General features: G+C 61.5%; 38 protein-coding genes and 1 pseudogene. 27 read left to right on the forward strand and 12 right to left on the reverse strand.

What is annotated here, in order from left to right:
* Nucleotides 1–356: 356 nt before the first annotated feature.
* On the reverse strand, nt 357–2,402 hold the full coding sequence (gene paaZ, locus ABLV52_RS23245; RefSeq protein WP_348890977.1) for a phenylacetic acid degradation bifunctional protein PaaZ: 2,046 nt from the start codon (nt 2,400–2,402) through the stop codon (nt 357–359).
* A gap of 286 nt (nt 2,403–2,688) precedes the next feature.
* Here paaZ and paaA point away from each other — a divergent pair, with 286 nt between their 5' ends.
* The 13 genes from paaA to paaY all read left to right on the forward strand — a co-directional run bounded on the left by paaA (nt 2,689) and on the right by paaY (nt 13,839).
* Nucleotides 2,689–3,618 carry a 1,2-phenylacetyl-CoA epoxidase subunit PaaA gene (paaA, locus tag ABLV52_RS23250; protein ID WP_348890978.1) on the forward strand — a complete coding sequence of 310 codons (930 nt, stop codon included), beginning with the start codon at nt 2,689–2,691 and terminating at the stop codon, nt 3,616–3,618.
* An 11-nt stretch (nt 3,619–3,629) separates the two neighbouring features.
* Nucleotides 3,630–3,917: a 1,2-phenylacetyl-CoA epoxidase subunit PaaB gene (gene paaB / locus ABLV52_RS23255; RefSeq protein ID WP_023289451.1), complete on the forward strand. Its 288-nt coding sequence runs from the start codon at nt 3,630–3,632 to the stop codon at nt 3,915–3,917.
* A gap of 7 nt (nt 3,918–3,924) precedes the next feature.
* Complete coding sequence (gene paaC, locus ABLV52_RS23260) at nt 3,925–4,680, forward strand: 1,2-phenylacetyl-CoA epoxidase subunit PaaC (protein WP_218810131.1); 756 nt, start codon at nt 3,925–3,927, stop codon at nt 4,678–4,680.
* A gap of 11 nt (nt 4,681–4,691) precedes the next feature.
* Nucleotides 4,692–5,189, forward strand: a complete 498-nt coding sequence (gene paaD, locus ABLV52_RS23265) for a 1,2-phenylacetyl-CoA epoxidase subunit PaaD (protein WP_023289453.1) — start codon at nt 4,692–4,694, stop codon at nt 5,187–5,189.
* A 7-nt stretch (nt 5,190–5,196) separates the two neighbouring features.
* On the forward strand, nt 5,197–6,267 hold the full coding sequence (paaE, locus tag ABLV52_RS23270) for a 1,2-phenylacetyl-CoA epoxidase subunit PaaE (protein ID WP_348890979.1): 1,071 nt from the start codon (nt 5,197–5,199) through the stop codon (nt 6,265–6,267).
* Nucleotides 6,264–7,031: a 2,3-dehydroadipyl-CoA hydratase PaaF gene (gene paaF / locus ABLV52_RS23275; protein ID WP_049013331.1), complete on the forward strand. Its 768-nt coding sequence runs from the start codon at nt 6,264–6,266 to the stop codon at nt 7,029–7,031. Before paaE ends, paaF begins: the two co-directional genes overlap by 4 nt.
* A gap of 2 nt (nt 7,032–7,033) precedes the next feature.
* A complete protein-coding gene (paaG, locus tag ABLV52_RS23280) occupies nt 7,034–7,822 on the forward strand; it encodes a 2-(1,2-epoxy-1,2-dihydrophenyl)acetyl-CoA isomerase PaaG (protein ID WP_050534152.1) in 789 nt (262 codons plus the stop codon).
* Entirely contained in the window at nt 7,823–9,247 is a 1,425-nt protein-coding gene (locus ABLV52_RS23285) for a 3-hydroxyacyl-CoA dehydrogenase (RefSeq protein ID WP_348890980.1), read from the forward strand. It begins immediately after the preceding gene.
* Entirely contained in the window at nt 9,237–9,659 is a 423-nt protein-coding gene (gene paaI, locus ABLV52_RS23290) for a hydroxyphenylacetyl-CoA thioesterase PaaI (protein WP_045382701.1), read from the forward strand. The genes ABLV52_RS23285 and paaI overlap by 11 nt, the downstream gene beginning before the upstream one ends.
* A complete protein-coding gene (gene pcaF / locus ABLV52_RS23295) occupies nt 9,659–10,864 on the forward strand; it encodes a 3-oxoadipyl-CoA thiolase (RefSeq protein WP_348890981.1) in 1,206 nt (401 codons plus the stop codon). The genes paaI and pcaF overlap by 1 nt, the downstream gene beginning before the upstream one ends.
* Before the next feature lie 26 nt (nt 10,865–10,890).
* On the forward strand, nt 10,891–12,207 hold the full coding sequence (gene paaK, locus ABLV52_RS23300; RefSeq protein WP_048297408.1) for a phenylacetate--CoA ligase PaaK: 1,317 nt from the start codon (nt 10,891–10,893) through the stop codon (nt 12,205–12,207).
* A 99-nt stretch (nt 12,208–12,306) separates the two neighbouring features.
* Complete coding sequence (gene paaX, locus ABLV52_RS23305) at nt 12,307–13,233, forward strand: phenylacetic acid degradation operon negative regulatory protein PaaX (RefSeq protein ID WP_072199087.1); 927 nt, start codon at nt 12,307–12,309, stop codon at nt 13,231–13,233.
* A gap of 9 nt (nt 13,234–13,242) precedes the next feature.
* Nucleotides 13,243–13,839, forward strand: coding sequence for a phenylacetic acid degradation protein PaaY (gene paaY / locus ABLV52_RS23310; protein ID WP_032452657.1), 597 nt, complete (start codon nt 13,243–13,245; stop codon nt 13,837–13,839).
* Nucleotides 13,840–13,871: 32 nt separating this feature from the next.
* On the opposite strand, the gene nadS is transcribed toward paaY, so the two are convergent.
* The 3 genes from nadS to azoR form a co-directional block, all read right to left on the reverse strand.
* Nucleotides 13,872–14,156 carry a NadS family protein gene (gene nadS / locus ABLV52_RS23315; RefSeq protein WP_032452658.1) on the reverse strand — a complete coding sequence of 95 codons (285 nt, stop codon included), beginning with the start codon at nt 14,154–14,156 and terminating at the stop codon, nt 13,872–13,874.
* Between the two features lies 1 nt (nt 14,157).
* The gene (locus tag ABLV52_RS23320; RefSeq protein WP_008805112.1) at nt 14,158–14,490 is read right to left on the reverse strand and encodes a type II toxin-antitoxin system RelE/ParE family toxin; all 333 of its coding nucleotides are present in this window, start codon (nt 14,488–14,490) and stop codon (nt 14,158–14,160) included.
* Between the two features lie 243 nt (nt 14,491–14,733).
* Nucleotides 14,734–15,339, reverse strand: coding sequence for an FMN-dependent NADH-azoreductase (gene azoR, locus ABLV52_RS23325; RefSeq protein ID WP_002902889.1), 606 nt, complete (start codon nt 15,337–15,339; stop codon nt 14,734–14,736).
* Nucleotides 15,340–15,542: 203 nt separating this feature from the next.
* On the opposite strand from azoR, the gene hrpA reads away from it, so the two are divergent.
* Nucleotides 15,543–19,445 (forward strand): ATP-dependent RNA helicase HrpA, encoded by a 3,903-nt coding sequence (gene hrpA, locus ABLV52_RS23330; RefSeq protein ID WP_348890982.1) that lies wholly within the window; start codon nt 15,543–15,545, stop codon nt 19,443–19,445.
* A 60-nt stretch (nt 19,446–19,505) separates the two neighbouring features.
* Here the strand turns inward: hrpA and ABLV52_RS23335 are convergent, their stop codons facing one another.
* The 6 genes from ABLV52_RS23335 to ABLV52_RS23360 all read right to left on the reverse strand — a co-directional run bounded on the left by ABLV52_RS23335 (nt 19,506) and on the right by ABLV52_RS23360 (nt 25,803).
* Nucleotides 19,506–20,165 carry an O-methyltransferase gene (locus ABLV52_RS23335; RefSeq protein WP_348890983.1) on the reverse strand — a complete coding sequence of 220 codons (660 nt, stop codon included), beginning with the start codon at nt 20,163–20,165 and terminating at the stop codon, nt 19,506–19,508.
* Nucleotides 20,166–20,180: 15 nt separating this feature from the next.
* The gene (locus ABLV52_RS23340; protein WP_348890984.1) at nt 20,181–21,560 is read right to left on the reverse strand and encodes an efflux transporter outer membrane subunit; all 1,380 of its coding nucleotides are present in this window, start codon (nt 21,558–21,560) and stop codon (nt 20,181–20,183) included.
* The gene (locus tag ABLV52_RS23345; protein ID WP_117129441.1) at nt 21,557–22,642 is read right to left on the reverse strand and encodes an HlyD family secretion protein; all 1,086 of its coding nucleotides are present in this window, start codon (nt 22,640–22,642) and stop codon (nt 21,557–21,559) included. The genes ABLV52_RS23340 and ABLV52_RS23345 overlap by 4 nt, the downstream gene beginning before the upstream one ends.
* Nucleotides 22,643–22,670: 28 nt before the next feature.
* Nucleotides 22,671–24,323: an MFS transporter gene (locus ABLV52_RS23350; RefSeq protein ID WP_348890985.1), complete on the reverse strand. Its 1,653-nt coding sequence runs from the start codon at nt 24,321–24,323 to the stop codon at nt 22,671–22,673.
* Entirely contained in the window at nt 24,323–24,754 is a 432-nt protein-coding gene (locus ABLV52_RS23355; protein ID WP_023289469.1) for a MarR family transcriptional regulator, read from the reverse strand. Before ABLV52_RS23355 ends, ABLV52_RS23350 begins: the two co-directional genes overlap by 1 nt.
* 134 nt (nt 24,755–24,888) lie before the next feature.
* Nucleotides 24,889–25,803, reverse strand: a complete 915-nt coding sequence (locus tag ABLV52_RS23360; RefSeq protein ID WP_023289470.1) for a LysR family transcriptional regulator — start codon at nt 25,801–25,803, stop codon at nt 24,889–24,891.
* A 100-nt stretch (nt 25,804–25,903) separates the two neighbouring features.
* On the opposite strand from ABLV52_RS23360, the gene ABLV52_RS23365 reads away from it, so the two are divergent.
* From ABLV52_RS23365 to ABLV52_RS23395, 7 genes are read left to right on the forward strand one after another with little or no spacing between them, the layout of a single operon-like run.
* A complete protein-coding gene (locus ABLV52_RS23365) occupies nt 25,904–26,902 on the forward strand; it encodes an aldo/keto reductase (protein ID WP_023289471.1) in 999 nt (332 codons plus the stop codon).
* 49 nt (nt 26,903–26,951) lie between these two features.
* The gene (locus ABLV52_RS23370; protein ID WP_194859496.1) at nt 26,952–28,139 is read left to right on the forward strand and encodes an MFS transporter; all 1,188 of its coding nucleotides are present in this window, start codon (nt 26,952–26,954) and stop codon (nt 28,137–28,139) included.
* Complete coding sequence (locus tag ABLV52_RS23375; RefSeq protein WP_023289473.1) at nt 28,136–29,200, forward strand: aldo/keto reductase; 1,065 nt, start codon at nt 28,136–28,138, stop codon at nt 29,198–29,200. The genes ABLV52_RS23370 and ABLV52_RS23375 overlap by 4 nt, the downstream gene beginning before the upstream one ends.
* A gap of 60 nt (nt 29,201–29,260) precedes the next feature.
* Nucleotides 29,261–30,745, forward strand: coding sequence for an FAD-dependent monooxygenase (locus ABLV52_RS23380; RefSeq protein WP_348890986.1), 1,485 nt, complete (start codon nt 29,261–29,263; stop codon nt 30,743–30,745).
* A 2-nt stretch (nt 30,746–30,747) separates the two neighbouring features.
* A complete protein-coding gene (locus ABLV52_RS23385; protein ID WP_023289475.1) occupies nt 30,748–31,953 on the forward strand; it encodes an acetyl-CoA C-acyltransferase in 1,206 nt (401 codons plus the stop codon).
* A gap of 13 nt (nt 31,954–31,966) precedes the next feature.
* Nucleotides 31,967–32,752, forward strand: a complete 786-nt coding sequence (locus tag ABLV52_RS23390) for an AfsA-related hotdog domain-containing protein (RefSeq protein WP_023289476.1) — start codon at nt 31,967–31,969, stop codon at nt 32,750–32,752.
* A complete protein-coding gene (locus tag ABLV52_RS23395; protein WP_348890987.1) occupies nt 32,733–33,386 on the forward strand; it encodes an HAD-IB family hydrolase in 654 nt (217 codons plus the stop codon). The genes ABLV52_RS23390 and ABLV52_RS23395 overlap by 20 nt, the downstream gene beginning before the upstream one ends.
* Before the next feature lie 62 nt (nt 33,387–33,448).
* Here ABLV52_RS23395 and ABLV52_RS23400 read toward each other — a convergent pair whose 3' ends face one another.
* Nucleotides 33,449–34,723 (reverse strand): Glu/Leu/Phe/Val dehydrogenase, encoded by a 1,275-nt coding sequence (locus ABLV52_RS23400; protein WP_023289478.1) that lies wholly within the window; start codon nt 34,721–34,723, stop codon nt 33,449–33,451.
* 212 nt (nt 34,724–34,935) lie between these two features.
* Nucleotides 34,936–35,082 (reverse strand): annotated as a pseudogene (locus ABLV52_RS23405) (hypothetical protein).
* Between the two features lie 169 nt (nt 35,083–35,251).
* Between ABLV52_RS23405 and ABLV52_RS23410 the strand changes: the two are divergent.
* The 6 genes from ABLV52_RS23410 to ABLV52_RS23435 are packed head-to-tail and all read left to right on the forward strand — an operon-like array spanning nt 35,252 to nt 42,763.
* Entirely contained in the window at nt 35,252–36,457 is a 1,206-nt protein-coding gene (locus tag ABLV52_RS23410; RefSeq protein ID WP_023289479.1) for a bifunctional succinylornithine transaminase/acetylornithine transaminase, read from the forward strand.
* A gap of 18 nt (nt 36,458–36,475) precedes the next feature.
* Nucleotides 36,476–37,498 carry an arginine N-succinyltransferase gene (gene astA / locus ABLV52_RS23415; RefSeq protein WP_023289480.1) on the forward strand — a complete coding sequence of 341 codons (1,023 nt, stop codon included), beginning with the start codon at nt 36,476–36,478 and terminating at the stop codon, nt 37,496–37,498.
* A complete protein-coding gene (astD, locus tag ABLV52_RS23420; protein WP_348890988.1) occupies nt 37,489–38,955 on the forward strand; it encodes a succinylglutamate-semialdehyde dehydrogenase in 1,467 nt (488 codons plus the stop codon). Before astA ends, astD begins: the two co-directional genes overlap by 10 nt.
* Before the next feature lie 21 nt (nt 38,956–38,976).
* Nucleotides 38,977–40,317 carry an N-succinylarginine dihydrolase gene (astB, locus tag ABLV52_RS23425; protein ID WP_032452675.1) on the forward strand — a complete coding sequence of 447 codons (1,341 nt, stop codon included), beginning with the start codon at nt 38,977–38,979 and terminating at the stop codon, nt 40,315–40,317.
* Nucleotides 40,318–40,327: 10 nt separating this feature from the next.
* A complete protein-coding gene (gene astE, locus ABLV52_RS23430) occupies nt 40,328–41,323 on the forward strand; it encodes a succinylglutamate desuccinylase (RefSeq protein WP_050534163.1) in 996 nt (331 codons plus the stop codon).
* 9 nt (nt 41,324–41,332) lie between these two features.
* Complete coding sequence (locus tag ABLV52_RS23435) at nt 41,333–42,763, forward strand: amino acid permease (protein WP_032452677.1); 1,431 nt, start codon at nt 41,333–41,335, stop codon at nt 42,761–42,763.
* Nucleotides 42,764–42,874: the final 111 nt, after the last annotated feature.

Genomic DNA, 42,874 nt, shown 5'->3' on the forward strand with positions numbered 1-42,874 from the left:
CAGTAGGCCCGCGCAAGCGCAGCGCCGCCGGGCAAGGACAGCGGGCACGGAGCCGATTTTGCGCCGGGTGGCGGCTGCGCCTTACCCGGCCTGGAGGGTTCGTGCGACCTGTCCTTGATTTACCCACTTGCGCGACTGAAACTGCCGGGGCTGGCCGGAGCCCGGGGGGACAGGGGGCGGCGGCGACGTGCCGCCCCCTGTGCGCCCCCTGCGCCGTAAGAGACATAACGCAGAGGACCAACTGGGAGCGCAAACTACGCTGAAGCCGCAGATAACATAAAGGACTTCCCGCGGCGAAACCGTTGCACACCGCTTGCAGTCTCAATGGCTCAAAATTCGGCCAACAGATTCCGCCATTACGCCGGGAAATCCCCCTGCTGGCGCGCCACCAGGGTCAGAATGGAATACAGCGCCACCGCCTGCTGGTGCTGGTTGAAAATCTCCACCGCCCATTCCACCACGCCGGTAGCTTTCTCCTCGGCGCTACGCTGACGTTTAACGGTTTTCCGCTTACAGGTCAGACGCACCTGGATGGTGTCTCCCGGCTTGACCGGTTCAATAAAGCGCAGGTTTTCCATGCCGTAGTTAGCGATAACCGGCCCGACGCCGGCATCGACGAACAGACCGGCCGCCGCGGAGATCAGGAAGTAACCGTGGACCACGCGCTCGCCGAAAATCGAGTCGGCGGCGGCGATTTTGTCCATGTGGGCGTAGAAATGGTCGCCGCTCAGACAGGCGAAGTTAACGATATCCGCTTCGGTCAGGGTCCGCCGCGGGGTCAGCAAACTGTCGCCGGGCTGGATCTCTTCGAAATATTTGCGGAACGGGTGAATGCGGTCTTCGTTCACCTGGGCGCCGCGCACCCACTGCTGGCCAATGGTCGCCAGCATCGTCGGGCTGCCCTGGACGGCGGTGCGCTGCATATAGTGTTTCACCGAACGCAGTCCGCCGAGCTCTTCGCCGCCGCCGGCGCGGCCGGGGCCGCCGTGCACCAGCTGCGGCAGCGGCGAACCGTGGCCGGTTGACTCGACCGAGGACGCCTCGTTCAGTATCTGAATACGGCCATGGGCGCGGGCGGCGCCGAGGATAAACTCGCGCGCCAGTTCGCCGCTGGCGGTGACCAGCGTTCCCGCCAGGCTGCCGCCGCCGGCGCGAGCCAGCGCCAGGGCATGCTGGCGATCCTGGTAGGGCATCAGGGTCGCCACCGGACCAAAGGCTTCAATGGCGTGAACCGCCGGGGTTTCATCCGGCTGCGCGCAGTAGAGCAGCGTCGGCGGGAAAAAGGCCCCGGCCGCGCTGAGGTCCGCCTGTCCGCCAAGCAGCGCTTCGCAGCCGGCGGCAATCAGTTTATTGACGCTCTCCTGAACGTCCTGACGCTGCTCGTGATTAACCAGCGCCCCCATCTTAATCCCTTCCTGCGCCGGGTCGCCGACGGTCACTTTATGCAGGCGGGCGATCAGCGCATCGCTAACCGCATTGATCTGCGCCAACGGGACGATGATGCGGCGGATAGCGGTACATTTTTGCCCGGCTTTCGCCGTCATCTCGCGGACCACTTCCCGGATAAACAGTGCGAACTCCGGCTGCTCCGGCGTGACGTCTTCGCCTAACACACAGCAGTTGAGCGAATCCGCTTCCATGGTAAAGGGAATCGATTTGGCCACCAGGTTGGGGTGCGACCGCAGCTGCTGGCCGGTGGCGGCTGAGCCGGTAAAGGTCACCACGTCCTGGCTGTCGAGATGGTCGAGCAGATCGCCCGCGCCGCCGCAAATCAGGCTGATGGCGCCTTCCGGCGCCAGGCCGCTGTCGACAATCGCCTTCACCATGGCCTGGGTGAGCTGGGCGGTGGCGGTGGCCGGTTTAACGATCGCCGGCATGCCGGCCAGCCAGGTGGGGGCCAGTTTTTCCAGCATTCCCCAGCAGGGGAAGTTGAAGGCGTTGATATGCACAGCGACGCCTGATTTTGAGGTCAGCACGTGACGCGCGGCAAAACCGCCCTGTTTAGAGAGCGGGATCAGCTCGTCTTCCGGCCACAGGAGATCGTCCGGCAGTTCGCGACTACCGAGCCCGGCATAGGTGAAAAGGGTGCCGATGCCGCCTTCGATATCCACCCAGCTGTCGGCGCGGGTGGCGCCGGTTTGCGCGGAAATCGCGTAGAACTGGTCTTTCTGCTCCAGCAGATGTTTCGCTACCGCTTTTAACATCGCGCTGCGTTCAATAAAGGTCATGGCTTGCAGAGCCTGACCGCCGCGCTCAATTGCGAAGCGGCGCGCCTGCGCCATATCCAGGCCTTCGCTGGTCACCTCCCACAGCGCCGCGCCGGTGATGGCGTGATGGATAGTACGGGCGCGGCCCCGGCCGGTCTGCCAGGCGCCGGATAAGTAGCTGGCTAACTGCTGCATCGCGAATCTCCAAATATGTTACGTGGAATGTCTATAAATAGTTCTTTTATGAATCATAAAATGCAAGCGCGTATTTAATAAATTATTAACATTGTGATCGCGATGACGTTATGTTTTTGGCCTAATTAACTGTATTTGTTGTGGTTTACAAAAGGTTTTGCGGAGGCTATCACAAAAAGAGCAAACAAAATTTGTGGTTTTCTTTAACCAATATGTAACCTTCAATAAACAAAGTGATTCACATAAACGATTGTGGTGTGAATATCGGAATCATAAAGGTGATGACGTGACAGAAGAACAACGCTTTGACCAGCGCATCGCGCAGGAAACGGCCATCGAACCGCAGGACTGGATGCCGGATGCCTATCGTAAAACCCTGATCCGTCAGATTGGTCAGCATGCGCACTCGGAAATCGTCGGCATGCTGCCGGAAGGCAACTGGATCACCCGGGCGCCCACTCTGCGCCGCAAAGCGATCCTGCTGGCTAAAGTGCAGGATGAGGCCGGCCACGGGCTGTATCTCTATAGCGCCGCGGAAACTCTCGGCTGCGCGCGGGAAGATCTGTATCAGAAGATGCTCGACGGGCAGATGAAATACTCCTCCATTTTTAACTACCCGACGCTGAGCTGGGCCGATATCGGCGTGATCGGCTGGCTGGTCGATGGCGCGGCCATCGTCAACCAGGTGGCGCTGTGCCGGACGTCCTACGGCCCCTATGCCCGGGCGATGGTCAAAATCTGCAAAGAAGAGAGCTTTCACCAGCGCCAGGGATTCGAAGCCTGCATGGCGCTGGCGCAGGGTAATGACGCCCAGCGGCAGATGCTGCAGGACGCCATTAACCGCTTCTGGTGGCCGGCGCTGATGATGTTTGGCCCCAACGACGACAACTCGCCGAACAGCGCCCGCAGCATGGTGTGGAAAATCAAACTGCACTCCAACGACGAGCTGCGTCAACGCTTCGTCGACAACACCGTGCCGCAGGTGGAGATCCTCGGCATGACCGTCCCGGACCCGGAGTTGCACTTTGATGAAGCCAGCGGCCACTACCGCTTCGGCGAGATCGACTGGCAGGAGTTTAACGAGGTGATTAGCGGCCGTGGCATGTGCAACCACGAGCGGCTGGCCGCCAAGCGTAAGGCCTGGGAAGAGGGCGAGTGGGTACGCGAAGCCGCGCTGGCCCATGCGCAAAAACAGCAGGCCCGCAGCGCGGCATAAGGAGAGACAACATGAGCAAAGTTTACTGGCCGTTATATGAAGTGTTCGTTCGCAGCAAACAGGGGCTTTCCCATCGTCACGTCGGCAGCCTGCATGCCGCCGACGATCAAATGGCGCTGGAGAACGCCCGCGACGCCTACACCCGCCGCAGCGAAGGCTGCTCCATTTGGGTGGTGAAGGCCAGCGAAATCGTCGCCTCGCAGCCGGAAGCGCGCGGCGAATTCTTCGACCCGGCGGAAAGCAAAGTCTACCGTCATCCGACCTTCTATACCGTGCCGGACGGCATGGAACACATGTGAGGCGGCGATGAATAACCCCAATCCTGTAGCCGCCTACGCTCTGCGTCTTGGCGACAACGGCCTGGTGCTGGCCCAGCGCTTAGGCGCCTGGTGCGGCCATGCCCCGGAGCTGGAGATCGATCTCGCATTGGCCAATATCGGCCTCGATCTGCTTGGCCAGGCGCGCAACTTTTTGAGCTATGCCGCCGAGCTTAACGGCTGCGGCGACGAAGATACCCTGGCCTTTGGCCGCGATGAGCGCCAGTTCAGCAACCTGCTGCTGGTGGAGCAGCCGAACGGCAATTTTGCCGACACCATCGCCCGCCAGTTCTTTATCGACGTCTGGCACGTCGCCCTGTACAGCCGGCTGGTGAACAGCCGCGACGCGCAGCTGGCGGCCATTGCCGCCAAAGGGCTGAAAGAGGTGCGCTACCACCAGCGCTTCAGCCGCGGCTGGCTGGAGCGTCTTGGTCACGGCACCGAGGTTTCAAATCGCAAAATGCAGCAGGCGGTCGACAATCTGTGGCGCTTCACCGGCGAACTGTTCCTTGCCGATGACCTGGAGCTCAGCCTGGCCGGGCAGGGCATTGCGGTTGATCCGCGCGAGCTTCAGGCCGAATGGCAAAGCACCGTGCATACCGCGCTGCTTGACTCTGGCTTACCGGTCCCGCAGGAAGCGGCCTTTCGCAGCGGCGGCAAACAGGGGCTGCACAGTGAACATCTCGGCCCGCTGCTGGCGGAGATGCAATATCTGCAGCGTTCCCATCCCGGCCTGCAGTGGTAAGGGAGGGGACGATGCAACGTTTAGATGACATCGCTCCCGCCGAGGTGCGCGCCATCTGGGGAGTGTTAAGCGCGATCCCGGATCCGGAAGTGCCGGTACTCACCATCACCGATCTCGGCATGGTGCGCAGCGTCGCGCGCCACGGCGACGGCTGGGTGATTGGCTTTACCCCGACTTATTCAGGGTGCCCGGCGACGGAGCATCTGCTGAGCGAGATCCGCGCGGTGATGAGCGAGCATGGTTATCTGCCGGTCCACATCGTCCTGCAGCTGGACCCGCCATGGACCACCGACTGGATGAGCCAGGAGGCCCGCGAGCGCCTGCGCCAGTACGGCATCAGCCCGCCGCAGGGGCACGCCTGCCACGCGGAAATGCCCGCCGAGGTGAGCTGTCCGCGCTGCGGCAGCACCCGCACCTCGCTGATTAGCGAATTCGGTTCCACGGCCTGCAAAGCGCTCTATCGCTGCGACAGCTGCCGGGAACCCTTTGATTACTTTAAATGTATTTGAGGTTGCCATGACGACGTTCCATGCGCTTAAGGTCGCGAGAGTCGAGCCGGAAACCCGCGATGCGGTGACCATTACGTTTGCGATTCCGCAAGCCCTGCAGGCGGAGTACTGCTTTCGTCCGGGCCAGCATCTGACGCTGAAAGCCCGGCTGGGCGGTGAAGAGCTGCGCCGCTGTTACTCCATCTGCCGCAGCCCTACGCCGGGAGAGATCAGCGTCGCGGTCAAAGCCATCGACGGCGGGCGCTTCTCGCGCTTCGCCCAGCACGCTATCCAGCAGGGGATGGAGCTGGAGGTAATGGTGCCGCAGGGGCATTTCGGCTATCAGCCGCAGGCTAAACGGCAGGGCGACTATCTGGCGATCGCCGCCGGCTCCGGGATCACGCCGATGATGGCGATCGTTAGCGCCACCCTGGCCACCGAGCCGCACAGCCGCTTCACGCTGATCTACGGCAACCGCAGCAGCCACAGCATGATGTTCCGCCAGGCGCTGGCCGATTTAAAAGACCGCTATCCGCAGCGCCTGCAGGTGGTGCATCTGTTCAGTCAGGAGTCGATGGACAGCGATCTGCTGCAGGGGCGCATCGATGGCGACAAACTGCGCCAGCTCGCGGACCATCTGCTGGATTTCAGCCGTTTCGACGAGGCCTTTATCTGCGGCCCGGCGACGATGATGGATGAGGCGGAAACGACCCTGCGCGAGCTCGGCGTGCCGGAGCACGCCATTCATCTCGAACGCTTCAATACGCCGGGCGGCAGCGTTAAGCGCGCCGCCGGGGTGCAGGCGGAAGGGCGCACGGTAACCATCCGCCAGGACGGGCGCGATCGGCTGATCGCCCTCAGCGCCGAAGACGACAGCATTCTGGATGCCGCATTGCGCCAGGGGGCAGACCTGCCGTTTGCCTGCAAGGGCGGGGTGTGCGCCACCTGTAAATGCAAAGTGCTGCGTGGCGAAGTGGCGATGGCCGCCAACTATAGCCTCGAAGCGGATGAGCTGGCGGCGGGTTACGTGCTGAGCTGCCAGGCGCTGCCCACCAGCGGCGACGTGGTGGTCGACTTTGACGCGCGGGGGATGGCATGAGCGAGCTGATGATCCACCGCCATGGCCGGGTGCTGCAGCTGACGCTCAACCGTCCGCAGGCCCGCAACGCGCTGAACAATGCTTTATTAACCCGGATTGCCGAGGCGCTGGAGGCCGCGGCCGCTGATGACAACGTCAGCGTCTGCGTCATCAGCGGCAATCCGCGCTTCTTTGCCGCCGGAGCCGACCTGAACGAGATGGCGGAGAAAGATCTCCCGGCGACCCTGGATGATATCCGCCCGCGGCTGTGGGCGCGTATCGATGCCTTCCCCAAACCGCTGATCGCCTCGGTCAACGGTTACGCCCTCGGCGCGGGCTGCGAGCTGGCCCTGCTGTGCGACCTGATTGTCGCCGGGGACAACGCCCGCTTTGGCCTGCCGGAAATTACCCTCGGCATCATGCCGGGCGCTGGCGGCACCCAGCGGCTGATCCGCAGCGTTGGCAAGGCGCTGGCCAGCCGGATGGTGCTGAGCGGCGAGAGTATTGACGCCCGTCAGGCGCAGCAGGCCGGACTGGTAAGCGATATCCATCCGGCGGCGTTAACCAATGAATATGCCCTGCAACTGGCGACCACCATCGCCCGCCACGCGCCGCTGGCGCTCCGGGCGGCGAAACAGTCGCTGCGCCTGTCGCAGGAGGTGAGCCTGCAGGCCGGTCTCCAGCAGGAGCGCCAGCTGTTCACCCTGCTGAGCGCCACCGAAGACCGCCGCGAAGGCATCGACGCCTTCTTACAAAAACGTACCCCGGACTTTAAAGGACGCTAATCGTGGAAGCTTTCATTCTCAGCGCAGTGGAACAGGGCGTCATGACCATTACCCTCAATCGCCCGGACCGCCTCAACAGTTTTAACGACCTGATGCATCAACAGCTGGCGGAATGCCTGAAGCAGGCCGAGCGCGACGACGGCGTGCGTTGCCTGCTGATCACCGGCGCCGGCCGCGGCTTTTGCGCCGGCCAGGATTTGAACGACCGCAACGTCGACCCCAGCGGCCCGCCGCCGGATCTCGGCCTGTCGGTGGAACGCTTTTACAACCCCTTAGTGCGTCGTCTGGCGGCGCTGCCGAAACCGGTGATTTGCGCGGTCAACGGCGTAGCCGCTGGCGCAGGGGCCACCCTGGCGCTGGGCTGCGATATCGTGCTGGCCGCGCGTTCGGCCAAGTTTGTGATGGCCTTCAGCAAGCTCGGGCTGGTGCCGGACTGCGGCGGCAGCTGGTTCCTGCCGCGGGTGGCCGGCCGCGCGCGCGCCATGGGGCTGGCGCTGCTGGGCGATAGCCTCAGCGCGGAACAGGCCGCGCAGTGGGGGATGATCTGGCAGCTGGTGGATGATGCCGAACTGGCGGACACCAGTCTGCAGCTGGCGCGCCATCTGGCGGCTCAGCCGACGTTGGGTCTTGGGTTGATTAAAAAGGCGCTGCTGGCGGCGGAAACCAACGGTCTCGACGCGCAGCTGGACCTGGAGCGCGATTATCAACGCCTCGCCGGGCGCAGCGATGATTACCGCGAAGGGGTCAGCGCATTTCTGGCCAAACGGCCACCACAGTTCAGCGGGAAATAGATGATGACGACATCCATAGCCAACGTGGCGGTGATCGGCAGCGGCACCATGGGGGCCGGCATCGCCGAAGTGGCGGCTGCCGCCGGGCATCCGGTGCTGATTTACGACATCGATCATCAGGCCATCGCCCGGGCGATCGAGGGTATTGCCAGGCGGCTCGCCTCACGGGTCGAGCGCGGCAAACTGGCGTCAGAGCAGGCCGACGCGCTGCTGGCACGCCTGCATCCAGCCCACGATTTAGCCGCGCTGGCCGACGCAGATTTAGTGATCGAAGCGGCCTCTGAACGCCTGGAGGTAAAAACGGCGCTGTTCGCGCAGCTGGCGACGATCTGCGCGCCGTCAACGTTGCTCACCAGCAACACCTCGTCGATTTCGATTACCGCCATCGCCGCCGGGGTAAAGCATCCCGAACGCGTCGCCGGGCTGCACTTCTTTAATCCGGCGCCGGTCATGAAGCTGGTGGAAGTCGTCAGCGGCCTGGCGACGTCTGCGGAAGTGGTGGAGCAGCTGTGCCAGTGCGTGAGCGGCTGGGGGAAACGGCCGGTGCGCTGCCGCTCGACGCCCGGCTTTATCGTTAACCGCGTGGCGCGTCCATTCTACGCCGAAGCCTGGCGGGCGCTGGAGGAGCAGGTGGCCGCCCCGGAGGTTATCGATGCCGCTTTGCGTGACGGCGGCGGTTTCCCGATGGGGCCCCTGGCGCTGACGGACCTGATTGGCCAGGACGTCAACTTCGCCGTGACCTGCTCGGTATTTAACGCTTTCTGGCAGGACCGCCGCTACCTGCCATCGCTACTCCAGCAAGAGCTGGCGCTGGCCGGGCGGCTGGGCAAAAAGAGCGGCCATGGCGTCTATCGCTGGCCTGCGGAAGTCAGGACGGCGGCGGCGCTGCCGCCGGTTGCCCATGGCGCTCAATCCGTCATCACTATAAGTGACAGTGTCACTGAGCTGGACGAGCTGCTGTTGCTGGAGACCGAAGGCGAGACTGCCCTGGCGCTGAGCGTTAAGCATCGCCGTCCGGTGGTGGTGTATGACCTGTGCGCCAGCGATACGGTAGTGCTGGCCGCAGCGGCGACCAACGCGCCGGCGGCGACGGACAAAGCGGTGCACTACTTCCAGCAGCAGGGCAAGAACGTGCTGCGTATTGCCGATTATCCCGGCCTGCTGGTGTGGCGCACGGTGGCGATGCTGATTAACGAAGCGCTGGATGCACTACAGAAAGGGGTGGCCAGCGCACAGGATATCGATACCGCCATGCGTCTGGGCGTCAACTACCCGCAGGGCCCGCTGGCGTGGGGAGAACGCCTTGGCTGGCGGCGGGTGCTGCAACTGCTGGAGAACCTGCAACACCATTATGGCGAGGAGCGCTATCGCCCCAGTTCCCTGTTGCGCCAGAAGGCGCTGATGGAGAAGCACCATGAGCAATGATGCGTGGCGCAACGCGCGCGTGATGTACGAAAAAGATACCTGCGCCAGAAAGATGGGGATCGAACTTATCGAAATGGACGATGGTTTTGCGCAGATGAGCATGACCGTCTCGGCGGACATGCTTAACGGCCATCAAACCTGTCACGGCGGTCAGCTATTTACGCTCGCCGATACCGCTTTCGCCTACGCCTGTAACAGCCAGGGGCTGGCGGCGGTGGCTTCGGCGGCAAGCATTGATTTTCTCCGCCCGGCGTTTGCCGGCGACAGGCTGGTCGCCACCGCCAGAGTCAAACAGCAGGGCAAGCTAACCGGCGTCTACGACATTGAAATTGTTAATCAACAGCAAAAAATTGTGGCCCTGTTTCGCGGCAAATCGCACCGCATCGGCGGCACAATCACAGGAGAAGTGTAATGCGCGAGGCCTTTATTTGTGACGGGATCCGCACGCCGATTGGCCGCTACGGCGGCGCGCTGGCCAGCGTGCGCGCCGACGACCTGGCGGCGATCCCGCTGCGTGCGTTGCTGAGCCGCAACCCCCGGCTTGACCCGACAGCGATCGATGATGTGATTTACGGCTGCGCGAATCAGGCGGGCGAAGATAACCGTAATGTGGCGCATATGGCGACGCTGCTGGCCGGCTACCCGCACACCGTGCCGGGTACCACCCTCAACCGCCTGTGCGGCTCCGGGCTGGACGCCGTCGGTTTTGCCGCCCGGGCGATCAAAGCCGGCGATGCCGATCTGCTGATCGCCGGCGGCGTGGAGTCGATGTCGCGCGCGCCGTTTGTGATGGGGAAGGCCAGCGCGCCGTATCAGCGTCAGGCGGAGCTGTTCGACACCACCATTGGCTGGCGTTTTGTGAACCCGCTCATGGCGCAACACTTCGGAACTGACAGCATGCCGGAAACCGCTGAGAATGTAGCCGAATTGTTAAATATCAGCCGCGCCGATCAGGATGCTTTCGCCTGGCGCAGCCAGCAGCGCACGGCGCAGGCCCAGCGCGACGGCATTCTGGCGCAGGAGATCGTGCCGGTGCAGGTTGTCGGCCGGAAAGGGGCGCTTAGCGACGTGCGCGAGGACGAGCATCCGCGACCGGAAACCACGCTTGAGCAGCTGGCGCAACTGAAAGCGCCGTTCCGTAAGGGCGGCGTCATTACCGCGGGCAATGCTTCCGGGGTCAACGACGGCGCCGCGGCGCTGATCATCGCCAGCGAACAGCAGGCCGCTAGCCAGGGGCTCATGCCGCGGGCGCGGATCGTGGCGATGGCGACGGCGGGCGTCGCGCCGCGCCTGATGGGGCTGGGGCCGGTACCGGCGGTGCGTAAAGTGCTGGAGCGGGCGGGGCTCAATATTAACGATATGGATCTGATTGAGCTGAATGAGGCCTTCGCCGCCCAGGCGCTGGGGGTGCTCAGACAGCTCGGCGTGCCGGACGATGCGGCGCATGTGAATCCCAACGGCGGCGCCATCGCTTTAGGCCATCCGCTGGGCATGAGCGGCGCGCGTCTGGCGCTGAGCGCCAGCCTTGAGCTGCAGCGCCGCGGCGGGCGCTATGCGTTGTGTACGATGTGTATTGGCGTGGGTCAGGGCATCGCCATGATCCTCGAGCGAGTGTGAGCTAATTTACCTGCGAGTACCCTACAATGATAACTACTACAAAATTAGATCCGATTGAAACCGCCTCGCGTGATGAGCTGCAGGCCCTGCAAACCCAGCGTCTGAAGTGGACGCTGAATCATGCGTATAACAATGTGCCAATGTATCGTCGTAAATTCGACGCCGCAGGCGTGCACCCTGACGACTTCCGCGAACTGAGCGACCTGACCAAATTCCCGTGCACCACCAAACAGGATCTGCGCGACAACTATCCCTTCGATACCTTCGCGGTGCCGATGGAGCAGGTGGTGCGCATTCATGCCTCATCCGGCACCACCGGCAAACCGACGGTGGTGGGTTATACGCAAAACGATATTGATCACTGGGCCAATATCGTCGCCCGTTCGCTGCGCGCCGCCGGCGGCACGGCGAAAGATAAAATTCACGTCGCCTACGGCTACGGCCTGTTTACCGGCGGCCTTGGCGCGCACTACGGCGCGGAACGCTTAGGCGCGACGGTGATCCCGATGTCCGGCGGACAGACCGAAAAACAGGCGCAGCTGATCCGCGATTTCCAGCCGGATATGATCATGGTGACGCCCTCATACTGTCTGAATCTGATTGAAGAGCTGGAGCGCCAGATGGCCGGCGATGCCCGCGGCTGTTCATTACGCGTCGGCGTCTTTGGCGCCGAGCCGTGGACCCTGGCGATGCGCGCGGAGATCGAGCGCCGGCTGGGGATCACCGCCCTGGATATTTACGGTCTGTCAGAGGTGATGGGCCCGGGGGTGGCGATGGAGTGTCTGGAAACCGTTGACGGCCCGACCATCTGGGAAGACCACTTCTTCCCGGAAATCGTTAACCCGGACGACGGCACGCCGCTGGCCGATGGCGAACACGGCGAACTGCTGTTCACCACGCTGACCAAAGAGGCGCTGCCGGTGATCCGCTACCGTACCCGCGATCTGACGCGCCTGCTGCCGGGCACCGCGCGCACCATGCGCCGTATGGACCGCATCAGCGGACGCAGCGACGATATGCTGATCATCCGCGGGGTTAACGTCTTCCCGTCGCAGCTGGAAGAAGAGATCCTTAAGTTTGAACACCTGGCGCCGCACTACCAGCTGGAGGTGAATCGCCGCGGCCATCTCGATTCGCTGGCGGTGCGCGTGGAGCTGAAAGAGAGCGGGCTGGCCCTGAGTCACGAGCAGCGCTGCCAGATTTGCCACCAGCTGCGCCACCGCATTAAGTCGATGGTCGGGATCTCCACCGATATCACCATCGTCAACTGCGGCAGCATTCCGCGCTCTGAAGGCAAAGCCTGTCGCGTATTCGACCTGCGTAAAGCGGTGGTCAGCGGTTAATTCTCTCCCCGATAACCCGGCTGAGGCCTTTACGCCGTAGGCCGGGAATTTCCTGTGCTATGATTCATAAAGGAAAAATATAACAACAGAATGAATCAGATGAGTAAACTCGACGCCTTTATTCAACAAGCGGTGACGGCGACGCCGATCAGCGGCACATCATTAATCGCCTCGCTGTATGGCGACGCCTTATTACAACGCGGTGGGGAAGTGTGGCTGGGCAGCGTCGCGGCGCTGCTGGAAGGATTAGGCTTCGGCGAGCGTTTCGTCCGCACCGCGCTGTTTCGCCTCAATAAAGAGGAGTGGCTCGATGTCGTCCGTATCGGCCGCCGCAGCTTCTATCGTCTGAGCGACAAAGGGCTGCGCCTGACCCGACGCGCGGAACATAAAATTTATCGCGCGAACGCTCCGGAATGGGACGGCACCTGGCTGCTGCTGCTTTCGGAAGGCCTGGAGAAAAATGTGCTGGCCGACGTCAAAAAGCAGCTGCTGTGGCAGGGGTTTGGCGCGCTGGCGCCGAGCCTGTTAGCCTCGCCGTCGCAAAAGCTGGCGGATGTCCAGTCGCTGCTCCATGAAGCGGGGGTCGCCGAAAACGTCATCTGTTTTGAAGCTCATTCGCCGCTGGCGCTCTCCCGGGCGGCGCTGCGCAGCCGGGTGGAGGAGTGCTGGCATCTCACCGAACAAAACGAGATGTATGAGGCTTTTATCTCGTTATTCCGGCCGTTACTGCCGCTGCTGCGCGACTGCGACCCCGCGGAGTTAACGCCGGAACGCAGCTTTCAGATCCAGCTCCTGCTGATTCATTTCTATCGTCGGGTGGTGCTCAAAGATCCGCTGCTGCCGGAAGAGCTGCTGCCGGCGCACTGGGCGGGGCAAACCGCCCGCCAGCTGTGTATCAATATTTACCAACGGGTGAGTCCCGGCGCGCTGGCGTTCGTCAGCGAGAAAGGTGAAAGCTCGGTCGGCGAGCTTCCCGCGCCGGGCCCGCTCTATTATCAGCGCTTTGGCGGTTTGCCGGGCGCATAAGGAGGTTGCATGCCGATTTATCAGATTGATGGACTGACCCCGGTGGTGCCGGAGGAGAGTTACGTCCACCCGACCGCGGTGTTGATTGGCGACGTGATCCTCGGCAAAGGGGTCTATGTTGGGCCCAACGCCAGCCTGCGCGGCGATTTTGGCCGCATCGTGGTCAAAGACGGGGCCAATATTCAGGACAACTGCGTGATGCACGGCTTCCCCGGCCAGGATACGGTGGTGGAAGAGGACGGACATATCGGCCACGGCGCTATTCTGCACGGCTGCGTGATTGGCCGCAACGCGCTGGTGGGGATGAGCGCGGTGATTATCGATGGGGCGACCATCGGCGAAAACAGCATTGTCGGCGCCTCGGCCTTTGTCAAAGCCAACGCTGAGATGCCCGCCAACCATCTGATCATCGGCAGCCCGGCAAAAGCGATTCGCGTCCTGAGCGAACAGGAGCTGGCGTGGAAAAAACATGGCACCCGTGAATACCAGGTGCTGGTGGAACGCTGTAAGCAGACGCTGCATCAGGTCGAGCCATTACGGGAAGTGGAAGAGGGGCGTAAGCGGCTGGAGTTTGATGAAAACCTGCGGCCAAAAACGCAGCGCTAACTTTCCAGGGCAACCCGGAGGGGCTCAGTGGATTAGTGCTCAGCCAATTCGCGAAAGAACGCCGGGTTGGCCTGGATAACCGCCAGTACTTTTGCTGCCAGGCCTGTCGGGTTGCGCCGCCTGGACTCCCAACTTTTGATAGTATCCACGCTGGTACCCAGCGCTTTTGCCATTTCTGCCTGCGAAACATTAAGCTGCGTGCGGATGGCTTTCACATCAGCAACTTCATAACGCGTCGCTCGGGCTGGGGCCTTGTAGCCATCTTTGATCTCAACAGCCTCTTCCAGGGACGCTTTAAGCTCGTCGAAGTAACCCATTTCAAACCTCATTTTTTAGTCGCCGGGTCAGTTTCCTGAGTTCGTTTTTTTCCGCTGCGCTCAGGCTCTCTTTGGTGTGCTTCGGGTAGGCTAAGACGAGATAGATAATCTCGCGGGTTGCCAGAAAATAAATCACCCGCACGCCGCCGCTTTTTCCCTGTGAGCCTGTCGCCATTCTTATTTTCCGTAACCCGCCGGTATCCTGGATAAGATCGCCGAAATCCGGATTGCCTATGAGTTGCCTCTGCAGTGCCCTCAGATCTTCATCGCTGGCCAGCTGTTTTATCTGGCGGGTAAATAGCGACGTTTCGATAAATTCAATGGCATGACACACGAAAACGCTCCTTGCTAAGGTACCATGTACACCATCGAGTGTACATAGTACGCACTCCTGTTTTTGACCATGACAACGGTTGCCATCAGCGACCGGGAGTGAGCCAGATTCGCGCGGCGACAGCCATGGTACAGACTGGTGGCTTAAGGCGTTGGAATGATGTGTGAATTTACGAGGCGGCTCGTAAAAGGGCGATGGGCGAGGGGGAAAAAACACTCCCACCGGGCGGCGGGAGTGGAAATATTAGGCTGCAACCACGCTGTCGATGGCCGCTTTTGCGTCAGACTGCGCTTTGGCCGCGACTTCCGGGCCGTAAGCGATACCTTCGGCGAACACGAAGTTCACGTCGGTGATGCCGATAAAGCCGAGGAAGGTGGACAGGTACGGGGTGACCAGGTCGGTCGGGGTATCTTTATGGATACCGCCGCGGCTGGTTACGACGACCGCGCGTTTACCGGTCACCAGACCTTCCGGCCCTTTCTCGGTGTAGCGGAAGGTCACGCCGGCGCGAGCCACCAGGTCAAAATAGTTTTTCAACTGCGTCGGAATGTTGAAGTTGTACATCGGCGCAGCGATAACAATCACATCATTGCCTTTCAGTTCGGCGATCAGCTCGTCGGAAAGGGCCAGCGCTTCCTGCTGACGCGGCGTCAGCGGCGCGTCGCTCGGACGCAGGGCACCAACCAGTTCACCATCCAGAACCGGGATCGGATTAGCGGCCAGGTCACGTACGGTGATCTCGTCGCCCGGGTGTTTTTCCTGCCATTGTTCAACAAAATAGTCGGAAAGCTGACCAGATTGTGAGTACCCTGCCAGAATACTGGATTTCAGAACTAATACTTTGCTCATGGGTGTTTCCTTTTTTAATGTGATTGACGGGTCAGTGCCCTGGTGCTTGATGACACTGTATTCACAATCGCGCCACAGAGATAGCGCAATATATCGAATCCTATGTTCAGATTTTTTGAACAAGGCACGGATGACACAGATGTGGTACTCTAAGGCAATACTTCAAAAGAGATTTTCCCGGCAGAGCTCTGCCCGATAACGCTATGACAGAACAACAAAAAATCACCTTCCCCCAGCTTTATCAACAGCTCGACGGCCTGATGCTGCGCGACAAAACGCGCTTTGCCCGCCGTCTGCACGGCGTGAAGAAGGTTAAAAATCCTGAATCGCAACAGGCCATCCTCCAGGAGATGGCGCAGGAGATAAGCCAGGCAGCCGGTAAAGTCCTGCTGCGCGAAGCGGCGCGACCGGCCATCACCTATCCGGAAAACCTGCCGGTTAGCCAGAAAAAACAAGAAATTCTCGAGGCGGTACGCGATCACCAGGTGGTGATTGTCGCCGGGGAGACCGGTTCGGGTAAAACCACCCAGCTGCCAAAAATCTGCATGGAGCTGGGCCGCGGGCTGAAAGGGCTGATCGGCCATACCCAGCCGCGTCGTCTGGCCGCGCGAACCGTCGCCAACCGTATCGCCGAGGAGCTGCAAACGGAGCCGGGCGGTTGTATCGGCTATAAGGTCCGCTTTAGCGATCACGTCAGCGACAACACCATGGTCAAGCTGATGACCGACGGTATTCTGCTGGCGGAGATCCAGCAGGATCGCCTGCTGATGCAGTATGACACCATCATTATCGATGAAGCGCACGAGCGCAGCCTGAACATCGACTTCCTGCTCGGCTATCTGAAAGAGCTGCTGCCGCGCCGTCCTGACCTGAAAATCATCATCACCTCGGCGACTATCGACCCGGAACGTTTCTCAAAGCATTTCAATAATGCGCCGATTATCGAAGTCTCCGGGCGGACTTACCCGGTGGAAGTGCGCTACCGGCCGATAGTGGAAGAGGCGGACGATACCGAGCGCGATCAGCTGCAGGCGATCTTTGATGCCGTCGACGAGCTGGGGCGCGAAGGGCCAGGGGATATTCTGATCTTTATGAGCGGCGAGCGGGAGATTCGCGATACCGCCGATGCGCTGAATAAGCTGAAACTGCGCCATACCGAAGTGCTGCCGCTGTACGCTCGCTTGTCCAACAGCGAGCAGAACCGCGTCTTCCAGCCGCACAGCGGACGGCGCATCGTGCTGGCGACCAACGTGGCGGAAACCTCGCTGACCGTGCCGGGCATCAAGTACGTTATCGATCCCGGTACCGCGCGTATCAGCCGCTACAGCTACCGCACCAAGGTGCAGCGCCTGCCGATCGAGCCGGTTTCCCAGGCCTCCGCCAACCAGCGTAAAGGCCGCTGCGGCCGCGTCTCGGAAGGGATCTGTATTCGTCTTTATTCAGAAGACGATTTCCTGTCGCGCCCGGAATTTACCGACCCGGAAATTCTGCGCACCAACCTGGCGTCGGTCATCCTGCAGATGACCGCCCTGGGCTTAGGCGATATCGCCGCCTTCCCGTTCGTTGAAGCGCCGGATAAGCGCAACATTCAGGACGGCGTGCGCCTGCTGGAAGAGCTGGGCGCGATCACCACCGATGAGCAGGCCACCGCCTATAAGCTAACGCCGATGGGCCGCCAGCTCAGCCAGCTGCCGGTGGACCCGCGCCTGGCGCGGATGGTGCTGGAGGCGCAGAAGCACGGCTGCGTGCGGGAAGCGATGATCATCACCTCCGCGCTGTCGATTCAGGATCCGCGCGAGCGGCCGATGGATAAACAGCAGGCCTCCGACGAGAAGCACCGCCGCTTTCACGATAAAGAGTCTGATTTCCTTGCCTTCGTCAATCTGTGGAACTACCTCGGCGAGCAGCAGAAGGCGCTGTCGTCGAATCAGTTCCGCCGCCAGTGCCGGGTCGATTTTCTGAACTATCTGCGCGTGCGCGAGTGGCAGGATATCTACACCCAGCTGCGTCAGGTGGTGAAAGAGCTTGGCCTGCCAATCAACAGCGAACCGGCGGAATACCGCGAGATCCATACTGCGCTGCTGACCGGTCTGCTGTCGCACATCGGCATGAAGGATGCCGATAAACAGGAGTTTACCGGCGCGCGTAACGCCCGCTTCTCCATCTTCCCGGGGTCCGGTCTGTTTAAAAAGCCGCCGAAGTGGACGATGGTGGCGGAACTGGTGGAAACCAGCCGGCTGTGGGGCCGCATTGCCGCCCGCATTGAGCCGGAGTGGGTGGAGCCGGTCGCGCAGCACCTGATCAAACGCTCATACAGTGAGCCGCACTGGGAGCGGGCGCAGGGCGCGGTGATGGCGACGGAAAAGGTCACCGTCTATGGCCTGCCGATCGTTGGCGCGCGTAAGGTCAACTACAGCCAGATCGATCCGGCGCTGTGCCGCGAGCTGTTTATCCGCCACGCGCTGGTGGAGGGTGACTGGCAAACGCGCCACGCCTTCTTCCGGGAGAACCTGAAGCTGCGCGCGGAAATCGAAGAGCTGGAGCATAAGTCGCGCCGCCGCGACATTCTGGTGGATGACGAGACCCTGTTCGAATTCTACGACCAGCGCATCAGTCACGACGTCATCTCCGCCCGGCATTTTGACGCCTGGTGGAAGCAGGCCAGCCGCGACACCCCGGATCTGCTCAACTTTGAGAAGAGCATGCTGATTAAGGAAGGGGCGGAGCAGGTCAGCAAACTGGACTATCCGAACTTCTGGCATCAGGGCAACCTCAAGCTACGGCTGAGCTATCAGTTTGAGCCGGGCGCCGACGCCGACGGCGTGACGGTGCATATTCCGCTGCCGCTGCTTAATCAGGTGGAGGAGGCCGGGTTTGAATGGCAGATCCCCGGTCTGCGCCGGGAGCTGATTATCGCCCTGATAAAATCGCTGCCGAAGCCGGTGCGGCGCAATTTCGTCCCGGCGCCCAACTATGCGGAAGCGTTTCTTGGCCGGGCGACGCCGCTCGAGCTGCCGCTGCTCGACTCCCTCGAGCGCGAACTGCGGCGGATGACCGGCGTGACCATCGACCGCGAAGCCTGGCAGTGGGATCAGGTGCCCGATCACCTGAAAATCACTTTCCGGGTGGTGGACGATAAAAACAAGAAGCTGCAGGAAGGGCGCTCGCTGCAGGCGCTGAAAGAGGCGCTGAAGGGCAAAGTTCAGGAGACGCTGTCGGCGGTCGCTGATGACGGCATCGAGCAGAGCGGGCTGCATATCTGGAGCTTTGGCACCCTGGCGGAGAGTTACGAACAGAAGCGCGGCAACTATAAGGTGAAAGCCTGGCCGGCGCTGGTGGACGAGCGCGACAGCGTGGCCATCAAGCTGTTTGATAATCCACAGGAACAGCAGCAGGCCATGTGGCGCGGTCTGCGTCGCCTGCTGCTGCTTAACATTCCGTCGCCGATTAAGTATCTGCACGAGAAGCTGCCGAACAAAGCCAAGCTCGGGCTCTATTTTAACCCGTACGGCAAAGTGCTGGATCTGATTGACGACTGCATCTCCTGCGGCGTTGATAAGCTTATCGACGAGGCGGGCGGGCCGGTGTGGACGGAAGAGGGCTTTAGCCAGCTGCATGATAAAGTTCGCGCCGAGCTCAACGAGACGGTGGTGGAGATCGCCAAACAGGTCGAGCAGATCCTCACCGCGGTGTTCAATATCAACAAACGGCTGAAAGGCCGGGTGGATATGACCATGGCGCTGGGGCTGTCGGACATCAAAGCGCAGATGGCGGGGCTGGTTTACCGCGGCTTTGTCACCGGCAATGGCTTCCGTCGTCTTGGCGATACGCTGCGCTATCTGCAGGCGATTGAAAAGCGTCTGGAGAAGATGGCTATCGATCCGCACCGCGACCGCGCTCAGATGCTGAAAATCGAGAGCGTGCAGCAGGCGTGGCAGCAGTGGCTGAATAAGCTGCCGCCGAACCGCCGTGAGGACGACGATGTCCGGGAGATCCGCTGGATGATCGAAGAGCTGCGGGTGAGCTTCTTCGCCCAGCAGCTGGGGACCCCGTACCCCATCTCGGACAAACGCGTGCTACAGGCGATGGAGCAGATTACGCCGTAACCTGGCCGGTTGTCCCCGGTGGCGCTGCGCTTACCGGGGCGACGGGCCAGGCGTCCACGCTTAAGCGTTGACCCACGCCAGGGTAAAGCCGTCCCAGCCTTTCGTGCCCACGGTTTGCAGCGCCGTTGCCGTCAACCGTGGCTCGGCGCCCATCATCTCAATGAACTGACGCACGCCCTGAACGCGCTCGTCGGCGCTCTGTGGGTTGACCACTTCGCCGTCGCGTACCACGTTATCGCCAATAATTAAGGTTCCCGGGCGGGAATAACGTAGCGCCCAGCGCAGATAATGGGGATTATTCGGCTTATCGGCATCGATGAAGATCAGGTCGAAAGCGGGACATTCGCCAAGCGCCTCCAGGGACTGTAGCGCGGGCCCCTCCCGCAGCGTGACCCGCTGGTCAACCCCCGCCAGCTGCAGATTCTCCCGCGCCACGCAGGCATGATGCGCGTCGGCCTCCAGGGTGAGGAGTTGGCCGTGGGCAGGAAGCTCGCGCGCCATCCAGATGGTGCTATAGCCGCCGAGGGTGCCGATCTCCAGGATCCGCTTAGCCTGGGTAAGCCGTACCAGCAGGGCGAGAAACTGACCCTGATTGGCGGCGACATCGTGTGCCGGGAGCCCGGCACGATGGTTGTTTTCCAGTACCCGATCGAGCACAGGATCGCTGGGAATTAAGGCCTCAATCAAATAATTGTCTACTGCAGACCACTGTTGTTGCATATGACGCTTCCCCCTTTAGCTCCCTGATGAGTCAGACCAGCCGCCTCCCAGCGCCCGGTATAGATCGATCTGCGCCAGCAGCAGGTTATTCTTCACCTGTACCACGCTAAGCTGGGTGGAGAACAGCGTTCGCTGGGCATCAAGCACATCCAGATACGAAGAGTAGCCGTTGCGGTAGCGGTTCTGCGCAATGCGCAATGTTTCTTCCGCCACCGCCTCCTGCCCCTGCAGTTCGGTCAGCTGTTCGCCGTAGCGGCTAATGGCGTCCAGGCTGTCATTGACCTCTTTAAACGCGCCGCGCACCGTTTTCTCATAGCTGTACAGCGCCTGGTTGCGCTGGGCCATCGAGACATCCACCTGGGCATTTAACGCCTGGCGGTTAAGCAGCGGCGCCAGGATGCTACCGCCAATGCTCCAGAGTCGCAGCGGGTTGTCCAGCAGATCCGGCAGCGTCCGGTCCTGCAGGCTGCCGGTGGCGGTCAGGTTGATAGACGGCAGCAGCTGCGCCTGGGACGAGGCCAGGGTGGCATCGGCGGCGACCAGCTGACGCTGGGCCTGTACGATATCCGGGCGGCGGTTGAGCAAGGTGGACGGCAGCTGCGAGGGCAGACGCAGCGGGGTGAGCCCGGCGAATTCGCCGCGTTTTATCGCGCCGGGGTTATCCCCCAGCAGCACGCTGAGGGCGTTTTCCTGCTGCGCAATCTGGTGCTGCAGCGGCGGGATCTGCGCCCGCGTGGAGCGCAGCTCCGAATCCGCCTGCATCAGCTCAAGGCGCGAGGTATACCCGGTTTCATACTGACGTTTGGCCAGGCGCCAGGCGTCTTCCCGCGCCTGGAGCGTCTGCTGCGTGACCCGCAGTTGCTCATCCAGCGACAGAAGCGTCACGTAGCCCACGGCCACCGAGGCGGCGACGCTCAAATTGGCCGCGTCGGCAGCGGCTTTCTGCGCCTCGAGGCTGGCCCCGGCGGCGCTGGCCGCGCTGCGGTTCGCGCCCCAGATATCGACATCATAGCTGGCGGTCAGGCCGCCTTTATACACCGTACTGTGGATCGGCAGGCCGGTGGCGGCGGACTGCGCGCGGGCGCGGGTGCCGGTCAGGCTGGCATCCAGCGAGGGGAAAAGACTGCTGTCGGCGGCATACGCCCGCGCCTGATACTCTTTCACCCGCTCGCGGGCGATCAGCACATCGCTGTTATAGCGCAGCGCCCGGTCGACATACTGATTCAGCGCGCTGTCATGAAAATTGCGCCACCATACGCCTTCCACCGGGCTGGCAGGGCCAACGTCGGCCCGCCAGGCGGCAGGGATGGCGAGCGTCGGCTGGGCGCGCTGCACATCGGCGGACTGACAGCCGACCAGCGCCAGGACGATGGCAAGGGTGACCGGGCGGATCATGGCTGCTTCTCCGCGCGGGTATCAATGGTCACCTGCACCGACATGCCGGGGCGCAGGCGCTCGCTGTTGCGTTGCCCCTCGTTAACCGTGATGCGCACCGGGATGCGCTGGGCGATCTTGACGAAGTTGCCGGTGGCGTTGTCCGGCGAAATGGCGCTGAACTCCACCCCGGTCGCCGGGGAGATACTCTGCACCTTGCCGTGGAAGGTCTCGCCGTTGAGCGCGTCAACGGTGAAGGTAACCGGCTGGCCGATACGCACATCGGCCAGCTGGGTCTCTTTCAGGTTGGCGATCACCCAGTGCTGCGGCGGCACCAGCGAAGTCAGATGGGTTCCGGCGCTGACGTAAGCGCCAAGACGCACCGAAATCTGCCCCAGCTGGCCGCCGGTGGGGGCGATGATCTGCGTATTCTGCAGGTCGATCTGCGCCAGCTCGAGGGAGGCTTTGGCGCTGGCCACGTCGGCCTCCAGTGAATCGCGATTGACGATGGTCGATTCGCGGTCCTGGCGCGACATCTCCAGCGCCGCTTTCGCCTGTTCAATATCCGCTGCTCCCTGGGCGGCGCTGGCGCGGGCGGAATCCCGCTCGCGGATCGACAGCGATCCATCGGCGGTCAGCTCCTGCACCCGTTTTAAATCAGCCTGGATTTTCAGATTCTGCGCGCGGGCGTTCTGCAGCGCGGCTTCATTTTTGGCGATCGTCGCCTCGGCGCTTTTGCGCTGCTGCAGGTTGTTGCGCAGCGCCGCCTCCTTCATCGCCAGGGTGGCCTGAGCCTGGTGCACCCGCTGCTTATAGATGCGATCGTCTATCTGGAACAGCACCTCGCCCGGCTGAACGATGGCGAAATCCTTGACGTTGACGGCAGTGATGTAGCCGTTGACCTGCGGACTGATAAAGGTGGTCTGCCCGCGCACGTAGGCGTTGTCGGTAAACTGGCTATGGCGGGTGAACGGCGGCAGTTGCCAGGCATAGAGGATCACCAGTACGCCGACGAGGCCTATCGCCGCGGCGGTAAAAATGGAGACCACGCGAATGTTGTTCCGGGTGTTGGCCTGTTGTTTGGCCGCATCCTGCTGACTCATAACGACTCCAGAGATGAAATGATGATAATTATTTGCTGCCGGTGGCGCGTTTTAAGGCGATACGGGCGGTCAGTCGTAAGCGAATTAAGCGCCAGAAAACCCACACTAACGTCCCGGCGGAGATCGCCGCCGTCAGCAGATAGGTGTCATTCCAGGCGAGAATATTGGCCTGCAGCGTCGCGGCGTTTTGCAGCAGGGTGGTGGCCTGGACGTTAAGCAGCGTGCTGTCGCCGATCTGGCTCTGGTACATCTGGCTGTACTGCTGCAGCCGCTCGACGATCAGCGGGTTCAGGGTGGTGATCTGGTCCGCCAGCTGGCTGGAGTGAAATTTCTCCCGCCAGGTCTGGAAGGTGCCGAGTATCGCCGACCCCATCAGACCGCCGATGTTCTGGCTCATGCCGAACAGCACCGAGAAGCTGACCAGGTTGCGCGGATCGGCGAACACCCCGCCAATACCGGCGAGCATCGCCGGCGCCAGAAAGAAGGCGCTGCCGAAGCCAAGCAAAAACTGGCTGAACATCAGCTGTTCCGGACGGGTGAGGGCGTTGGACTGGCTGTCGAGCAGCGAGGCCACCATGATCAGCGCCAGGGCGGTGGCGGTCGGCCAGTAGAGCTTCTGCGGGTTAAGCGTCAGGCAGCTGGCGATGATCCCGCACAGAATGCCGGCAAAAATTGACCACGCAAGGTTGGTCATCTGTTCGTTTTGCAGGCCAACGTACTGCAGCCAGCCGATCACCCCAGTATTCTGCTCCGCCAGCACGATGCGGATCAGCAGCATAATCAGACCCAGGCGCAGGATACTGCCGCTGGAGAGCCATTTGGTATTGAGCAGAGGATTGCTGCGGTTATGCTCAAAGGCGATGGCGGCGACGATCAGCACTACCGCCGCGGCCAGCGACAAGCCGATCCACGGCGCTTCGAACCACCACTCGAGCCGCCCCAGCGAGAGCACCGCGCAGACCAGCGCCATGCCGGGGGCCAGCAGGAAGAAGGTAATAAAATCCTTCTTCTCGAACACCTTTTTACGATCGCTCGGCGGCAGCTTCAGGGCGATGACGCAGGCCAGCGACACCAGCGCCAGCCCCAGCTCAAAGAAGTAGAGCCCGCGCCATTCATCGATCTGCAGCAGCTCGGTGGAAAAGAGGCGCGCCAGCGGAATGGCCAGCGACGAGCCGGTGATACCGATAGTCAGCCCTTTCAGGCGGTGGCGTGCGGGCCAGGCCTGCACCTGATAGTAGATCCCCAGCGAGCTGAGCGCCGCGGCCACCATGCCGTGGGCGGCGCGGACCATCATCGCCGAGCTGAGATCGTTGACGAACAGGTGAAAGAAGGTGACCAGCACATAGAGCACCAGAAAGCCTTCGGTAAAGGCGCGCAGCCCGAACTGCTGACGAAATTTCACCAGCAGCAGGTTAATGGAGACGTTGGTCATGACATACACCGCCGGTAGCCAGGCGATCTCCGTCGACCAGGCGGCGAAGGTGCCCTGCAGCAGCTGCAGATTGGCGGTGACCACCGCGTTGCCCAGCGCGCCGGTGAGGCACACCAGCAGCCCTACCACCCCGTAGGCCAGGCGCTTCGCCGGGCTGTGCAGCGGCGTCGATGGCGAGCCGAGCAGGGCCGGTTTTTCATGCGGCGCCCAGTCATGAGGGACGTAGGGGTTACTCTGGCGACGGGGCATTATTTCTTCTCCACTTCGCGCAACAGCTTTTCCAGCACCCGCTGAGTTTGTTCCCGCTCCTGCGGCGTGATCGCCGTCAGGATCTCTTCACGCAGATCGTCCGCCACCGTTTTGACCTGCTCGAAGAGGGCCTGCCCCTGGTCAGTGACCACCAGCAGCCGCTTGCGTTTATCGCGGTCGGTGGTGACGCGCTCCACCAGGCCGAGGGCCACCAGGCGGTTGATCAGCGGCACAATGGTCGGGCTCTCCACTCCCAGCTCCTGCGCCAGTTCGCTTTGCGACAGCGGCTGGTGGTGGCGGGCGATGGCGGCGACCGCCACCCAGCTGGCCTGGCTGAGGCCGAGGTTTTTCAGCCGACGATTAACCGCCAGCCGCCAGTGATGGGCGGTCAGATATAAAAGATGGGAGAAGTTAAGCTGTCGATGGTCCATAGGTCGTCTGCCAAAATCGTTAGAGCTCTAACGAGTTTATGTCTGACAACCGGCGGAATTCAAGGGAAAGGATAAAAAAGGGTTAACGGTGTGTGCGTTTATTGTGGCGACAGGAGGATACCCCCTCAGGCCATTTACTCATGGAGGATGCTCTTATTCTGCGCCATCACCCAGGTGATAAAAGCGCGCAGGGGCGCGGGAATATGTTTGCGACTCGGATAGTAGACGCAGAAATGATCCGCCGGGTAGCGGTAGCTGGGTAATAAGCGGACCAGGCTGCCGGCGTTCAGTTGCGCGGACACCAGCGACTGATAGACGAAGGCGATCCCCAGTCCGCTCTCCGCCGCCTGGATCATCGCCGTATCGGAATCGACGACCAGATCGCCCTTGACGGCGACTTCGCCTGGCTCGCCGTCGGGGCTGATAAATTCCCACCGGTACTTTTCGCCGCTGGGAAAACAGCGGTTGATGCAGCGGAAATTGACCAGCGATTGCGGGGTGTCGGGCGCTCCGGCCTCGTGGAGATAGTCCGGGCTGGCCACCGGGATCAGCGACAGCTTCTCGCCAAAGGGGATGGCAATCATATCTTTGGGCACGTCCCGGGAATAGCGAATGCCAGCGTCAAAACCGGACTCGATAATATTCACTTTCCGATCGGTGGTAAACAGCTCCAGCGTCACGTCAGGATAGGCGGTTTTAAAAGCAATAAAATAGCGCTGAAAGAAAAGGTCGAGAACAATGCGCGGTAAATTGACTTTCACCACCCCTTCCGGGGTCAGACGGTGATAATTCAGACTGTCGACCACCCGGCGATAATCATTCACCACCGGCGTCATATTATTAAGAAATTCCTCACCCACCGCGGTTAAAGACAAACTGCGCGTCGAGCGATTGAGCAGGCGCACGCCTAATTTTTCTTCCAGATGATTAATAGCGCTGGTGAGGGCCGGCGGTGAAAGATTTAATGCTCTGGCAGCTTGCCGAAAACTGCCATGTTTCACTATGAGTATTAATATTTCAATTTGTTGCAAATCAGGCAACGTTTTCATTGTTAATTTCCAGCTAACACCGCGTTCGGAATAGATTAATTGTTATCAATGTAAAAGGGAAGTATATATTTAATAACATTCAGCACGTAAGGAAAATAAGGTGAAAACACGTTATCTCGGAAAAGAGAAGTTCCAGGTTTCCGCATTGGGTCTCGGGTGTATGGGAATGAGTTTCGCCTATGGCGGCGCTGAGGAGTCGCAGGCGATAAATACCATCCATGCCGCAGTGGACATGGGGGTGACCTTCCTGGATTCCGCCGAAGTGTATGGGCCTTTTGACAATGAAGTCCTTGTTGGGAAAGCGATTAAAGGCATCCGCGATAAGGTGCAGATTGCCACCAAATTTGGCTTTCGTATTCTGCCGACCGGCCAGGGGCTGGAGCGGATGGCCGGCGTCGACAGCCGTCCGGAACATATTCGCGAGGCGGTGGAAGGGTCGCTGAAGCGGCTGAATATCGAGACCATCGATCTGCTCTATCAGCACCGCGTTGATCCCGCGGTGCCGGTGGAAGAGGTGGTGGGCACCATGGCCGACCTGGTCAAAGAGGGTAAAATTCGCCATATCGGGCTGTCGGAAGTGTCAGCCCAGACGCTGCGCCGGGCCTGCAAGGTGCATCCGATCGCTGCGGTGCAGACGGAATACTCGCTGTGGACCCGTGAGCCGGAGGGCGGCATCCTCAAGGCCTGCCGCGAGCTGGGCGTGGGCTTTGTCCCTTACAGTCCGCTGGGCCGCGGCTTCCTGACGGGCCAGATCACCGACCCCGGCGTCTTCGCAGCCGATGATTTTCGTCGCAATCTGCCGCGCTTCCAGGCCGAAACCATGCGCAAAAACCAGCAACTGCTCGACCGTCTGCAGCAGGTCGCCAGCCGCTACGAGGCCACCCTGGCGCAGATGGCCCTCGCCTGGGTGATGAGCAAAGGGGAAGATATCGTGCCGATCCCCGGGGCGCGAAAAATGAACCATCTGCGCGATAATGCCGCTGCGGCCGATATTATGCTCTCCCCTGAGGATATTCTCGCCATCGATCATATTTTCGCTCCCGAAAACGTCGCCGGATTACGCTATAACCAGGGCGACTTTAATTTAATCGATAAATAATCTCCTGAATACGCTCCTCCCGCCGGTCTGGCGGGAGATAAGGTAACTTATGACTATTGCTGTTTCCCGTCCGGCGGGATTGCCTGCGGCGGTGTATGCGCTTTCCGTGGGTTCATTTGGTATTGGCACCACCGAATTTGTGATTATGGGTTTATTACTCGATGTGGCCCATGACTTTCATATATCCATTACGCTCGCCGCCTGGTCTATTACCGCTTATGCCTGTGGGGTGGTGATTGGCGCGCCGCTGCTTACGCCGCTATTAAGCCGTTATCGCAAAAAACCGGCGCTGTTATTTTTAATGATCTTATTTTCCATTGGAAATTTAGGCTGTGCGATCGCCGGTAATATGACCATGCTAATTATTGCCCGGGTAATAACTGCGTTCGCTCACGCCTCGTTCTTCGGAATAAGCTCGGTCTATGCCGCGGAGCTGGCGCCGGTGGATAAACGGGCTTCGGCGGTCTCCGCCGTGTTTCTCGGCGCCACCCTGGCCAATATTCTGGGCGTGCCGCTCGGCGCCTGGGTGGGGCAGTACCTTGGCTGGCGCTATACCTTCTATATGGTCACGCTGATCGGCATTCTCTCCGCCCTGGCGGTGATCGCCCTGGTGCCTGGCCGTCAGGCGCAGCCGTCGGCCCAGAGCCGGATCCGCGATGAGCTGAAGGTGCTCCGTCATCCCGCGGTGCTGCGCAGCCTGCTGATCACCGCCCTCGGGTTCTCCGGCGTCTTCGCCGCCTTCACCTACATCGCGCCGATGCTGAAAACCGTCACCGGGATGAGCGACCACCTTATTCCGCCGGTGCTGATGCTGTTCGGCGTCGGGATGGTCGCCGGGAATCATCTTGGCGGCCGACTGACCGACGGCGGCGTCCGCCGGGCGCTGCTGCTAACTCTCGCCTTGCTGAGCGTCGTCCTGTGTCTTTTTCCGTGGGCGATTCAGACGCTGCCCGGCGCCTGCGCGGCGGTGTTTCTGCTGGGGGCGGCGATGTTCTCCACCATTCCGCCGCTGCAGATGCAGGCCCTGGACAGCAGTGAGAGCGGCAAAAGCATGGTCTCTTCGTGCAATATCGCCGCCTTTAACCTCGGCAATGCCGGCGGCGCCTGGTTTGGCGGGCTGCTGCTCGCCTCCGGCGTTTCTCTCTCGCACATTCCCCTGGCCGGTGCTTGCCTGACCGCCAGCGGATGGATTATCGCTAGTGTGACGTTGTCACCTTTAAAAGGAAGTCAAGCATGAAGTATCGATATTTAGGTTCCACCGGGCTGTCGGTTTCGGAGCTCTGTTTTGGCGCCATGACGTTTGGCGAGAAAGGGGCCTTTCTCGGCGCGCCGGGGCGCAACTGGTCGGAATTCGGCGTGGTGCCTGAGCAGACGGCCTACGACCTGGTGTACAAAGCGCTGGACGCCGGGATTAACTTTTTTGATACCGCGGACTGTTATAAGAACGGCCAGGGCGAAGAGCTGCTCGGCAACGCGCTGAAGGGAAAACGCCAGCAGGTGATTATCGGCACCAAAGGACGCTGGCAAACCGACCCCAACCCGAACGCGCTGGGGGCGTCGCGCTACCATATCATCAATGCCGTCGAGGCCAGCCTGCAGCGGCTGAAGACCGATTATATCGATATCTATCACCTTCACGGGTTCGATCCGCGCACCGCGCTGGAGGATACCCTGCGCACGCTGGATACGCTGATCCGCGCCGGGAAAATTCGCTATATCGGGGTCTCCAACTACGCGGCCTGGCAGCTGGCGAAGGCGCTGGGGATCTCGGAGCGCCTTGGGCTGGAGAAATTCTGCGTCTATCAGGGCTATTACAATATCGCCGCGCGTGAACTGGAGCATGAGATTATCCCGCTCAGCGTCGATCAGAACGTCGGCATCACCGTCTGGAGCCCGCTGGCCGGGGGCTTTCTCACCGGTAAATACCCACGCAATCAGGCGTTTCCCGAGGGCAGTCGCCTGGCGAACGCCACGCCGTTCGAATCCGCGCCGATCGCCAACCGCGAGCAGGCCTGGCAGACCCTGGAGGTGATGCAGGAGATTGCCCGCCAGCGCAACGCCAGCGTCGCGCAGGTGGCGCTCAACTGGCTGCGTACTCGTCCGGGGATCGCGTCGCTGGTGATCGGCGCGACCAAACTGGCCCAGCTGGAGGATAACCTGGCGGCGCTGAACTGGACGCTGAGCGACGAGGAGACGGCGATCCTCAACAGCGTGAGCGAGAAAGAGAAACCATACCCCTACTGGCATATCTGCAATGTCGCCGGCGATCGTCGTCTGGCCGATGATATCTATCCCTAATCACCCTACACCCAGGCAACACGCGTATGCCCCGCACGGGGCATACAGAGAGGCTCGATCGTGAAAAAAGTACTCATTGTTGGCGCCGGCCCGGTAGGGTTAATCATTGGCTGCTATCTGAATAAGTATGGAATTGATTTTGATATCATTGATAAAAATACCCACAGCACCACCTGGTCCAAAGCGCTGAGCGTCAGTCCGGCGACCATTAAAGCCTTCCACGGCTTAGGCCTTGCCGGGGAACTGATCGCCCAGGGAAAGCAGGTTCAGTCAGTCTACGCTTACTATAAAAACCGCAAATTTCTGCATATCGATAACCGCCGACTCGCCACCTGTTACCCCTTCCATGTCAGTATCCCGCAGCCGCGGACGGAGAAGATCCTCGAAACGGCGTTGGCCGACGCCGGGCGGGAGGTCAAACGTGGGCACCAGCTGGTCTCCTGGCGCCGGGAGGGGGAACGCTATCACGTCTCCCTGCTCGACGATGCCCGCCGGGCCTGTTCCGCCGCTTATGACTATATTATCGGCGCCGACGGCGCGGCCAGCACCGTCCGCGAGCTGGCCGGGATCGGCTTTAGCGGTCATGACTATCCGCTGCATTTTGTGATGGCGGACGTGCAATTCGACCGCGCGGCGGCGCTCCCGGGAACCTCCTACCATATTGATGAGCAGGGCTTTTTGATTTTCCTGCCCATGCCGGACAATCAGGTCAGGATCGTGATTAAAAAAGCCGGGCGCCTGCCGACGCCGCGTCCGGTGCCGGACCTGCAGGAGATTAACGCCGCGCTGGCGCGCTACTGCCCTCAGGTGCCGCCGGCACAAACGCTCACCTGGTCTTCCAGCGCCAATTTCTATAACCGCATCGCCGATGACAATCTGCAGCATCATATTATGCTGGCGGGAGATGCCTTCCACCTGTTCAGTCCCATTGGCGGGCAGGGGATGAACACCGGCGTCCAGGATGCGGTGAACCTCGCCTGGAAGCTGGCTTTCTATCTGCACGGCGTGGCCACTGACCGACTGCCGGCGTCCTATCGCGCCCAGCGCTTCGCGGCGGTGAGCGGTGTACTGCGCTCCACCGATCGCGATACCGGCCTGATTGCCGGTCTGGTGCCGAGAAATCATATCGACGGGGTCTACTTTCCGGAGTTTTGCAACCGTCACTACTATCGTCACCAGCTGCCGCTGCAGTACGCCGGCTTCACCGCGACGCAGGCGCAGCGCCCGGACGGCCTGGCAGGGCACCATGTTCCCTGGTACGTTTTTGCCTCGCCGCAGGCGATGTTTCGCAACAGCTATGACGTCTTCGCCAGCGGTAAGGTGGTGATCTTTTCCGCCCGCGCCGCTTGTCCTCCTATGTCCCGCCTGAAGCAGGCCGGCTGGTTTATATTCTGCCCCCTCGAACCGGCGGACGAGGCGTTTCTCGAAGCGCTACAGATCGGCCCCGATGACTATGCGGTGGTCAATCCCGATGGCTATGTGGGCTTTACCGGCAGCGAAGCCGGGACACGGCAGTATCTTTCCTCGCTCTACGTAATGGAATAATCATGAACAAAGTCTATATCGTCGCGGCCTGCCGTACGCCGGTGGGGCGCTTTCTTGGCGCCCTGAAAACGGTCTCCGCGGTGGAGCTGGCCGCGCTCACCGTCAGGCACAACCTGCAGCAGGCCGGCATTGACCCGGCGTGGATCGATGAGGTGATCTGCGGCTGCGTCCTTGCCGCCGGGCAGGGGATGGGACCGGCGCGTCAGGTTGCGCTGCGGGCGGGGATCCCGGTGCAAAAGCCGGCTTACACCCTGAATATGATCTGCGGTAGCGGCATGAAAAGCCTGACCGAAGGGGCGATCCATATCCAGAGCGGTTATGCCGACCTGGTGGTCGCCGGCGGAATGGAAAATATGAGTCAGGCGCCGTTTTTGCTGCGGGGAGAGATAAGGGGCGGGATGAAATTCGGCGCGTTCAGCAGTGAGGATGTGATCCAGCGCGACGGATTAACCGATCCGCTGCTGCAGATCCCGATGGGGGAAACGGCGGAGGCCATAGCCGCGCAGGAGCAGATCTCGCGCGCGGCGCAGGACCAGTATGCCCTGGAGAGCCATCACAAAGCCTCCGCCGCCAGCCGCGCCGGCTATTTTGCCGATGAGATGGTGCCGGTGACGGTCAGCGCGAAGCGGGGCGTCAGCACGGTCCGCGAGGATGAGCCGATCCGCCATGATCTTAGCGCCGAGCAGCTAGCGGCGTTGAAACCGGCCTTTCGCGCCGACGGCAGCGTCACGGCGGGCAATGCCTCCGGGCTGAACGATGGCGCCGCGTCGGTGATCCTCGCGTCGGCGCGCGCCGTTGCCCGCTATGGCCTGCAGCCGCTGGCGGAGATTGTCTCCTTTGGCGAGGGCGGCGTTGACCCGTCCATGATGGGGCTTGGCCCGCTGCCGGCGATAGCGTGCGCCCTGCGCCGCGGGCGTTTTCAGCTCAGCGATATGGCCCGGCTGGAGATCAACGAAGCCTTTGCCGCGCAGGTGCTGGGGGTGGTCAAGGGACTGGCCAGAGCGCATCAGATGACGGAGGAGGAGATTGCTTCCCGGCTGAACGTCCACGGCGGCGCGATCGCCCTCGGCCACCCGCTGGGCAGTTCCGGGACGCGGATTGTGGTCAGCCTGGTGCACGCGCTGCGCCGGGAGAATCAACCGACCGGCCTGGCGTCGCTGTGCATCGGCGGCGGGATGGGGATTGCGTTACTGGTGAAAACGATCTGAGGAGACAAGCGCCATGGAAAAATTAATTGTGGTGGGTGAGAAATTTACCGATTTTGCCCGGCGGCATGAGAATGTGCTGACGGTGAATGAGTTTGAGCGGTTTGTCTGGAGCGGCGAGCTGGCTGGCGTCGATAAAATCGTTATCGGTCAGGGGGTACAGCTCGACGACATCTCCCGCACCATCTGCATTATTCGTCAGCACTATCCGGACACAATGCGCCAGATCGTCAATCTGCAGGATCTCTATTATCAAAACAATCGCGATCATCAGCGGCTGGTACATAAACGTAAAAAAGCGAATATCCTCATCACCTCGCCGGAAAAACGCGATGAGGATAGCTATTGCGCGCGCCTGATCCTGCAGGATGCCTCGGAGCTGCTCTGCGACCACCAGACCGGGCAACATATTCAGGGGATGGTGCTGATCGAGGCGGCGCGGCAGACCATCATCGCCACCACGGAAAAATTCCTGCTGGCGGAGGCCGGCGTGGCGATGGCGGAGAAGTACTTTACCCTGAGCTCGCTGCAGGTGGCCTTTTCCTGCTTTGTTTTTCCGCTGCCGGTGACCATCGTCCTCAACGTGGTGTCGCGCAAAAGTTCAGCCCATGGCCGCTTCACCTGTGAATGCTCGGTGGGGTTTGACCAGACCGGCACCCGCAAAGCGGAAGTTGGCTTTAGCTTCAGCGTCTATGACCTTAACTACATCACTCGCAAAGAGTGCGAGCAGGCGGCGCAGTGCCATCAACATTATCTGGTCAGTATTGAGCAGGGGGACGGGGATGAGCATCGCCTTTTTTGATGTGGATGAAACGCTGATTACCGGCAAAAGTATGTTCCTGTTTCTGCACCGCTATGCCGCGGAATATCCGCTGCAGTGCGGTTTGACGGCCGCGGCGATTGTCCGGCAGCTGCAGGCGCTCAGCGAAGCGGGTCAGCCGCGGGAGGCGATCAACCGCTACTATTACTCGCTGTTTCGCCACGAGTCGCGCCCCCGGGTGCGGGCGGTCGCCGAGCGCCTGTATCGCGAAGGCGGATATGGTTTTCACCGCGAGGTGGTGGCGCGCCTCAGGCAGCACCAGGCGCGGGGGGATGACGTGGTGTTTGTCTCCGGGTCGATGACCGACATTCTCTGGCCGGCGATGGCGGCGCTGGGGGTGGAACATGCCCTGTGCTCAGAGCCGGTCGTGGTGGATGACCGCTATACCGGCGAGCTCTGGCGGACCGCCATCGGCGAACACAAGGCGGCGCATGCCCAATGCTATGCGCAGGAACAGGGCCAGCCGCTGGCGGCATGCTACGCCTTCGGCGATCATATCTCGGATCTGCCGCTGCTCGCCGCGGTCGGCCACCCCTGCGCGGTGAATCCCTCTCCGGGGCTGCTGGCGGAGGCGCAGCGTCGGGGATGGCCAATGCTGTGGTCCACCGGCGGCTGACGGCGCGACGGCAAAAAAAAGGGGCGGCGCAATGCCACCCCTGATTCACTTCCTGACGGGGATCAGCCCGGGTAGATGCCGCGGTCTTTACGCGCCATCAGGATGCGCTCGCAGGCCACGATATAGGCGGCGGTACGCAGGGTACATTCTTTCTCGGCCGCTTTATCGCAGACGTGAATAATGGCGTCGGTCATGATGCGGTCCATCTTGGCGTTGATCTCCTCTTCGCTCCAGAAGAAGCTGGCCATGTCCTGCACCCACTCAAAGTAGCTGACGGTCACCCCGCCGGCGTTGCAGATAACGTCCGGCACTACGATCACCCCGCGCTCGGCCAGCACATCGTCCGCTTCCGGATAGGTTGGGCCGTTAGCCCCTTCCAGCACCAGTTTGCAGCTCAGCTTCTCAGCGCGCTCGCGGGTGATTTGCCCTTCCAGCGCCGCCGGGATCAGGATGTCCATCGGGGTGGTCCAGAACGCCTCTTTATCGATCTCCTGGGCGCCCGGGAAACCGGCGATCTGCTTTTTCTCCGCCTGCCAGGCGGTGAGGGCGGCCATATCAATCCCGCCTTCGTTGTACAGGGTGGCGGTGTGATCCTGAATGACCACTACGCGGGCGCCGACGCCGGCGAACAGGCGCGCCGCTTCGCTACCGACGTTACCAAAGCCCTGCAGCGCCACTTTAGCGCCTTCAATTTCGATGCCGGCGCGACGGGCCACTTCCCGGCCGGTGACGAACACGCCGCGTCCGGTGGCTTTTTCACGACCGAGGGAGCCGCCGAGGTGGATCGGCTTGCCGGTGACCACGCCGGTGATGGTGGTGCCATGGTTCATGGAGTAGGTGTCCATCATCCACGCCATCACTTTGCCGTTGGTGCCAACGTCCGGCGCCGGAATATCTTTCTGCGGCCCGATGATAATGCCGATTTCGCTGGTATAGCGGCGAGTCAGGCGTTCCAGTTCACCTTCCGACAGCGAGAAGGGGTCGACGCGGATGCCGCCTTTGGCCCCGCCGTAAGGAATATTGACCGCGGCGCACTTAATGGTCATCCAGGCAGAAAGTGCCATGACTTCGTTAAGATCAACATCCGGATGGTAGCGAACACCACCTTTACCCGGCCCACGCGAAAGATTGTGCTGAACGCGATAGCCCTCGAAGTGGCGAATGGTGCCGTCGTCCATCTGCACAGGGATGTCGACGATCAGCGCACGCTTCGGATGGCGCAGGGTTTCCACCCAGTAGGCAAGATCGCCGAGATAAGGCGCGACACGGTCGATCTGGCGCAGGTAGGTGGTCCATGGAGATGTACTACTTTCAGATGCGTAAGATAACTTTTCCATAAGAGTCCTGTTTCTCAGTGTTATTTATGTCGTGTAAAACCGTGGAATAGCTACAGCAGTAAACTCTGTGCAATGAATGGTATCACCAATTTTATAAAGCGGTATTTGACGGCAATTCCGATTTTTAAATTTTTGTTAGAAATTTTATTTTTTAAGTGAATAACTACGCACGAGAACCACCCGCAAGCTGTGCATTTTAATTCACTTTTTATTCACTTAAGTGCATAAGAAAATATTTTTTCTATGTTTTTCATTATCTTGATGATCTTCAAAAAGTGAATAAATTGCGTTTCCCCATATTGACAATCTTATTGTTCACAGGCCAGCATTAGCCCACACAACAACATGGCGTTAACCATGAATTAACAAATACCCGTAAAAAGAATAGGGCTTAAGTTTTCTGTGGTGAATATTTTTACCATCGCAGCGGGCGCGCTCGTGCCCAAAATAAGCCGAGGGTCAGGGTTAATGTCGATTGTCCAACGCGGCGGGAGCGTTTTCCGTCGTCTTACGTTCCGGAGATGAATGATGTCAGGCAGTATGACTCGCGAAGATTTTGACGCTTACCTGGTTCCCTGTTTTGCCCCCGCGCCGTTTATTCCGGTGAGGGCGGCGGGCTCCCGCGTCTGGGACCAGCAGGGGAAAGAGTATATCGATATGGCCGGCGGCATCGCAGTGAACGCCCTCGGCCATGCCCACCCGGCGCTGGCTGAGGCCCTGCAGGGGCAGCTGGCGAAACTGTGGCATATCGGCAATGGCTATACCAACGAACCGGTGCTGCAGCTGGCGAAAACCCTGGTGCAGTCCACCTTTGCCGACAAGGTGTTCTTCTGCAACTCCGGCGCTGAAGCGAACGAGGCGGCCCTTAAGCTGGCGCGGAAATATGCCCACGATAAGTTCGGCGGTGAAAAAAGCGAAATCATCGCCTTCAACCACGCCTTCCATGGCCGCACGCTGTTCACCGTCTCCGTCGGCGGCCAGCCGAAATATTCCAGCGATTATGCGCCGCTGCCGCAGGGCATTACCCATCTGCCCTATAACGATATCGAGGCGGTCACCGCGGCGATCTCCTCACGTACCTGCGCGGTGATCGTCGAGCCGATTATCGGCGAAGGCGGGGTGATCCCGGCGGACCCGGCGTTCCTCCAGGCGCTGCGCGCCCTCTGCGATCGCCATCACGCCACCCTGATATTCGATGAGGTGCAGACCGGCGCCGGGCGTACCGGCCATCTCTACGCCTACCAGCATTACAACGTCGTCCCGGACATCCTCACCAGCGCCAAAGGGCTGGGGGGCGGCTTCCCGATCGGCGCGATGCTGGCGAAAGAGGCCTGGGCGCAGGTCTTCCAGCCAGGCACCCATGGCACCACCTTCGGCGGTAACCCGCTGGCGGCGACCGTCGCCAACGCCGTGCTGGCCCATCTGGATGCGCCGCTGCTGGCGGGGGTCGGCGAGCGCCATGCGCTGATCGTCGACCAGCTGAATGCCCTCTCTGCCCGCTACGATGCGTTCAGCGCCGTGCGCGGCGCCGGTCTGCTGATCGGCGCCGAGCTGGCCGGACCGCTGCGCGGGAAGGCCAAAACCCTGACCAACCTGGCGGCGGAAGAGGGGGTGATCGCCCTGATTGCCGGTCCGGACGTGCTGCGCTTCGCGCCGGCGCTCAATATCCCGCTGGCGGATATTGCGCAAGCCTTCGTGCGCCTTGATCGCGCCGTTGCCCGCTTAACCCGCTAACCGGGAGGACGGCCTGTGATGCTATTTCGTCCCGTAAGGGAAAACGATCTTGACGACATCGTCCGCCTTGCCGCGCGGGCGGGGGTCGGCATGACCTCTTTACCCCATGATGCCGGGCGCCTGGCCGCCCGGATACGCCGCAGCATTGACACCTTCGCCGGCGCGCTGCCGCGCGGCCAGCAAGGCTTTCTGTTTGTGCTGGAAGACACCGCGCTGGAGCGGGTGGTGGGGGTCAGCGCCATTGAGGTGGCGGTGGGCCTGGACGAGCCGTTTTACAATTTTCGCATTCAGAAAACGGTTCGCGCCTCGAAAGCGCTGGGAGTCTATAAGCCTCAGGAGCTGCTCAATCTGAGCTATGACCACACCGGTCACAGCGAGCTGTGTACGCTGTTTCTCGACCCCGGGTATCAGCGCAACCGCAACGGTCTGCTGCTCTCCAAGGCGCGGTTTTTGTTTATCGCCGCCTTCCGCGAGTGGTTTTCGCCGCACCTGTTTGCCGAACTGCGCGGCTGCAGCGATGAGCAAGGGCAGTCGCCGTTCTGGGATGCGCTGGGCCATCACTTCTTCGAGATCCCGTTCGCCGATGCCGACCGGCTGACCGGCACCGGTATGAAAACCTTTATTGCCGAGCTGATGCCGGCGTACCCGATCTATATCTCGCTGCTGCCGGAGAATGCCCGTCAGGTCATCGGTCAGGTGCATCCCAACACCGCCCCGGCGCGGGCGATCCTCGAGAAAGAGGGGTTCAGCTGGCGCGGCTCGGTGGATATTTTCGATGCCGGTCCGGTGCTGGAGGCGGAGACCGATCAGATCCGCGCCGTGCGCGACTGCCAGTGCCTGCCGGCTCAGCAGCTGACGGGCACGCTGTCGGCGCCGACGCTGGTCGCCAACGGTCAGTTCGACAATTTTCGGGCGCTGCTGGTGGCCCACGAAGAGCAGGTCTCACTGGACGCCGCCGCGCTGGATGCGCTGCAGGTCACTGAAACCGACCGCGTTTACACGGTAACCCTGAACCCAGAGGAAAACAGATCATGGCGGTAAAAGCACAGTTCATAGCCGGGCAGTGGCAGCCGGGCAGCGGCGCTACGATGAGTAAACTGGCCCCGGAGGATCAATCTCTGCTGTGGCAGGCGGCCAGCGCGGGGGCCGACGACGTCCAGGCGGCCTGCGCCGCGGCGCGGGCGGCGTTTTATCCCTGGTCGCACCTCCCGTTGGCCGAGCGTATTGACGTCGTCCAGCGTTTCGCCGCGCTGCTGGAGACGCACAAAGAGGCGCTGGCGACCCTGATTTCCCGGGAGACCAGCAAGCCGCTGTGGGAGACCCGCACCGAAGTGCAGGCGATGATCGGCAAAGCCGCCATCTCCGTCGAGGCCTATCACCAGCGGACAGGCTTTCACGAGTCGACCCTGCCGGACGGTAAAGCGCAGCTGCGCCACAAGCCGCACGGCGTGATGGCGGTCTTCGGTCCCTACAACTTCCCGGGCCATCTGCCCAACGGGCATATCATTCCGGCGCTGATCGCCGGTAACACCGTGGTGTTTAAACCCAGCGAGCTGACGCCGGCCACTGCGGAACTGACGGTCCAGCTGTGGCAGCAGGCGGGCGTCCCCGACGGGGTGATTAACCTGCTGCAGGGCGGGAAAGCCACCGGCCAGGCGCTGCTGGAAAACCGCGATATCGACGGCGTGCTGTTCACCGGCAGCGCGGCGGCGGGTTTCCACTTCCATCGCTACTTCGGCGGTCAGCCGGAGAAGATGCTGGCCCTCGAGATGGGCGGCAACAACGCGCTGATCGTGGCCGACGTGGCCGATGTCGATGCGGCGCTGCATGTGATTATCCAGTCGGCGTTTATCTCCGCCGGACAGCGCTGCACCTGCGCGCGCCGGCTGATCGTTCAGCGCGGCGAGCAGGGGGATGCGCTGCTGCGGCGACTGGTGGAGGCCAGCGCGCAGATCCGCGCCGGGAAATGGAATGACCAGCCGGCGCCGTTTATGGGCGGGGTGATTTCCCTTGAGGCGGCGCAGAACATGCTGGCGGCGCAGCAGAAACTGGAGGCGCTCGGCGGCAAGGTGCTGCTGCGTATGCGCCAGCCTGACCCGCACTCCACGGTGCTGACCCCGGGGATCGTTGACGTCACCGGTATCGAGGTGCCGGATGAAGAGTACTTTGGTCCGCTGCTGACGGTTATCCGTTACGACGACTTCCCGGAGGCGATTCGCCTCGCCAACCAGACCCGCTATGGCCTGGCCGTGGGGCTGATCTCCCGCGATGCGGCGCAGTTTGACCAGCTGGCGGACGAGGCGCGAGCCGGGATCGTCAACTGGAACAAGCCGCTGACCGGCGCTTCCAGTAAAGCGCCGTTTGGCGGGGTGGGCGCCTCCGGCAACCACCGGGCGGCAGCGTGGTACGCCGCCGATTACTGTGCCTGGCCGATGGCCTCTCTGGTCAGCGACACGCTGACGCTTCCGGCGAACGTATCGCCGGGCCTGCCATTCTGATAACGGATCCTGTGAGGACATATGTCTGGTTTTGAAGCTAACTTTGATGGCCTGGTCGGCCCGACGCACCACTACGCCGGACTCTCCGTCGGCAATGAAGCCTCGCAAAATAACCGCGATGGTCTCTCTAACCCGAAAAAGGCCGCGCTGCAGGGGCTGTATAAAATGAAAGCCCTGGCCGATCGCGGATTCGTGCAGGGGATCCTGCCGCCGCAGCCGCGGCCGAACCTGCGCCTGCTGCGCGACCTGGGATTCGAGGGCAGCGATGAGCAGGTCATCCGCCAGGCGGCCCAGGCGGCGCCGCAGTTGCTGTCCGCCTTCAGCTCCGCCTCGTCGATGTGGACCGCCAACGCGGCGACCGTTTCGCCGTCGGCGGACAGCGCCGATGGCAAAGTCCATTTCACTGTCGCCAACCTGAACAATAAGCTGCACCGCATGCAGGAGGCGCCCACCACCTCGGCGATCCTGCGCGCCACCTTCGCCGATCCGCGCTTCTTCGCTCACCACGCGGCGCTGCCGCAGCATGGCGACCTCGGCGACGAAGGGGCGGCCAACCATAACCGCTTCTGCCGGGAGTACGATCGTCAGGGCGTGCAGCTGTTTGTCTACGGTCGACGCGCCAGCGGCGGCATCGCCCCGGTGAAGTATCCGGCGCGGCAGACCCTGGAGGCCAGCGAAGCGGTGGCCCGTCTGCACCAGCTGGATCCGCGCTATACGGTGTTTGCCCAGCAGGCGCCGCAGGCTATCGATCGCGGCGTGTTTCATAACGACGTTATCGCGGTCAGCAATCGCCATGTGCTGTTCCACCATCAGCAGGCGTTTGTCGATCAGTCGACAGTATTGGCGACGCTGCGGGCAAAAAGCGACCGTCTCGATATCCCGTTTACCAGTGTGGAAGTGCCGGACGAGCGAGTGTCGCTCGATGACGCCGTGGCCTCCTATCTGTTCAACAGCCAACTGCTGAGCAAACCCGACGGCAAGATGCTGATCGTGGTGCCAGAGGAGTGCCGGCAGCGGGAAAACGTCTGGCGCTACCTGGGAGACCTGGCGGCCGACAGCGCCTCGCCGATCGATGAAGTGGCGGTTTTTGACCTGCGGGAAAGCATGCGCAACGGCGGCGGCCCGGCCTGCCTGCGGCTGCGGGTGGTGCTCAACGAGGCGGAGCGCGACGCGGTCAACGCCCACAGCCTGATGAACGACGAGCGTTACCAGCAGCTGACGGCGTGGGTGGAAAAACACTACCGTGACCGGCTGCACGCCCGCGATCTGGCGGACCCGCAGCTGCTGCGCGAGGTTTATCAGGCGCTGGATGAGCTGACGCAGATCCTGCGTCTGGGCCCTGTCTATGATTTTCAGCGTTAAGGAGCGGCAGATGGAGCATCTGGTTAACGATTTACTGCACTGCCGCCTGCAGGGGTGGACCTTTCCGGCGGACATCGAGGCCCGCTGGCTGGGCGAGGGCATCCTGCAGCTGCTGCCGTCCACGCCGTGGCGTCAGGCGACGATCCTCTCCGCTGGCGTCCATGGCAATGAGACCGCGCCGACCGAGCTGCTGCTGCAGCTGACCCACGATCTGAGCCAGGGGCGGCAGCCGCTCACCCAGGCGCTGCTGATCGTCTTTGGTAACCTGCCGGCGATCCGCGCCGCGCGTCGCTATCTGCACAACGACCTCAATCGCCTGTTCGGCGGTCGCCATCTGGCGGTCTCCCCGGGCAATGAGTCGCGGCGGGCTTTTGCCCTCGAGCAGGCGGTGCAGGCCTTCTATCGCGCCGCCGACGCGGCGGGGCCGGTCAGCCGCAGTCATCTCGATATGCATACCGCCATTCGCGGGTCGCTGTATCGCCAGTTTGCGCTGCTCCCGGCCCACGCGGAGGATTTTTCGCCCGACTTCTACCAGCTGCTGCAGACCAGCGGGATGGACGCCATCGTGCGCCATACCGAAGCGGGCGGCACCTTCACTCATTTCACCTGCGAAAAGTTCGCCGCGCAAAGCGCCACCCTTGAGCTGGGAAAAGTGATGCCGTTCGGCGCCAACGATCTCAGCCTGTTCGCCGCCGCCGACGCGGCGATCCGGGCCTGGATTTCTGACGCGCCGCTGCCCCCGCGCGACAAAGCGCCGGTGGATTACTTCCTGGTCGAGGAGAGCATCATCAAGCGCGAAGGGGAATTTACGCTCAATCTGGCGGCCAACGTCGAGAACTTCACCGCGCTCCCGGCAGGGTATGAGATCGCCCGCCAGGCAGAGAAACGGTGGGTGGTGCAGGCCCGGGCCCCCTATATCCTCTTTCCCAATGCCGGGGTCGCCACCGGCCAGCGCGCCGGGCTGCTGCTCCGCGCCGCGGCGCTTCGCCTCCCGCAACCAGCCTGAGGAAACACCATGACTGAACATCAACATCAGGCGCCATCTGCCGCCGGAGGTGAAGGCGCGTCACAGCTTAAGCGCGGACTTGGCGCCCGCCATATCCAGATGATCGCCCTCGGCGGCGCCATCGGCACCGGGCTGTTTATGGGGGCAGGGCGCAACATCGCCGTCGCCGGCACCTCGATTCTGGTTATCTATGTGCTGGTCGGGTTCTTTACCTATATGGTGATGCGGGCGATGGGGGAGCTGCTGCTCACCCGCCATGACTACCGCTCGTTTGCCGACTTTGTCGGCGAGTATCTCGGACCGCAGGCCAGCTTTTATCTCGGCTGGACCTACTGGCTGAGCTGGGTGGTGACCTGTATCGCCGACGTGGTGGTGTGCGGGAGCTATATGCAGTACTGGTTCCCCGAGCTGTCGGCGTGGATGCCGGCCCTCAGCATGCTGGCTATCCTGTTTCTGCTCAACCTGCTGTCGGTGAAAATGTTTGGCGAGGCGGAGTTCTGGTTCGCCCTGATCAAGGTGATCACCATTATCGCCCTGATCGCCACCGGCGGCTGGATGATTGCCACCGGCTGGACCTCTCCGGACGGCGTGACGGCTTCTCTGAGCCATCTCACCGACCCGACGGCCTTTATGCCGCACGGTATCACCGGCTTTTTCGCCGGCTTCCAGATAGCGATCTTCTCCTTTACCGGCATCGAACTGCTGGGGACGATGACGGCGGAGACCCGCGATCCACAGCGCATTTTGCCCAAGGCGATCAATGCCCTGCCGCTGCGGATTATCATCTTCTATCTGCTGTCGATGGTGGTGATCATCGCTGTCGCCTCCTGGCCGGGAGTGTCGGCGGAGACCAGCCCCTTCGTGACCCTGTTTGCCAAAGCCGGGCTGCCCGCGGCGGCGGCGGTGATTAACTTCGTGGCGCTGACCTCGGCGATGTCCTCGGCCAACAGCGGGGTCTTCTCCAGTACCCGCATGCTGTACGGCCTGTCGGTGGAGAAGCATGCGCACTGGCAGTTCCGTATTCTGTCGCGCAGCACCCGCATCCCGGTGCGCAGCCTGCTGTTTTCCTGCTTCTGTATGCTGATCGGTACGCTGCTGCTGTTCCTGGTGCCGAATGTGATGACCCTGTTTACCATCGTCTCGACCCTGGCGGCGATTATGGTGGTGTTCAGCTGGGGGATGATCCTCGTGGCCTATCTGGTTTATCGCCGTCAGCGTCCGGACCTGCACGCCGGTTCGATCTTTAAGATGCCCTTTGGCGTGGCGATGAGCTGGGTGAGCCTGCTGTTCTTCGCGTTCGCCATCTTCATCATGATCTTTGATCCGGACACGCTGCTGGCGCTGCTGGCTTCTCCGCTGTGGTTTATCGCGCTGTGGGCCTTCTGGAAGCTGAAGCAGCGGCGCGAGGGGCAGCTTCAGCTGGACAATCAGAGCGCCTGACACCCGCCGGCCCTGGCGGCCGGCTACAAGTCGTCTTAACCGTTGTTCTCTTTTGTCTGCCCGGTGGCGGCTGGCGCCTTACCGGGCCTGGATGCTTACCGGGCCCGGAAG

Origin of the sequence: Klebsiella sp. GB_Kp056 (assembly GCF_040064755.1) — a bacterium.
Lineage (GTDB): Bacteria > Pseudomonadota > Gammaproteobacteria > Enterobacterales > Enterobacteriaceae > Klebsiella > Klebsiella quasipneumoniae.

Bases quoted from the DNA above. Each gene is read 5' to 3' on its own strand.
- ABLV52_RS23345 (WP_117129441.1), bottom strand. From the start codon at position 22,642: ATGAGTCAGCAGGATGCGGCCAAACAACAGGCCAACACCCGGAACAAC.
- paaF (WP_049013331.1), top strand. From the start codon at position 6,264: ATGAGCGAGCTGATGATCCACCGCCATGGCCGGGTGCTGCAGCTGACG.
- paaB (WP_023289451.1), top strand. From the start codon at position 3,630: ATGAGCAAAGTTTACTGGCCGTTATATGAAGTGTTCGTTCGCAGCAAA.
- hrpA (WP_348890982.1), top strand. From the start codon at position 15,543: ATGACAGAACAACAAAAAATCACCTTCCCCCAGCTTTATCAACAGCTC.
- astD (WP_348890988.1), top strand. From the start codon at position 37,489: ATGGCGGTAAAAGCACAGTTCATAGCCGGGCAGTGGCAGCCGGGCAGC.
- ABLV52_RS23360 (WP_023289470.1), bottom strand. From the start codon at position 25,803: ATGAAAACGTTGCCTGATTTGCAACAAATTGAAATATTAATACTCATA.
- ABLV52_RS23390 (WP_023289476.1), top strand. From the start codon at position 31,967: ATGGAAAAATTAATTGTGGTGGGTGAGAAATTTACCGATTTTGCCCGG.
- ABLV52_RS23355 (WP_023289469.1), bottom strand. From the start codon at position 24,754: ATGGACCATCGACAGCTTAACTTCTCCCATCTTTTATATCTGACCGCC.
- ABLV52_RS23340 (WP_348890984.1), bottom strand. From the start codon at position 21,560: ATGATCCGCCCGGTCACCCTTGCCATCGTCCTGGCGCTGGTCGGCTGT.
- paaK (WP_048297408.1), top strand. From the start codon at position 10,891: ATGATAACTACTACAAAATTAGATCCGATTGAAACCGCCTCGCGTGAT.
- astE (WP_050534163.1), top strand. From the start codon at position 40,328: ATGGAGCATCTGGTTAACGATTTACTGCACTGCCGCCTGCAGGGGTGG.
- astB (WP_032452675.1), top strand. From the start codon at position 38,977: ATGTCTGGTTTTGAAGCTAACTTTGATGGCCTGGTCGGCCCGACGCAC.
- ABLV52_RS23400 (WP_023289478.1), bottom strand. From the start codon at position 34,723: ATGGAAAAGTTATCTTACGCATCTGAAAGTAGTACATCTCCATGGACC.
- ABLV52_RS23375 (WP_023289473.1), top strand. From the start codon at position 28,136: ATGAAGTATCGATATTTAGGTTCCACCGGGCTGTCGGTTTCGGAGCTC.
- paaX (WP_072199087.1), top strand. From the start codon at position 12,307: ATGAGTAAACTCGACGCCTTTATTCAACAAGCGGTGACGGCGACGCCG.
- ABLV52_RS23435 (WP_032452677.1), top strand. From the start codon at position 41,333: ATGACTGAACATCAACATCAGGCGCCATCTGCCGCCGGAGGTGAAGGC.
- azoR (WP_002902889.1), bottom strand. From the start codon at position 15,339: ATGAGCAAAGTATTAGTTCTGAAATCCAGTATTCTGGCAGGGTACTCA.
- ABLV52_RS23385 (WP_023289475.1), top strand. From the start codon at position 30,748: ATGAACAAAGTCTATATCGTCGCGGCCTGCCGTACGCCGGTGGGGCGC.
- paaE (WP_348890979.1), top strand. From the start codon at position 5,197: ATGACGACGTTCCATGCGCTTAAGGTCGCGAGAGTCGAGCCGGAAACC.
- ABLV52_RS23410 (WP_023289479.1), top strand. From the start codon at position 35,252: ATGTCAGGCAGTATGACTCGCGAAGATTTTGACGCTTACCTGGTTCCC.
- paaI (WP_045382701.1), top strand. From the start codon at position 9,237: ATGAGCAATGATGCGTGGCGCAACGCGCGCGTGATGTACGAAAAAGAT.
- paaZ (WP_348890977.1), bottom strand. From the start codon at position 2,402: ATGCAGCAGTTAGCCAGCTACTTATCCGGCGCCTGGCAGACCGGCCGG.
- pcaF (WP_348890981.1), top strand. From the start codon at position 9,659: ATGCGCGAGGCCTTTATTTGTGACGGGATCCGCACGCCGATTGGCCGC.
- ABLV52_RS23285 (WP_348890980.1), top strand. From the start codon at position 7,823: ATGATGACGACATCCATAGCCAACGTGGCGGTGATCGGCAGCGGCACC.
- paaY (WP_032452657.1), top strand. From the start codon at position 13,243: ATGCCGATTTATCAGATTGATGGACTGACCCCGGTGGTGCCGGAGGAG.
- astA (WP_023289480.1), top strand. From the start codon at position 36,476: ATGCTATTTCGTCCCGTAAGGGAAAACGATCTTGACGACATCGTCCGC.
- paaD (WP_023289453.1), top strand. From the start codon at position 4,692: ATGCAACGTTTAGATGACATCGCTCCCGCCGAGGTGCGCGCCATCTGG.
- paaC (WP_218810131.1), top strand. From the start codon at position 3,925: ATGAATAACCCCAATCCTGTAGCCGCCTACGCTCTGCGTCTTGGCGAC.
- ABLV52_RS23370 (WP_194859496.1), top strand. From the start codon at position 26,952: ATGACTATTGCTGTTTCCCGTCCGGCGGGATTGCCTGCGGCGGTGTAT.
- ABLV52_RS23395 (WP_348890987.1), top strand. From the start codon at position 32,733: ATGAGCATCGCCTTTTTTGATGTGGATGAAACGCTGATTACCGGCAAA.
- nadS (WP_032452658.1), bottom strand. From the start codon at position 14,156: ATGGGTTACTTCGACGAGCTTAAAGCGTCCCTGGAAGAGGCTGTTGAG.
- ABLV52_RS23335 (WP_348890983.1), bottom strand. From the start codon at position 20,165: ATGCAACAACAGTGGTCTGCAGTAGACAATTATTTGATTGAGGCCTTA.
- ABLV52_RS23350 (WP_348890985.1), bottom strand. From the start codon at position 24,323: ATGCCCCGTCGCCAGAGTAACCCCTACGTCCCTCATGACTGGGCGCCG.